The organism is Spirosoma areae (genome assembly GCF_054781775.1).
The window spans coordinates 516780-574450 of record NZ_BAAGTT010000027.1 but is presented as its reverse complement, the minus strand read 5'-3'; the positions used below and the strand labels follow the sequence as shown (position 1 = coordinate 574450).

Genomic DNA, 57671 nt, shown 5'->3' with positions numbered 1-57671 from the left:
AGAGTTTTATAATGCGAAACAATATGTGGAAGGAGCTAAAAACTTTTTGCATAATTCACCAACAGGAACATTAATGAAAACAAGAACTAATGGCGATATTTTAAAATATCACCCAGTAACGAATACGTTTGGAGTTATGGATGCTTCAGGAGTTCTAAGAACCATGTTTAGACCTTCGGACGGCATGAAATATTGGTTAAAACAATAAATGATATGATGAATGAACATAATTGTAGGGTTTGTGGTCTGTACATTGAGGATTTACCTTGGGGGGAAGATGGAAATTGCCCAACATATGAAATTTGCCCTTGTTGTGGTGTAGAATTTGGTAATGAAGATTACACAATAGAAGCCACAAAACTTTACAGGAAAAAATGGATTAATGAAGGCACTAATTGGTTTGCCCCAAAGGAAAAGCCTGAAAAATGGCATAAAGAAGAACAATTCAAAAACATTCCACAAGAATTTGTATAATAGCAAAGCCCCATAATCGGGGCTTTATTACTTCATTACACCAAGATCATCCGGGCCACCTTCGGCGACTCGGCGGGAATCGCCCTGCTGACTCAGCGCACCGACTACGACCCCTGGGGCCTGGAGCTATCGGGGCTGGCCTACCAGAGCACCACCAACCCCAACCGGCTGCGCTTCAACGGAAAGGAGAGCCTGCCCGAACTGGGGACTGGTTGGCTGGATTTCAGCCGACGCGGGTATGATGCCCTGATTGGACGCATGCATCAGGTGGATGCAGCCGCCGAGATGTTTGCCCCGGTGTCGGGCTACAGTTTTGGCTTGAATAATCCGATTTTCAACATCGACCCCACCGGCGATACGACCGTGCCCTACAACCAGTTGGATATGCACACCTTTGACACCCAGCGGGATGATGTCCTGCTGAATGCGTTGACAGTGACAGCTCAGCGACAGGGCGATACCGGCTCATCAGGCACATCGTCGGGGGAATGGCTGGTCAACGAAAGCGGGCAACGCATCAATCGAAATGGCAGCTTATACCGAGACCCGAATAGTTTTTTCACGACCAGTTTGTTTATTCAGCCCAAATCAGAAGGTAGTGAGTGGGTGGATTGGGCGGATAATATATTGGCTATCTTTAGTCCGTTCAAGGCTTTGCAAGGGTTAACCTTAATGGGCAAAATCAATCCTTTTAGCAAGCCGATTGCAGCTAAAGTGTTAGCAGAGAAAATTGCTGTTAAATTTACAACTGCAATAAGGTTTGGCAATGACCCTAATCAAATACACCATGTGTTTCGCCATACGGACGAACTTGGACTTAATCGTATGGCAGTACAATCAGCAGTACAAACTCATGTCTCTAGGCTTGTATCCCAAATAGTGCCAGGTCAACCTTTTAACCGTGTGATTGAAATTGCTGGTCAACGAGTTCAATACACAGCCTTTAAATTACCTGATGGTACAATTAACGTCGGCAGAATACATGGCACTCCGTAGATTATTAGAAGACGAAAAACGACTTATAGCTCAATTGTTAAAAGTTTCTGATTTGAAACTAGGACCTGAGTGGATGGAAAATATATTGGTTGAGCCAATGAACGATGGTGGTATGGGAAGCTTAAAATTCTTCTCAAACGATCCCAATCACATTAGTCGAAAATTTGAACGAAAAATTAGCGAAATACAGTTTTCAGATACTGATAATGTCTTAGTATTAGTATCATTAAATTTGGACAGCTTTGGTCAATTATATGAACTTGATGTTTGGAAAACCGACTTTAGCCCTCTCATAAAAATCCCAGAAAGCTTTGGTTAATTATTTTTCCCGACGGCAGTTTGAAGCAGGACCTCAACCGGGGCATCACCACCATCCAGTACAATATCCTCAAACTGCCCAAGCAAATCAGTTTCAGCACCGGCAAAGTTGTCTCCTTCACCTACACCGCCAGCGGCCAAAAACTCCGCATGAGCACCTCCACCGGCCTGACCCGCGACTACCTGCCCCACGCGGAGTTTGTCAACGGTGCGTTTGGCCACCAGACAACCCCCGAAGGGCGGGCCTATGCGCCGGGCATCTATGAGTATGCCTACGCCGACCATCTGGGCAGCCTGCGGGCCGTCTACACCGACTCGGCGGGCATCGCCACCCTGCGCCAGCGCACCGACTACGACCCCTGGGGCTTAGAGTTATCGGGTCTGGCCTACCAGAGTGGCACCAATCCCAACCGGCTGCGCTTCAACGGCCAGGAGAGCGTGAAGATTTATTATTCACTTACTGCGGCAACAACAATCGGTCGATGATGTGCACCACGCCATTTGTTGCCGTAATGTCTGGCCCGGTAATGGTTGAGGCCATACTGCCATTGCCCTTCCCCGTAACGGTCAGGGCAGTGGTGCTGGTGCCGACGGTCAATGTGCCTCCCTGTACTGTGCTCAGGCTGCCCCCTCTGGTAATCAGGGGTGTATAGGTCCGGCCGTTTAAAACGTGATAACTCAAAACGGAGGCCAGAGTAGTGGCCGGTGTTTTGGCAATCATGACGGAGTCGAAACCTACCGCCTGAAAGGCCGCATCGGTCGGGGCAAAAAGCGTTAATGGTCCGGTGGCCGTGAGCGAACTGCCAATGCCTGCTTTAGCAACTGCAGCCTGAAGAAGTTTGAACGATGCCGTTGGCAGCAATAGCGGGATGCTCTGAAGGGTGGTAACAATATCACCGAAGACAGGGGGCAATAATACCCGGTCGATGGCGTAAATAACGCCGTTACTGGCCTGCCCATCGGCCTGTAGAATTCGTGCTCCATTCACCGAAACGGTAGTCGATGAGGCCCCGGAAGTCGTACCCGACGACACTTTGGAAATAAACACCGATGTTGTTGGCAGCAACGTTTGCCGGGAGGTATTGACCGCCGTGGGTATGGCCAATGACTCAAGGCGGGTTGCCAGAACATGGTATTGCAAAACGGCTTTCAGCAACTCGACGGGAGCGGCATTGATGGTCGCGGCATCGACGTAGCCAAAGGCTCTGAACGCATCGTCGGTGGGGGCAAAAAAGGTGTATGTGCCTGCCTGGCTGAAGGTTCCGTCAAGGCCCGTCCGGGCAAGAGCCGCTTTGAGCAGGGTGAAACGGCTGCCGGTATTGACAAGTTCGGTAAGGCTGGAGAGCGCCGGGGTATCGCTTTCTTGTTTTTTACAGGCGGCAAAGGCAACAGTTAGCGCCGACAGTACCGACAGAAACAAGCCCCATCTACGCAAAATGGGTGCATGTTGGTTCATATACATCATTGGTTGGGAGTTGGTAAACAATGGGAACAGTTGTCCCGATTGAAAAACGACCGTTCATTCGTTTTGTTTAGGACAACCCCAGGCGATTAGGCAACGTTACCTGCCAATAACCTTTAGGCCATCCGAATCGTTTGGTTGAAAACCGTTTCTCAATCTCTATGCACAACCGGATAAGCTACTTTCTGCTGGCTCTTGCTGTTGGCTGCCAGAGCAATTCCTCGCAACAGGATACGAGTGATTCAACCCAAAGCCGGTCGGCATCTGAGCTGGCATCAGTCTCTGACGCGCCGGACACGCTTTGCTTCTGGCGAAATCAGCAGCGCGATACTGTCACCCTCCGCCTGATTACAAATGGCCAGCAGGCTACGGGCTATATTGACAGTAAAGTGTATGAAAAAGACCGGGCACAGGGCCCGTTTGAGGGAACAATTCACAACAACCAAATCAACGCCAACTGGAAACGGTCGGGTGAGGGCGTTACGCAACCCTACGCGCTTGACCTGACTCTCAACGGCAATACCATTAGCTGGCAGGAGGGCGAACGCGTTGAGCAACAGGGTAAATGGGTATTGAAAGAACCAGCCACCGGCTACACCTACGTGCTCACGAAAACCAATTGCCCACCCGAACCCCTGCGGTAGGATTTTGTTGGGCGTTGGGTCATTCACAAACCAACGCCCAATTTAGTAGTACCAAATGTCACCCGTTATTTGCCCATTCCAGTTTTGGGTAGTTGGTTTGCAGCGCAGTTAGCTGTTTTTGGATGACTGTCAACCGATATTAAAAAATGCCCCTGCCCAAACATGCCCGCGAGTCCATAACGGTAATGACCGAAATGGTACTGCCGAATGACACCAACACGCTCAACAATCTGATGGGCGGGCGATTGCTGCACTTCATGGATATTGCGGCTGCTATTGCCGCCCAGAAACACTCGAACCGGATTGTCGTAACGGCATCGGTCGATAATGTATCCTTTTCGGAGCCTATCCGGCTGGGCAACATTGTGACCATGAAAGCGCAGGTGACGCGGGCCTTCAGTTCGTCGATGGAGGTGTTCATCGAAGTATGGGCAGAAGATATTCCGGCAGGTATTCGGGTCAGCACCAACAGTGCGTTCTATACGTTCGTAGCCGTTGACCAGAGTGGCAGACCCATTGAAGTTCCGGCGGTGATTCCTGAAACCGACGATGAAAAAGACCGCTACGCCAGTGCACTGCGTCGGCGGCAGTTGCGCTTAGTGCTGGCCGGGCGCATGAAACCCGAAGACGCAGCGGAGTTAAGGGAGTTTTTGAAAGTCTGAACCAGGAAAATCACCTAAATCCTGGTTCAGACCTCAGTTAGCCAGTTTTAACGACTGCCACGCTACCATCTGCCACTGATTTCCGGTGCGGACATACACATCGGTGTAGCGCAGGCGCATGGTGTTTGTCTGTCCGTTACTGGTGACTTTTGTCCTGCATAGACCGTTAATGACGGCCGTATTTCCGTACACGCGCACCTTCTGCTCTTCGGGGTCGATAGCCTCGTATTTTGTCCTGCCCTCCCGAATCGCCTGAATGTACGACTGCTTGGTGTCGGTGCCGCCATGGGAGTGGGTGTAAATCAGGTCATTGGACAGAACCTTCTCCAGCACCGCATAATCGTTGTTTACCTGAGCCACAAATCGTTGCTTTTCAGTATCGATAACCGCTTTTTCATCGGCAGATGCTGCCGTAATTGACACCGAAGCGGCCGCCGAGGGCGAAACCGCCGTGGCAGCCCGGGGCGTTTGCGCCCACAAAAGCGGAGCGTACAGAAATAAGCCAAGGAATAGGATACGTTTCATGGGCAAAAATCAGAAGCGTTAGGGATCAATAATAATACTTCGTTAAGGTCGATACAACGACCTGGGCCTGACCCGGATATTGCGAAAACTCGACCTGCCGGATGAGCCGCTTGCTGGCATCGTAACTGTTCTGGTAGGTAGAAACGTAGGTATTACTACTTCCCGAACTACCGTAATTGGCCGTTTTTTTAACAAGTGCATTGCGGCTCGTTTCTCCCAGAAAGGTAAGATAGGCCGGGGGCGAATAATAATCCAGATCATAAACGAACGTCCGGGTGTTATCTAAATTACCTGTCGAGCGGCTGTATTCATCGATCCGGGTGATGTTCTTCTGGTCGATTGTAATCACCTGCCGGCCACTTGCTTTGACAACACCCTTCAGAATACCGTCTGCCGAATACTGCCGCAGCGTGTCGAGGCCATTGGGCAATTGAGCATTATCGCCCTGCATCCGTTTGGTATACGTAAGCACCCGGCTTTGAGTGCTGTCCAGCAAAAATGAGTAGGTTCGTGTGCCGCCATCGTTGGTTTGGGTTTCGGTCATTCGGCCATTAGCGTACCCGTAGCTGTATTGATTTTTGAACGTAAACAACTCCTTGTCAGTAGCGCTGGTCTGCGTTAGCACATGATTGATTAACCGATTCCGGCTATCGTACCGAAACGAATGGTCATCCGACGCGATGAAAGTATAAACCTTGCCATTCACAGTATCCATTGCCACGTTGGCAGGGCCAGGCGGAACGTCTGCGTAAAAGACCGTCATCCGGCTTATCCGCTCAATCTTAGCCTCTACCGGATCAGTCTCCGGGTCTGATCGTTTGCAACCGAACAGGCATAAACCAGTAAGTAGCAGCAGTAGAAGTGAGCGAAACATAGCTGGGTTCAGTTTATCGTTGTTGGGTATTCATCTCCGTGATGGCCTGATACACCAGCACTTTAAATTTATCGGTCAGGTCGCCGTAGCTGTTCGGCACTTTTTGCGTGTAGAGGAGTGCTACGATGTTTTCTTTCGGGTCAACCCAGTAGGTTGTCCCAAAAAAGCCGCCCCAATCGAACGTACCCTGCGACACGGGCAGTTGGGCCGCACTCCGCTCCGACGTCAGGGAAAAACCTAAACCAAATTTATTGATCCCCACGTTTAAATCCCCGATTTGGTTGGTCGTAATCAGCCGCACGGTTGTTGGGCTGAGAATTCGTTGACCGCCATATTCACCCTTGTTGAGCATCATTTGCAGAAAAATGGCGTAATCATACATCGTCGACGACAACCCCGCTCCACCCGAATAATACGTGCCTTTCTGTTTCGGATAATCGGCCGATATGCCCCCCCGGGACGGCATGGGCCGAACAGCCGTTGTCGAGTCTTCCGTATAAACCATTGTCAGCCGGTTTTGCTTTGGCGCGGGCAGATAAAAATAGGTATCGGTCATGCCCAGCGGCTCAAACAACCTCGTCCGCATAAACTGGTCGAGCGATTGACCGGACAGTACCTCAATCAGGTAGCCAACGACATCGGTACTAAGGCCATACGTCCACTTCTCACCGGGCTGGTGAATGAGGGGCAAAGCGCCCAGCCGGTTCATGGCATCAGCGAGCGTACCGTCGGGGGTGCCAATGCCACTCGGAATCTTGTTTTTGGCGTACATCGCCACCGCTTCTTTGGTGCCAATGCCGGGGTAACTAATGCCCGACGTGTGGGTCAATAACTGCCGAATGGTGATCTCTCGTCTCGACGGAACGGTGGTGTACGACGAATCCTGTGCGTTGAATTTATCCAGCACCTTCGGGCTTTTAAACGCCGGAATATACTTCGAGACCGGGTCATCGAGCAGGAATTTACCTTCTTCAAACAGCAGCATCAGCCCAATGCTGGTGATGGCTTTGGTTTGGGAGGCTATCCGAAAAATAGCGTCGCGTTTGAGGGCTGTTTTCGCCTGAATATCATCCTGCCCGTAGGCTTTGTGGTAGACGATGCGCCCATTTCGGGCCACCAGCACGCCAACCCCTGCCTGGCGCCCTTTGGCGATGTAGTCGTTGATGACAGCGTCCATGCGCTGGAGCCGGGCCGTACTCATACCGACCGATTCGGCAGGCGCTTCTTTTAACATAGGCCCAGACGATGCAACCTGAGTACCAGGCGTCTGCGCGGTGGCTGACACAAAAAAACCGGCCAGCAGGCCGGTTAACATGACTGTTTTCATAAAACCGGGATTAGGAACCGGTGCGAAGATAGTTATTTCAGCGTGCCGGAAATACTACCCTGCCGGGAAAGCGTGATGCCGCTTTGCAGGGTTTCGGTGGTAGTGTTGATAACGATGGTTTTTTCAACAAACTGCCCTTTGGCCGTGTACTTGGCATCGGCATACGTTTTTCCATCAAACACAAGCGGTTCGCTTTGTTTGTCAATAACGGCAAAGCTTGTCTCCGTTAGTTCAGCCGTCATGGTTTGTTTGGCAAGACCGTTGAAGAGCAGCTCAAGGTAAAGCTGATTGCCGGATTGCGCTTTGGTGACGGTGATTTGCACGTTACCGGTTTCCCGGCCTGTTTCAAGGCTGTTATTTACCAGCGTTGATGCCTGATAACCACCATTATAAATCCCAACATACTGGTCGCGGGGGTCAACCCCATCTACACCACCGGATTTTTTACAGGCTGTGACGAGCGATCCGATGATGAGCAAAGCAAGGAGCGTACTGCGGAAGGATAGAGTAGCATTTCGAGTTGCCATGAGTTTAGTTTGACTGGGTTATGTTCACAACTTGTCTATCAAACGCCGTGCCGGATTTTTAAGTATAAATTTGCCCGGAAAGTGCCAATTTCCCGTTGCGATTAACTTATTTACCTGCACTACGGGCCGAATAGGCAACCCGGTAAATTACCCCATTGGCATCGTCTGTCACCAGCAGAGATCCATCGGTGTGCTGAGCAATGCCACAAACCCGGCCAAACTGTTCTTTGTTGCCGTTGACTAACCAACCTGATACAAAATCCTCGATACCCGTAGCACGGCCCTGCTCGTCAAAACGCACCCGCACAATTTTGTAGCCCGACGGTTTGGCCCGGTTCCAGGAGCCGTGCATGGTCACGAAGGCATCGTTCTGGTATTCCTTCGGAAAGCTGTTTGCGGCCCCAGCGCTGGCTGTGTTGAACACCATATCCAATGGCGCTGCGTGGGCGTCGTATAGCTGAACGGGCTTCATAGTTTTAGCCGCGTATTGCTCCGGCGTTTCGTTGGCGGGCTGTGGATGCGGGGGAAGTTTGCCGTTCGCGTACACGTAAGGCCAGCCGTAATCCGCGCCTTCTTTGATTTCATTCAGTTCTTCGCGCTGATCCTCGTCGCCGAGCCAGTCAATGCCATGATCGAATCCCCATAATGCCTTTGTGATTGGGTGCCAGCCAAATCCAATGGTGTTCCGCAGTCCCTTTGCAAACACCCGACGCCCGGAGCCATCGGTGTTGACCTGCAATAACGTAGCCGATTCTTTGTTGCGTTCATCACAGGCATTACAGGTACTTCCTGCCGACAGGTACAGTTTACCGTCGGGGCTGAAATGCATAGTTCGGTTGGGGTGCTGACCTGCGTCGGGCAGGTCGTCATAGACCATTTTCAGTTCACCCAGCGTTCCGTCGGGCTTGATGTCGACGACGAACAACTCCCGAATCGAGGTGATGTAGAGTTTCCCGTCGCGCAGGGCTAAACCGTGCAGATCTGGCTTTTGGGCCACATCTTTGATAAGTTCGGCCTTGCCGTCTTTATTGGCGTCGCGCACCAGCATAACGGTGCCTTTCGTCCGGTCAGACACATATACGTCGCCGTTGGGAGCCACCGCCATCATGCGCGGATTACCGGCTTTTTCGGCAAATTTGGTAATGGTAAAACCCGCCGGAACTTTCAGTTGGGCCACGCGGGCGTCGGTAGCCTCGACCTGCTGCGGCTTGAATACATTAACGGCATACCCATCTTTAACCGTCTTCTGGTAATCATTCTGTGCCTGGGTGATTTGTGAACCCACCAGCGTCATTGTGGCAAAAAGCAACGAAGTGTATTTACGTTTCATACGTTGGGAAAAGAAATGAACGGGATAAAGTGAGTCAATTTGATGTTCATTCCCGTAACTGCCTGTTGGCCTTTCTTGTTACGAGAACCTGGCTGGCTACCTGGTTCGCCATCTATAAACTCACGCCGACCGTGAAATTTACGTAGGTTTACTTTATGGCAATTTTACTGAACGAATCATTCCGTGGAGATTACCCAAACCGACACCGACCGCATCCGGCTATTACTGGAAACGTTCCACCCCGACACCAGTGATGTTTCGTTCACAACGATTGCCAATGCCAACGCTTTTCTGAAGCAGTTTGGTCTGATGCCTCCCTATAAAGGAGTAAACCAGCTTTTTATTGGCACCAATACCTATCAGGTTGAGTATACCTGGCAAGTCCGCTGGATTTACAACGAAGGGCCACCCGCGAGACTTTGGGAGAATATGAAAATAAAGGCGCTGACCATTAAATTGACAAAAATCAAAGATGAATAATCAAGATCGACCTAATCTATTTTCTTACGCCACCAGCGAATTGTCGCAGGATGCGTTCATTTGCTGGCTGGCTGCCTGGGCTGACCCGAAGTGGAAAGACGAAGATCCTAAGTTGCACCAAGCAGGTTTTGAATTTATCATCTCTATGATTCACAAAGTGAAACGAGATTATAATCCGGCAAATATTAAAACCGTCAAAGTTCAGCCGCAGGTCAAAAAACTGGACATTTTAATCGAAATCAATAAAGAAGAGTCAGACAGCAAGCTGGCTATTTTAATTGAAGACAAAACGCATACCAGCAACCATTCTGACCAGTTGAATCGGTACTACAAGCAGGTTAGCGAAGAGGGATACAACGAGAGCCAAATGATACCACTTTACTTCAAGACGGGCTATCAATCTAAATTTGATACGCTGGGTGTCTTTGAGACGTATCTACGTAAAGACTTTTTAAAAGTTCTACGACATGGTAAAGTCAACGAGTTGACCAATGCCATTTACGACGATTTCCTACAGCATTTGGAGGAAATAGACACTGTCATTCAGCAATTTTCCACAAAAGAACTGATACACTGGCAGAACAAGGACTGGATTGGCTTTTTTATGGTATTATACGATAGCCGACCCAAGTTGTATGAGCCATTGGAGGATGACCAAGCAAACTGGAACTACGTAGCAAACCCAGCGGGCGGCTTTTTTGGATTTTGGTGGTATTTCAAAGGCGTGCCAGACGAGCCCTTCGTGCCTTATCTACAATTGGAGCAACACTCGCTCTGCTTTAAAATTATGGTCGAAGGTGAATCGGATAAACGTGATGCCCGTGATAAAGCTTACCAAAAAATAAAGCAGATGGCTTCTCAACTTAATGCAATAGTAGAAAGACCTGAGCGTATGGGAAATGGCAAATTCATGACTGTAGCCCGATGGAAAGATGACTATCGCGTGTTCAGAAATGGGCAATTAGATTTAGACGCTACATTAGAAAATCTAAAAAAAGCACAACAGATTTTAGATACAGCCTTTTCAGTATGACCACTTCCCCCAACCTCTCTCCCACCGCCTTCTGGGATGTAGACATGCGAATGCTGAAAAACCAGGTCATTTTAGGAGAGACTTACACATCTGACTTCTGCCTATAGGCACCTAACTGCCCCACTATCCAGTCAAACACGCCCAGCAGTTCGCCGGGCTGGTTGAGATAATAGCGTTGCGTATCAATTGTAACCAACTGATCCTGAAGCGTTAAAAATTGCCAGTCCTCGCCCGTTGTCACGCAGCCGTAAATAACTGGCACCGGATGATCCTCCTTGATATTGTAAAGCCGTGCCCCCAGCATCTGCGCTACGCACTGCCCCAGCCCCAATTCGATGTTATCATTTTTAGCTTCGACCAACGAGAAAATCGGGGCCTGCACCACGTAGGAACTTTGAAAGCTAATCAGAAAATCACACTCTCCGTTCAAGTCATTGTCAGGATCGACGTTCAGATTATAGCCCGAATAGATCTCGAACAAATCAGCGTGTCGCTCCTTGAATTCAAATAAAATAGGCGAAACAATCCGTTCTGATTTAGCTTTCTCCGTCAGCATCACCGACCGGGCAGCAATGGCCAGCGATTGTTTCAGCCAGTCGCTCAGGCTAACGTGTTCTACGTCAGGAAACAATCCTTCGCGCTTTTCCTTTAGCTGAAACTGGCGGTAAACTTTTGCCAGTGTAAAATTGGAATAGGCCATTGGGTTACGCGGTTTTTTGTCAAATTTACAGTAAAATAAGGTCAGACCCATGCAATTCTCACACCTCCACTGCCACACCCAATACTCGCTGCTCGACGGGCAGGCCGACATTAAAAAGCTGATTAAGAAAGCCAAAGCCGACAATATGCCCGCTGTGGCCATCACCGATCACGGCAATATGTTCGGCGTGTTCGAGTTTGTGGCCGAAGCCAGCAAGCAGGGTATCAAACCCATTGTGGGTTGTGAGTTCTACGTGGTGGAGGACCATACCAAAAAGCAGTTCACCAAAGAGCAAAAGGACATTCGGTATCATCAACTGCTGCTGGCCAAGAACGCGCAGGGTTATAAAAACCTCGCGAAACTCTGCTCACTGGGCTACATGGAGGGCTTGTATGGCAAGTACCCGCGCGTGACCAAAGCTTTGATCGACCAGTACAAAGAGGGGTTGATTGCGTCTACCTGCTGCATCGGCGCATCGGTGCCGAAAACGATTCTGAAAAAAGGTGAGGAAGCGGGCGAAATCGAATTCAAGTGGTGGCTCGACCGCTTCGGCGAGGATTATTACGTTGAACTGCAACGCCACGAGATTCCCGATCAGATCAAAGCCAACGAGATTTTAATCAAGTTTGCCCGCAAGTACAACGTTAAGATTATTGCATCCAACGATTCGCATTACGTCGATCAGGACGACTGGGTAGCGCACGATATTCTGCTGTGCGTGAACACCAACGAAAAGCAAAGTACGCCGTCGATGAAGGACTTCAGCGACGACGACGTGATGCCCAAAAACACGCGCTTTGCCTTCTTCAGCGACCAGTTCTATTTCAAGAACACGCAGGAGATGACGACGCTCTTCCACGACCTGCCCGAAGCCATTGACAACACCAACGAAATCGTCGGCAAGGTCGAGACGCTGAAGCTCAAGCGCGACATCATGCTGCCCAACTTCCCCATTCCGCAGGAGTTTCAGCAACATACCGACGACGTGCTCAATCAGTGGGAATATCTGCGCCACCTGACCTATGAGGGGGCCAAAGAGCGTTACGTCGACATTCTGCCCAACATTCAGGAACGACTTGATTTTGAGTTGTTTACTATTAAAACAATGGGATTCGCCGGGTACTTCCTCATCGTGGCCGACTTCATCAAAGCCGGGCGCGATCTGGGCGTGATGATTGGCCCCGGACGTGGGTCGGCAGCGGGCAGTGCGGTAGCGTATTGCACCGGCATCACCAACATCGATCCCATCAAATACGACCTGCTGTTCGAGCGGTTCCTGAACCCCGACCGGAAATCAATGCCCGATATTGACACGGACTTTGACGACGAAGGCCGCCAGAAGGTGATTGATTATGTGGTGCAGAAATACGGCAAGCAGCAGGTCGCGCAGATTGTGACGTATGGCACGATGGCCTCTAAATCGTCCATCAAAGACGTAGCGCGGGTGATGGACTTACCGCTGCAGGACGCTAACGCCATCGTGAAACTCGTGCCAGACAAGCCGACCTACAACATGACGCTCAAGCGCATCTTCGAGGATCCGCTCGATGGGCCGGGCGGTTTGGCGAGCGTTATCCAGCCCGACGAGATGGAGAACGTGAAGCGGATGCGGGCTCTGGAATCGGGCGACAAGAGTGCGGCTCAGGCTATGCGGATCGTTGATTTCGAGAAGGTGTCGGCGGTACTTAAACAGGCCCGCAAACTCGAAGGTACGGTACGAAATACCGGCCTGCACGCGGCTGGCATCATCATCGCGCCCAGTGATTTGTCGGACATTGTGCCGGTCTCGACCTCGAAAGATACAAACCTGATTATCACCCAGTATGAGGGGAAAGTCATTGAGGATGCGGGGGTTATCAAGATGGACTTTCTGGGGTTGCGAAACCTCACGATTATTAAGGAATGTCTGCGGTTAATTAAGCAAAACCACGACCTCGCTATTTCCATCGACGACATTCCGCTCGACGACGAGGAAACGTATAAGCTTTTCCAGCGGGGCGAAACCAATGCCGTGTTCCAGTTTGAATCCGACGGCATGAAAAAGCACATGAAGGACCTGAAGCCTGACCGCTTTGGCGACCTCATCGCCATGAACGCCCTTTATCGTCCGGGGCCAATAGCCTACATTCCGAACTACATCAACCGCAAACACGGCCGCGAAGAAGTCAAATACGACCTCCCCGAAATGGAGGAACATCTGGCTGATACCTACGGAATTTGTGTCTATCAGGAACAGCTCATGCTGATGTCGCAGAAGCTCGGCAACTTCACCAAAGGCGATGCCGACGTGCTGCGGAAGGCAATGGGGAAGAAAGACAAGGCCACGCTCGATAAGATGAAAGGTAAGTTTATGGATGGCTGCACGTCCAATAAACTGAACCTGAAAATCTGCGAAAAAGTCTGGACCGACTGGGAAGCCTTTGCCTCCTACGCCTTCAATAAATCGCACTCGACCTGCTACGCCTTTGTCGCCTACCAGACGGCCTACCTTAAAGCCCATTACCGGCCTGAGTACATGGCCGCTGTGTTGACGAGCTGCCTCGGCACCATCGACAAGATTACATTCTTCATGGAGGAATGCAAAAACATCAACATTCCGGTACTTGGCCCGGACGTGAACGAATCGGAGCGGTTCTTTGGGGTTAACAAAAAGGGTGAAATCCGCTTCGGGATGGGCGGTGTCAAGGGGGCGGGTGATGCCGCCGTTGAAGCCATCATTGAGGAGCGAAAAGCAGGCGGGCCGTTCAAAGATATTTTCGACTTCGCTATTCGGGTCAATCTCCGAACGGTCAACAAGAAAACCTTTGAATCACTGGCCTATGCAGGGGCTTTCGACAGCATCGACGAATACCACCGGGCGCAATATTTCGAGATGGCCGATGGCGATACATCACCCTTTTTAGACAAAATCATTCGGTACGCCAACAACTACCACGCCGAGAAAGCTGCTGCCCAACAGTCCTTGTTTGGGGCCATGACGGGTGGAGAGCCGATGATTGCCCGCCCCAAAGCCCCCATTGTGACGGAGTGGAACCAGATTGAAAAGCTGAAATTCGAGAAAGACGTGGTCGGTTTTTACATCACCGGACACCCACTCGATGAGTTCAAACTCGAACTCGACGGGTTTTGTAACTGCACCTTAGGCGAGATTTTCGAGACGCGCCAGCCCGAAATTAAAGTGGCCGGAATTGTGTCATCGATGCAAAGCAAAATTGGCAAAAACGGCAACCCGTTCTGTATTTTTAAAATCGAAGACTACAATACATCCATTGAAATGGCCCTGTTCGGCGATGACTATGTCCGATTGGGGCAGTACATCGAAGTGGGGCGATTCCTGCATATAACGGGCAAAACCCAAAACCGCTGGAACTCTGAGAATCTGGAATTTAAGCCCACCACCATCCGGCTCCTGACCGAGATGCGCGAGAAATTCTGCAAGGAACTTCGCGTATCGCTCACTATCGACTCACTAAGCGCTCAACTTGTGGCCAAACTCAATGAACTCGCCAACGCCCACCCCGGCACTTGTACGCTGTCACTCAATATCGTGGACCATGCTGAGCGCATCGAAGTCAGTTTACAATCGCGAACGTTGAAAGTCTCCCCTGTCAACTCATTCCTGCGGGCCTTGGAAGCGATAGATGGCGTGAGTTGCAAGGTGGCGTAAGTTATTATTTTGTCAGCCTGAAACGCTCTATCATCAACCTCAAATCGTGAATACTAATAGGAATTGAAATCCTGAAGAATATCTCCCTTCAGTGCAGCAATATCTTCGGAATGATACGGATGTGTTCCTTCATCAGGTATTTCATAGTCCTGTGCTCCGCTTAATTTAGGCTGAATCCACCTGCGGCCATCTATTAGCCGCTCTTCAACAAACGAATCGGTATGATTGGTTTACGTTGCCCCGCCGACAAGGGATTACTTCGGCGAGTTGCGCGTGCCACAGCAGAATGCGGGCAAAGTGCAAATTGGGCAGGCTGTACTGGTGAAATTTGCAGGGTATCCCTATCAGGAATTTGGCGCCGTGCGGGGACGTATTACGGCCATTGCCGACATTCCGCTTAAAGACGGCGTGTTTCTGGCAAACGTTCAGTTGCTCAGCGGCCTGAAAACCACGTATGGCAAACAGTTAGCCTACAAAACGGGCATGTCGGCTACGGCTGACATCATCACCGAAGACAACAGGTTGCTCGAAAAACTGTTCTATCAGCTTCGTAAAGTGACGAACGGGCAATAAGCACGGTACTGGCTGGGGTGTAGGACAAGTTCATCTTTTTAGACAGGATTACAGGATAGAAAGGATTAACCTCAAACTTGTCTTACGGTGCGCGGTCGTCTGATGGTTTCTGCGAACTTTGCGGTCGTCACCTGCCACTCTGTTTTATGATTCGCATTTTTCAGCAAGACGAGACCTCCGTTCGCAAAATCCGCGATATTGACTCCTTTTCCGATACCGAACGAACGCTTTGGGTAGACCTGCAAAATCCAACGCCCGCCGAAATCAAGAGCGTTGAAGAAAAATTCGATGTCGATTTTTTGAGCCAGCAGGAGCAGTTGGAGATTGAAAGTTCATCGCGCTACATTGAAGAAGATGACTACCTGATTGCCAACTCCAATTTTTTGGTGCCTGACCCGGAGCATCGGTACGTGACGGTGCCCGTGAGTTTTATTCTCAAAGACGATACCCTCTTTACCTACCGCAACGCCGACCTGAAGTCGTTTGCCGATATGGTGCGGAAAATCAAATCCAAACGGACGGTCTTCACCGATGGCGGGCAGATCATGATCGCCATCTTTGAGTCACGAATCGACTACGACGCCGATTTGGTTGAGTTGGTATCGCAGGAAATTAAAGCCATCAACCGGATGCTTGACCTCGACGCCACGCTCGACCGCGAAACCCTGCTCAGCATCAACGATTACCAGGAACTAACCATGTCCATTCGGGAGAATGTAGTGGATAAACAGCGGGTAATTTCATCCATGATTCGCTCGGATGGCTGGTTTACAGAAGGTGAGCAGGCGCGATTGCGAACGCTCATCAAAGACATCAACTCGCTCATCGAACACACGAACTTTATTTTCGAGCGACTGGAATTTTTGCAAAATACGTATCTCGGTCTGATCGATCTGGAGCAGAACCGGATCGTAAAAATCTTTACTGTTGTCTCCCTGATTTTCCTGCCACCAACGCTGCTGGCCAGCATTTGGGGCATGAACTTTCAGCAAATGCCCGAACTGGCATCGAAGTGGGGCTACCCGGTGGCCCTGGCATCCATTGCGTTATCATCCTTGCTGACGTTATGGATTTTCCGGCGCAAGAACTGGCTTTAGTGCCCGACAAATAATGAGAATTCAGCGAAAGGTTTGCGGTAAGAAAGTCAATTAGTTTTGTGTTTAGGCGACCCTTCAAAAGGTAGTCGATGCCTGCCCCTACGCCCTGAAAGACCGCGAACACGATGTGCTGATTGCCAAACTAAATGCCAACTCGCGGGAGTACGATGTGCGGGTCTGGACCAGGAGCAGCACTTACTGGGAAACCTACTATTACATGCTCGAAAATATTGCCCGGCAGTTTGTTGCCGATGGCATCGAAGCCCCCAAACCGAAGATGTTCATCACAAACGAAGAGTAATTGCTGAGCTACGTTTCCGACGCTGAAACCCCGCCCGATTGAGTTGTTCAGTCGGGCGTTTTTTTAGAAATTGACTTCCATTCAGATTTTAGAGGCTGTTTAAGTTTTTAAGTTTTATTGGAAATACGTTTTTGAGACTCTCCCCGTCGCTGTTTCCTCACCGCGACGGGGATAATCAGTCAATTTTAGACGTTTAGACGGTCTCTTATTTTGAGAGTTTTTTTGTCATGCTGACACAGGAAGCATCTTAAAGCATCCGAACGAGTTAATAAGGGCGTTTTAAGATGCTTCCTGTGTCAGCATGACAAAAACTCATTTTTTCATAGCGAAATTTTGAGTTACACATAAAATCCTAATCAGGCTCTAAATAAGATAACAAGTCATTAAACGTTTGGCCATTTTTTGACTCTAACGCTCTGAAGAGCGGTAAGCCGCAAAAAGACTCTCTGCCATGACTATCCTTAAAAAAATAAACCTGCCTGGTTTGGTCGTCCTGCTCATTTTCGGACTGCTGTTTTCGCAACGGGCAATTGCCCAGCCGGGCGTTGATGTTCCGGTCGAGTCGTTCTACGACGAGTTAGCTCCTTATGGGCAGTGGAATCAACACCCTCAATACGGAAACGTATGGTCACCGAATGCAGACCCGGATTTTCAGCCGTATTCATCGGGTGGGCATTGGGTTATGACCGAGTACGGCAATACCTGGGTGTCGGACTATGCCTGGGGCTGGGCACCTTTCCACTACGGTCGCTGGGTGTTTGACCCGGCCTATGGCGGCTGGCTCTGGATTCCGGGTAATGACTGGGCACCGGCCTGGGTGTCGTGGCGGTCGGGGGGCGGCTATTACGGCTGGGCTCCGCTTGGCCCCGGCATACATATCAATGTCAATATTCCGGCTCCGTACTGGACCTTCGTACCGCAGGTGTATTTTACCAGCCCGCGCTGGTACAGCTACTGCGTACCCCGCCCGCGTGTGGTAAACATCTACCATACTACCACCATCATCAACAACTATTATGGGTCGAACAACCGGGCGTATAACTACGGTCCATCCCGCAGAGATATTGAGCGATACACCCGCCAGTCGGTGCCGGTTTATCGGGTTGACCGACTGGATCGACCGGGGCATTCGGTAGTTGGCAATGGGTCAGTTGGTTTTTATCGTCCGGGCCAGGCGTCGGCTAATCAGCGGGGATATGGCCAGAATGGGAATGACCGCTTCGATAATTCATCTAACCCAGCCCGACCCAATTATGGGAATGGAAATACCTCCAGCCGGGGCAGTTATAATGGCCCCGATGCAGCCGGAATGCCAGACCGCCGACCTACTTATGAGGGGAGCAACAGCAATTCACCAACCGTCGACCGGGATTATACGAACCGGTTAAATCGGGGAACATACGGAGCCACCAGCCCAACTGACCGCAACGGAAATTCTGGAAATGTTGGGACACCTAATTCCGGAAATTCGGATTCGCCTGCAGCCAGTCGGTTTGAATCACGGCGGGGAAATTATTCGCCCGGAAATCGGGTCGAGACACCCGGTGCTTATTCGCCAGGTACTACGCAGCCGGATGGCAATGGCCCACAACCAGGCCGGTCGTATGAGCGGTTAAACCGACAGCCCCAGGCCCCGGTAACCGACCAGTCGGCACCGGGTGGTCGCCGGGATGGCGGGTATCAGCGGATGTCGGAAGGCAGTCGCAGTATGCAACCTCAGCCACAAAATCCGCAGCGCGTTCAGGAACAATCCCAACGCCCAACTGGTGGCTTCAGCCGGGGCGAACGTTCAAATAGAGGCCCGCGCTAAAATTAATATATCCGTCAATTTTAGACAGGATTACAGAATTTTATTTGACTGTGTATCCTGTAATCCTGTCCAGGAAAAATAAACGTGTCCTACACCAACTGGCATCGTAACGGTCATAGTTCAGGGAACACTCGTTACTTTTGCCCAGTATGCGTTATTTTATCGAATTGTCGTACTGCGGAACAGCCTATCATGGCTGGCAGACGCAGGCCAACGGAATCAGCGTGCAGGCCACCCTCGAAGCGGCTCTGACCCAACGGCTTGGCAAACCGGTTTATGTGGTTGGCAGCGGCCGTACTGATGCAGGTGTTCATGCCAGGCAGCAGTTTGCTCATTTCGACGTCAACGAGCCGCTATCCCTGACCCACTCGTTTCTGTATTCGCTCAACTGCATCCTGCCCGAAGACATTGCTATCCACACCATTTTTCCCGTTCACCCCGACAGCCACGCCCGGTTTTCGGCCATCTATCGGTATTACCAGTACCACATTACCCGCCAGAAAAATGCCTTTCAGAATGGCCTGACCTATCATTTTCGGCCACCACTGAACGAAACCCTGATGAACGAAGCCTGCCAGCTATTGCTGCAGCACACCAATTTCCAGAGTTTCAGCAAGGCCCGCGCCAACGTCAATAACTTTCTCTGCCGACTGGATTTTGCGTACTGGGAACGCATAAACGACGATTGCCTGACGTTTCATATCCGGGCGAATCGCTTCCTGTGGGGTATGGTCCGCACCATTGTGGGTACAATGGTCGAGATTGGACAGCAGCGCATGAGCCTTGACCAGTTTGAGCAGATTATTCTGGCCAGAGACCGAAACACAGCCGGTCGGGCTGTGCCAACCAACGGGTTGTATTTAGTTGAAGTAGGGTATCCGGCGGGGGTTCTGTTGGCAGGGAGCATGGCGCAAGGAGCATAGAGCGAGGTGTCGAGTTTGGGAACCCGACGCGAACTGCTGACGCATGAATGTCAGGTTTGAGAACCTGACATCACTATCGTCTCCCTGCCCCGTGCTTCCTGCCTTTTGCCGGTTTCCCCTTAAATTTTCTTAAATTCGACCGTTTGGCGGTTGAATCCGTTATTTTTGTCTCATAACACGAACCCCTGAATGGCTCGTACAAAGAAGAAAGTAGGTGCGTATCCCAGCGGCATGATTTTGTTTAGTCTGACGCTGGCGTTGTTTTTGATTGGTTTTTGCGGATTACTGGCTATTCAGTCGAAGAAATTAGTCACCTACATCCGTGAGAATTACGAAATGCGGGCGTTTTTAGATAAAGGCCTCACGGAGAAGAAGATGGAGAGCCTCTACCAGGCCATCGCTGAACGACCGTATGTGCTGAAAGCCAACGGAAAATCGCAGATTGGCTTAGTGACGAAGGACGAAGCCGCCAAAGAATTCATTGCTGAAACAAAAGAGGATTTCTCGAAGTTTCTGGGCGAAAACCCCCTGCACGACAGCTACCGGATAAAGCTCAGCGAAGGGTATTTTGAGGAATCGAAATTGCAGGAAGTAAAGCAGGATTTAGAACAGATCGACGGCATTTTTGAAGTCGTTTATCAGGAAAATCTGGTCGACAACATCAACCGAAACATTACAAAAATTTATGCGGTTATGTCGGCCTTCGCGCTGATTCTGCTGCTGATTATTGTGGTGCTGATGAACAATACCATCCGGCTGGCTCTCCATTCGCAGCGTTTGCTCATTCGGAGTATGCAGTTGGTTGGGGCCACCAATGGGTTCATTACCCGTCCTTTTCTGGGCCGGGGTATGTGGCAGGGTTTTCTGGCGGGTGTTCTTGCGGTTGGGTTGCTGATAGCCGGTTTGCAGCTTGCGATTCACAATTTGCCCGAACTGGTGACTTTTCAGGACAACGAGAAAGTTATTATCCTGATGGCAGGTATTGTTGGGCTTGGGGTGCTGATTGGTTTTCTGAGTACGTTCCAGGCCGTAAACCGTTACCTCGGCCTGACGCTGGATGAACTGTATTAATGGATAATGTAAAATGAAAAATGGATAATGAGCGTGAATAAAGTTGATAGTTTAGAAAGTCATTATTCATTATTCATTCTAATAGGAAGAACATGGCAAAAGATAAACAAGCGGGGCCGGCAACGCTGACCCGCGACGAATCAGCAAAAAAAGTGGCGGCAACCGTAACGGTAGCCCCTAAAACTGTGCCAACCCGGTCATCGGTGGTTGAACCAGTACGTTCGTCGGTAGCAATGCCCTTTAGTCGGCAGAACTACACGCTGATGCTGGCCGGTATCGGCATCATTCTGGCCGGATTTTTCATTATGAGTCTCGACAAAGAAGAATTTGGCTTCGGTTTTCTGGGCCTGACGCTTGGCCCTATTGTGGTGATGGGCGGCTTTCTTCTCGAATTTTTTGCCATCCTCGCCCGGCCAAAGGCGTAAGGGGCGTTATAAAGTTGTAGAGTTATAAGGTTATAAAGTTTTTGACAGGCAACTTTGCAACCGTATACCTCTACAACTTTATAACTGTTTTTAATGGATCTGATTCACGCTATTGCGCTGGCTATCATTGAGGGGCTTACCGAGTTTTTGCCGGTTTCCTCAACGGGCCACATGATTATTTATTCTTCATTAGCCGGTATTGCCAGAAACGAATTCACAAAACTTTATACGGTCGACATTCAGTTTGGCTGCATTCTATCGGTGCTGGTGTTGTATCACCGCCGTTTCCTGACCGACCCGCGTTCGGGGAATCCTCAATCGGCCAATTTTGTTGCCCCTCCTTACCTGAAGTCATTACCGCTGCGTATGCAGCCAATGGCCGATTTTTACAGTAAAATCCTGATTGCCTTTCTGCCTGCCGCCGTCATTGGCTTTCTGCTGAACGACTTTATCGACTCCCTGCTCGAAAATGTAGTGGTGGTTGCTGTAACGCTGCTATTGGGCGGCATTGTGCTGGTATACATTGACCGACTTATCAATCGTGTCCCGAAAGATGGTGAAGTATCCGGGCCGGATGCGCTGCGAATTGGTTTTTTCCAGTGCATCGCCATGATTCCGGGCGTGTCGCGGTCGGCGGCAACGATTATTGGCGGCATGTATCAGGGCCTAACCCGGACGCAGGCGGCTGAGTTTTCGTTTTTTCTGGCCGTGCCCACCATGGCCGCAGCGTCGGGCTACAAACTCCTCAAAACGTATAAGCTCCTGCAACCCGATGATTATCAGACGCTCCTGATTGGCAATGCCATTGCGTTTGTGGTGGGGCTGCTGGCCATTCGCGGTTTCGTTGGCTTTCTGACCCGCTACGGCTTTAAAGTATTTGGTTATTACCGCATTGTGCTGGGTTTGTTACTGCTGGGCTTAGTAGCGGCTGGGGTGAAGTTGGATGTGCTTTAAAAAACCAGTACATAGAGAATCTTCGTGTATCTCTGTATTTCTCCGTGTATCTCTGTGTTACAAAAAATGCAGCTCGACCCCGGCCAACTTATTCTTATCGATAAGCCACTCACCTGGACATCGTTCGATGTGGCCAACAAGCTTAAATACGCCTGTAAATTCAGGAAAATTGGCCATGCCGGAACGCTCGACCCGCTGGCAACAGGTCTGCTCATTCTCTGCACCGGCAAAATGACTAAGCAGATTGACCAGTATCAGGCGCAGGAAAAAGAATATACCGGTACCCTCGTGCTGGGCAAAACTACGCCCTCCGTCGACCTCGAAACGCCCTTCGACGCCGAGTTCGACACGACCGGCATTACACCCGAACAATTACAGGCAGCAACCCGACAATTAACGGGCGATATTCTACAGGTGCCGCCCATTTACTCGGCCATTCGGGTCAACGGTGAGCGGCTGTATGAGAAAGCCCGCCGGGGCGAAACTGCCGACCGGGTAGACGGCGGCATTAAGTCGCGGCAGGTAACGGTTTCCGTCTTTGAGGTCGACGCCAGCCGTTTCCCCACCGTCGATTTTCGTATTGTGTGTTCCAAAGGCACGTATATTCGCAGTTTGGTACGGGATTTGGGCCTGTTAGTGAACAATGGGGCCTACATGAGCAGCCTGCGCCGGACGCGCATCGGCGATTTTCGCGTTGAGGAAGCTCAAACGCTTGACCATTTTATTGCCGCATTTCGGGAAGCCAATAACCTTCCAATTGCCTGAATAACTGCGAATGATTATTTACAGAAGTCTTGACGATATTCAACCCTTACCGAATGCAGTTGTAACCAGTGGCACATTTGATGGCGTTCATCGCGGGCATCAAACCATTCTGGAACGACTGACCGAAGTAGCTAATGCCAGCCAGGGCGAGTCGGTACTGATTACCTACTGGCCGCACCCGCGCACGGTGGTCTCCAACGATAGCCAGAACCTGAAACTGCTAACCACGCTCGACGAAAAAATCGACCTGCTCGACCAGGCGGGCGTCGGTCATCTGGTTATTATTCCGTTCACCCGCTCATTCTCGCAACTGACCTCAGAGGAATACATTCGTCAGATTCTGCTCGATAAAATCGGAACTAAAAAATTAGTCATTGGCTACGACCACCGTTTTGGCCGTGACCGCGAAGGCGGTTTCGACTACATACGGGCACACCAGAGCGAGTATGGGTTTGAGGTCGAAGAAATTCCCCGGCAGGATGTGGAAGCGGTTGGCGTGAGTTCGTCCAAAATTCGGTTGGCTCTCATGGAAGGTAATGTTCATACGGCAAACCTATTTCTGGGGCGGCTCTACAACCTGACCGGCACCATCGTGAAAGGCCGACAATTAGGCCGAACCATTGGCTTCCCAACGGCCAACATGCAGGTAGACGACCCAGCCAAACTTGTTCCGGCCAATGGCGTTTACGCCGTTGATGTCGAATACGCCGGGCAAACCCTCGGCGGCATGTTGAACATCGGTTTCCGCCCTACCGTTGCCGGTACGCATCAGACCATCGAAACGTATATTTTCGATTTCGACAAAGACATTTACGGCGAACACCTGACGCTGCGGTTCCGGGAGTTTCTGCGCCCCGAACAAAAATTCGACGGCTTACCCGCCTTAGTTTCGCAACTCAAACGCGATGAAGATACTGCGCGGGAAGTGCTTCGTGGTTTGTAGTTTGAAGTTCAAGGTTAGCCAACGCAAGAGTTGCTGACGAGTCGGCTAACCTTGAACTTTAAACCTTGAACTTCAAACTCCAATATTCCGCCCTGCCACATAACCTGTTGTCCAGGCGCTCTGGAAGTTGAAGCCGCCGGTAATGCCATCGACATTCAGCACTTCGCCCGCAAAAAACAGGCCTGGCTGGGCCTTGCTTTCGAGCGTTTGTGGGTTCAGGCTGTCGAAGTCGATGCCTCCGCAGGTAACGAATTCATCTTTGAACGTGCTTTTGCCCACCACCTGAAACTGGCTGTTGGTGAGTCGTTCGGCGAGTCGATTCAGAGGTTTGGCAGGCAGGTCGGCCCAGCGTTGCGCTTCGGAAATGCCCGCTTCGGTAGCGAACGCCTGCCACAGACGCGACGGCAACCCGAATGGATTCTGCGAAACGATGAACTTGCGGCCATTCTGTTGTCGAAAATCCTGCAAAGCACTGCGTAACTCATTATCGTTCAGGATCGGTGTCCAGTTGATACGCAGCGTAAACCGATAATCAACAGCAGCCAGGTCGCGGGCAGCCCAGGCCGATAAGCGCAGTACCGCCGGTCCACTAAACCCCCAATGGGTCAGCAACAACGGCCCGCGCTGCTCCTGTTTGGTCCCGACAACATATACCCTCGCATCCGTCACCGATACACCCGCTAAGGGCAGCAATGGGCTGTCGGGAACATTAAATGTAAAGAGGGAGGGTACTGGCGTAAGTAAGGTTTCGGTTTGTTCGGGCAACCAGTTGTAGGATGAGCGTTGCGGATAGCCGCCCGTTGCAAGCAGAACACGGTCGGCAAGGAGCGTCTCGCCCGTGAGCAACTCAACAGTCCATTGGCCTGATTTGGTGGGCTGAAGTGATGCAACGCCACAACTCGTTCGCACGTCGATGCCCAACCGACGGGCCGTATTCAGCAGGCAATCCACGATGGTTTCGGAGGTGTTGGTGGCCGGAAACACACGCCCGTCAGGTTCGGTTTTCAGCCCAACGCCCCGACTCTCAAACCAGCGTACCGTAGCGGTTGCATCGAACTGATTGAGCAGCGCACGCAACGCTTTTTCGCCACGCGGGTAGTGCTTCACCAACTGTCGGTTATCAAAACAGGCGTGGGTAACATTGCACCGGCCTCCGCCCGAAATTCGGACTTTGTTTAGAACAGTGCGATTTTTTTCGAGAATCGTAACGGTGGCGGTCGGAAACGTTTCGGCGGCTGTTATCGCCCCAAAAAAACCAGCCGCTCCACCGCCAATCACGACAATATTCAGGGATGACATAAGTTTTTAACAGACGTTTTTTGTTTCAGGTTTCAGGTTCCAGGGTCAAAGTTCAGTCTCCAGATATAGGCGGTGAACGTAAAACCTGAAACTTTGAACCCGAAACCTGGAACAAAAGCCTACCTTTAAACCATGTTTTTCAATCCTCGATTTTCAACCAAAACGTATGCTCGCCAAGGCTTTCGGCTACGCGGAAACACACTCGTGCTGCTGTTCGTGTTTTTCCTGATTGGCCTGTTTCTGCACTATGGCGGCAAGACCAAACCCGTTGTGGCGTTCTGGAACGACGTTCGGGAGATGGTCGGGCTGGGCCGTTCCCGATCCGGCACGCAGGACGATAATCCATATAAAGCGCCCGAACCGACCCAACCCGATGGCCCTACGGATAACGGCAGCAGCAATTCAGGTGAAAGCGAAGCCAGCGACATTAACCCGTCGGAACGCGACCCATCGGAACGCGAATCATCGGGCCTTGTGCGCTTCGAGTTCGAGAAACAGGTCGATTTTCTGCTGCCAGTGTCAACGTCAGACGGTGAGCTGATTCGGCATGAAGGATATACGCTGCGTTACCGCGACCAGTACAAGGTGGCCGAATGGGTGGCGTATCCGCTACTGGCTTACGAAATTACCGGCGATGCCAACCGTAAAAATGAGCAGTTCAAACCCGACCCGTCCGTTTCGACCGGCACCGCCCTCCCATCTGATTATACCCGCTCGGGCTACGACCGGGGGCACCTGGCGCCGGCTGGCGACTTTAAGTTTTCGCAGCGAATGATGCGCGAGACTTTCCTGATGAGCAACATTACGCCCCAGGAACCCCAGTTTAACCGGGGCATCTGGAGCGACCTCGAAAACCAGGTGCGGGCGTGGGCCAGGCGTGATAATGGGCTGTATGTCGTGACAGGCCCGGTGCTGAAACGGGGCTTGCCAACCATCGGGAAAGCCAATGAGGTGAGCGTACCTGAAAAATTCTACAAGGTGGTTCTTTACGCCAATAAGCCCAGCATCCGGCTGATTGGTTTCCTGCTCGACAACGAACCGTCCGACCAGTCGATAAAGGAATTTGTGGTTCCTGTGGACCAGATTGAGCAACTGACCGGTCTTGATTTCTTCCCCAAAATACCCGACGACCTGGAGCAGAAATTAGAAAGCAAGGGCCGGGCCGAAATGGTTGATGAATGGTTTTCGTATTAAGTACACGAACCAGACGTTTTGTTTTACCTAATCAATACCATCAAGCAGATGGAGTTGTTAAATGTGGGCAAAGAGGGTAGATTTCCAGCACCATTAGGTTAGGGCCAGCGAACACGTATAGCATGGGCGGGAGAATAGGGACACTCAAGCTACAGATTCGGACGTAGAGCCCGAAGGCGAATAGCTTGATCGGTTAGCACATCAAAAAAATTGATTTAGGATTTCCTACGTCTTTTGCTTTTTCTTCTTGGCTGCCGGGAACAGGATATTGTTCAGGATCAGGCGATAACCGGCTGAGTTAGGGTGCAGATTGAGGTCGGTGGGTTCCTCGCCGATCTCGTGCCGATAGTCTTCCGGGTCATGACCGCCATAGAACGTGAAAAAGCCCCGGCCATAGGGCGAATGAATGTAGCGGGCCTCCCCCGCCGATCTGTTTTCGGCCATAATCACCACTTCGGGCTTGATCAGGTTTTTCTTGAAGGCCGTCGTCTGCCCCATAAATCCTTTAATCACGTTCAGGTGATTCTGGGTTAACATCGTCGGGATGGGGTCGTACTTGGCCGAGAACTGAAACAGGGTAAAATAATCGTTGTGCTCACTCAGGCCACGCTCTTCGGGCTGATTGTCGATGTTGGAGAATTCAATCAGGTAGGGATTGGTGTAAACCTGGAAATTCCGAAACGCAAATGTCTGGCTGAAATCTAATTTGTTGTTTGCATTCGGGTCGGCGGGGTCGCCATCGTAGAACGAATCGACGATGTCGGTGTTTTGCGAGGCCAGAGCAATGTCGTAGGTATCCGTAGCATTGCACATGGCAAAGAGATAGCCCCCGCCGAGAACAAAATCACGAATTTTCTGAGTAACCGCCCGTTTCAACTGCGGCACTTTCGAGAAGCCAAATTTGCGGGTAATGCTTTCGGCTTCATTTTTCTGGGCAATGTACCAGGGCTGGTCTTTAAAGTGAAAAAACTTACCGTATTGGCCCGTAAAGTCCTCATGGTGCAGGTGAAGCCAGTCATACTCAGGCAGTTTACCGTTCATAACTTCTTCGTCGAAGACCACATCATACGGAATTTCGGCATAGGTCATGACCATCGTCACGGCGTCGTCCCAGGGCTGCTTCGTTTTGGGCGAATAGACCGCTACTTTGGGCGGTTTTTGCAGCTTCACCGCATCCATGTTGGCATCGGCAGCCGCAATTTCGCTTAATATCTGCGCCGACTGTGCATCTGAAATGACCTCGTAACTAACGCCCCGAATCACCATCTCGTTGATAAACCGCTGGCTTTGCGGCATCATAAACGAGCCACCCCGGTAGTTGAGCAGCCAGTCGATTTCGGTATCGTGTGTTTTCAGCACCCAATAGGCAATGCCATACGCTTTCAGGTGATTCTTCTGGGTCTCATCCATTGGAATCAGAATTCTGGAAGCCCAGAGCTGGCCTGTGAATGTCAGAAATAGGATAAGCGGTAATAGCAGCCGTTTCATAGGTTTCCCTGTTAAAAATGCGTGTAGTAGCTTTGTCATAACGAAAGATAAGCAAATATTGTGCGAAAAAGCACGGAGCAGGGTGTACGGAGCAGGGATTGTGAAATATCCCTGCTCCGTACACCCTGCTCCGTGCCCTCTGCCTATGAACTTCATCGAAAACATACGCGAGGGACTGCGTTCCATTGCGAGCAATCGCCTGCGAACCATCCTGACCTCGCTAATCATCGCCATTGGCATCACGTCGCTGGTGGGAATCCTGACGGCTATCGACGGGATTCAGAATTCGGTGAACAGCAGTTTTGCCGGCCTGGGCGCCAACACGTTCAGCATTGTCGCCCGGCAGGATGCCTTCCGGCGGGGTGGCCGCACGCAGCGGCAGGACGCTCCGATTGATTATTTCGATGCTGTGCAGTTCAAACGTCGATTTCCGTATGGAGCCACCATCGCTCTTTCGTCGGTGGTAGCCGGGGCGGCTCAGGCTAAGTTTGGGTCTAAAAAAACGAACCCAAACGTGCAGCTTACCGGGGGCGATGATGCGTTTCTGGCCGTGAAAGGGTTCACCCTCCAAAGTGGCCGTAACCTGACCCAGAATGATTTGACCTATGCCCTCAACGTGGCCATCATTGGCAGCGAAGTGGCCAACACGCTGTTCGAGAAGAAGTTAAACCCACTGAGTCAGGTGATTCGGGTGGCGGGCACCCAGTATAAAATTATTGGTGTACTGGCCAAAAAAGGTGGGTTTTCGGGGGGGGGCGACGACCGGATGATTCTCATTCCACTCGATAATGCCCGTGCGCTGGCTGGCTCTCAGAAACTTTCGTTCGACATTACGGCCTCTGTACCGAGCGTTTCGGACCAGGATGAAGCCGTTGGCGAGGCACGCGGCACAATGCGCTTGGTTCGGCGAGACCCGCTCGGCCAGCCCGATTCATTTGAGATTGAGCGGGCCGACGATCTGGCCAAAGAAACCGAGAACATTACGGGTTTTCTCCGCATCGGTGGGTTTGGCATCGGTTTCATTACGCTGCTGGGAGCGGCCATTGCCCTACTGAACATCATGCTTGTGTCGGTTACCGAACGAACCCGCGAAATTGGCATCCGCAAATCGCTGGGAGCCACGCCAAAGCGTATTCGTGAGCAGTTTCTCATCGAAGCCATCGTTATCTGTATTCTGGGTGGCGTTGGCGGTGTGGTGCTGGGTTTAGGCATTGGCAACCTGATAGCGGGTGTCGTTAGCCGGGGGAACGGGGATTTCGTTGTGCCCTGGGCCTGGATGGGCTTAGGCCTGATCGTTTGCGTAACGGTTGGCTTATTCGCCGGTATCTATCCCGCTGTGCGGGCCTCCAAACTCGATCCCATTGAAGCGCTTCGTTACGAATAGCCCAAATGAATAATGGATAATGCGTTAGTCCCTTCGTGAATAAAATTATACATTGACCATTGTACATTATTCATTAACCTGTACTTTTGCACCCACGTTTGACACAACGTACCGATTTCAACGCCGGGTTGGCGGAACCGGTAGACGCGATGGTCTCAAACACCATTGTTCGCAAGGACATGCCGGTTCGAGTCCGGCACCCGGTACAAAAGACCCTGATTACCAGGGTCTTTTTCTTTTTTAACCAGCCTGATTTCTGTTACTTATTTATTTACGGTCGGATCTCCTTTCACTGAGTTACGTTCAGGGGATAGGCCTCTGAAGTATACTACCGGCGTGTGACGATCTCGTTAAGGGCAATTGATTTGAATTGATGCTTATTGTAGACAAACAGACCTGTTATCTTAGAGGCATGAATTTATTTGGCGATGTAACGGGAGCAAAACCATTTTTAAAGTGGGCAGGAGGAAAACGGCAATTAATTCCGGTTATCCAGGAAGCGTTGCCTAAAAACCTTGACAGGATTAAAAACCTCACCTACGTCGAACCATTTATTGGCGGGGGAGCCATCCTGTTTTGGTTATTACAACTGTATCCGAACATTCGGCAGGCCGTTATCAACGACATAAATCCTGATCTGACAACCGCTTATCGGGTAATCCGGGATCAGCACGAGGACCTGATAAAGGCGTTAACGGCTATTCAGGAAACCTATTTCAGCCTCGGCAGTGACGAAGACAGAAGAGCCTTTTTTACTGAAAAACGAGCCGAATTCAACACGCGTAATCATGAGCCGGTAACGAACACGACGTTATTGATCTTCCTCAACAGGACCTGTTTCAATGGGTTGTACAGGGTAAATAGTAAGAATAAATTCAACGTTCCTTTCGGTCGATACGAGCGACCACAAATTTGTGATGCTGCTACACTAAGGGCTAACCGTGAACTACTTCAGCGAGTGGAAATTTTAACTGGAGACTTCACCAAAACCAGAGAATACGTTCATGGCGAGGCTCTGTTTTACTTTGACCCTCCCTATAAGCCCCTGAATCAAACCGCCAGCTTTAATTCTTACGCGTCCGAAACGTTTGATGATTCCTCGCAGGAGCGTTTGGCTGCGTTTTGCCGGTCTATTGACCAGGCAGGCCACTTATGGTTATTAAGTAATTCGGATATGACGAACACGGATAGCGGGAATTCTTATTTCGATGAATTGTATTCCGGTTTTTTGATTCGCCGGATAAAGGCCAAGCGAAACATAAATTCCAAGGGGAACCAGCGAGGAGACATAAACGAGCTATTGGTCTCGAACTACGCATCTGAGAAACTACCACAAGTAGCCCATCAGTAAGTATCTTTTTATTGATAACAGGTGATTAATTCTCATATTGACCCGGTATTATTCAGTCAATCCATCAAACCCAATGGACTACCGGGGGAGCTTACGCCAATTAGAACGGCTATTTTTAGAAAACGATTACCAGGGGCATTTAGCCAATAAGCGGGAGCATGTGGTTTCTATACCCGTAGAAACGTGTGCCAACGGCAGTCAAATCAGCATTTCGTTTCCGGGTTATAAAGCGACCCCTGATAAACCGGATTATCGGGTTAATTTAACTAAAAATGGCTTCACGACGGCTCTGTCCCACGCGAACATTATTATTGACCTGTTCAATAAATGCACGCACGGAGGTATGCGCTCTGCTGAGTTAAAAGAGGTGCTTATCGAGCAAGCCTGCCAAAGTACGATTGATGTTGCCAGTTTGCAAAAAAACCTTCACTATAAGCCAGTAAACCCTTCGGAGCAGGTGAAGATTGAATCGATCAACGCGCATAAAATCGAAAACAAGACGTATAATGCTAACGGCAATCGCTTTGATTTAACCGTAGAAGAGTTGTTTACGTCGATAAAATGGATTGTTCTACAGGAGGATATAAATTATCCGATGCCGCGCTTTTTGGGGCGTAAAATGCCGTTTAGCCGGTATCTGGAAACACTTCACGTAGTTGATGGTGGGCAACATCGGTTGCAGGAAGTAATTCAGCGAGCCTTAGCCCATTATCGCCCCCCTTTGTGGCCCGATATGGACTATGCCTTTACTCAATTAATTCAATAGCCCTTCCGTTTATCGATCCATTCCCCAGACACGCATATGGCTGAATTAGCGGCTTTCTGCTACGAAAGCCGCTAATTTTGTTTTGGGCCGAATTGGAATTCCCCCGGCGAATGCCGACGTTTGCCGCCGTTTCTTATACAACCAATTTCCTCCATGACAACCTCAAATCTGTCTCAACTCTTCCCCACCGAAGACCAAATTCCCGCCGATTACCGCATCCAGCCCATTCATCAGCGCGAGTACCTGCTTAACGGCGAAATGCGCTCGTGGGATGGCCCTGTTTCGGAAGTTTATTCCCCCGTTTGCATTCCCGACCAGCAGGGCGTTCTGCAACGTCAGTTAGTCGGCAGTTTCCCGGTAGCGGGACCGCAGCAGGCACTCGAAGCCCTTGAGGCTGCCGTAGCGGCTTATGATAATGGCCGGGGCGAATGGCCCCAAATGGCGGTGGCCGACCGCATTGGCTGTATGGAGACGTTCATCGGGAAAATGCTGGAGCAGAAAAAATTGGTCGTGAACCTGATTATGTGGGAGATCGGCAAAAACCTCGCCGACGCAACCAAAGAGTTCGACCGGACGGTGAAGTACATCTACGACACCATCGACACGCTCAAAACAATGGATCGGAATTCGTCGCGGTTTCGGATGGAAGAGGGCATCATTGGGCAAATTCGGCGGTCACCCCTGGGCGTCGTGCTGGCAATGGGGCCGTTTAATTATCCCCTCAACGAAACGTACACAACGCTCATTCCGGCCATTCTGATGGGGAACACTATCTTGTTCAAGACGCCCAAACATGGCTCCCTGCTGCATTATCCGCTCCTCGAAGCGTTCAGAACCAGTTTTCCAAAGGGCGTTGTCAATTCACTCTATGGGCGCGGGGCCAATGTTATTCCGCCGGTCATGCAATCGGGCAACGTAAACGTGCTGACGCTGATTGGCTCCAGCCGCGTGGCCGACGAGTTGCAGCGGCAGCACCCCAAACTAAACCGGCTCCGGTCGATTATGAGTCTCGATGCCAAAAACGCAGCCATTATTCTGCCCGATGCGAACCTCGACGTAGCCGTGAGCGAATGCCTGCTCGGCTCCCTTTCGTTCAATGGACAGCGGTGTACGGCCATCAAAATCATTTGGGTGCATCGCTCCATTGCCGATGAGTTTCTGGCTAAATTTTGCCCCCAGGTCAGCCAGCTAAAACCGGGCATGCCCTGGGATGCCGGGGTGCAGATTACGCCCCTGCCGGAGCCGACTAAAACGCAGTATTTAGCCGATATAATTGCCGATGCCGAAGCCGGTGGCGCATCGGTCGTGAACGAGGGCGGTGGCGAAACGCTGGCATCGCTGTTTCGGCCGGCGGTCGTGTACCCCGTTCGCGACGGGATGCGGCTGTACCGCGAGGAACAGTTCGGGCCGATTGTTCCGGTAGCTGTCTATGACGATGTGGAGGAATTTATCGACTACCTGATTACGGACGACCACGGAATGCAGGCCAGTATTTTTGGTACAGATACCCAGCAGATTGCCCAACTGATCGACCCGTTGGTGAACTTAGTTAGCCGCGTAAACATTAATGCCCAGTGCCAGCGCGGGCCGGATACGTTTCCTTTCACAGGCCGCAAAGATTCGGCGGAGGGAACCTTATCGGTTGAAGACGCCCTGCGGTCGTTCTCGATCCGGTCGGCGGTGGCTACTAAAGATTCTGCCGTGAACAAGGCAATTCTGAACGACATTGTCAGCCAGCACAAATCGCAGTTTTTAAGCACAAATTTTATTTTTTAAGCCACTTTTCAAAACCTAAAAGCCGGGCCGCCGGAGTGGTTTCTAAAAACCTTTTAGGTTTATTTATGCTCACTGCCAGCAAACTCACCAAATCCTACCCCGGTGTTCAGGCCGTTCGGAACGTTTCGCTCACCCTCGAACCGGGCCGGATTATGGCCCTGGTAGGCGCCAGCGGTTCGGGCAAAAGTACGTTGCTGAATCTGCTGGCAGGGTTAGCAGACGCCGATTCGGGCGAGGTTCAGCTTAATGGCAACCGGGTGCCGGGGCCGTCGGAAGTACTGGTGGCAGGTCATGCAGACATCCGGCTGGTGCATCAGGAATACCAGTTGATGCCCAATGTATCGGTGCGGGAGAACATCGCCTATGCCCTGCGCTTTTTCGAGAAAAACTACCGGGAGTTTCGGGTCAGTCAGTTGCTGAAACTCTGCCGCCTGACCGACGTGCAGGACCGGATACCCCGCCAGGTATCGGGTGGCGAAAAACAGCGAACGGCCATTGCCCGCGCCATTGCCGACAAACCCGATGTGTTGTTATTGGATGAGCCGTTTAGCCATCTCGATTTACCCAACCGACTTATCGTGCGGGATTTATTGTTTGATTTGGTTCGGCATGAGCACACCGTGTCGGGTGCAGAAACACACGTAACGTCGTGCCTGTTTGTGACCCACGACGCCACTGATGCACTTTCTCTGGCCGACAACCTGGGCATTATGCGCGACGGGAAACTGATTCAGGTTGATTCGCCGGAGACAGTGTATCGACAGCCGGTAACGGCTTATGCGGCCCGCATGACGGGGCCAGTAAACATAATTAAAGCTAAACATGCCCTCGCACTGGGGCTATCTGAAGCCGCCAATCCCGATGAACTGCTTTGCTTACGGCCCGAACAAATAAAATTCGATGAGCTGGGTGTTCCGGCTGCCGTTCGGGCGGTTTACTTTAGAGGAAGTCACTACGAAATTGATGTAGAGGTGTCGCGCTACGTTTCGCTGCGGTTGTTAACGACACGCGCTGATGTGCAGCCCGGTCAGCACAGGGGTATCCGAATAGACCCGGAAGCCGTTTGGCACTTGAAAAGCTAATTTCCTGTAACTATTTTCTTTAGCGCCGGTTCTTCCAGAAACAAACTAACCAGACGTTATGGAAAACCGCGAGCAACCCGACCCCGGCGTTGACCAGCCAACGGGAAACGATGATTTCTTAATCGGGGAGGAAACCGAGAACGTAAAACCAACAGGCGTCGACGACACATCGACCGGGAGGGGTGACGACGATTACCTCGGAAAAACGAATCGGGAGGAGTAGGTGAAGTAGTAAGGTCTAAAGTAGTAAGTGGCTGACGCATAAGTATTGCTCTCGCGTCAGCCACTTACTACTTCAGACCTTACTACTTTTTTTACATCATCCGTTTAATCAACTGTTCCACCGAAATGCCTTCGGCTTCCGCTTTGAAGTTCCGAACGACGCGGTGACGCAGAATAGGCATGGCGACAGCCTTAACATCCTCAATATCCGGCGAGTATTTCCCCGTGAGCAGGGCGTTGCACTTAGCGGCCAGAATCAGCGCCTGCGAGGCCCGAGGTCCGGCGCCCCACTCTAAATACTGATTGGCATCAGCAGCCGCCAGGTCGGTGTTTGGGCGGGTTTTATGCACCAGACTAACGGCGTATTCAACGACATTGTCGACCACCGGCACCCGGCGCACCAATTGCTGAAATTCCCGGATTTCTCCGCCCGTAATAACCCGCTGAACGTCGTATACCCGGTCGGAGGTGGTGCTTTTGACAATCTCCAGTTCCGATTTATACGACGGATAATCTAAGTAAATATTGAACATAAACCGGTCCAACTGGGCTTCCGGCAAGGGGTAGGTTCCCTCCTGCTCAATCGGGTTCTGCGTTGCCAGCACGAAGAAAGGACGCCCTAAATCGTATTTCTGACCCGCAATGGTAACGGCGTACTCCTGCATGGCTTCGAGCAGGGCCGACTGCGTTTTGGGCGGAGTCCGGTTGATTTCATCCGCCAGAATGATGTTGGCAAAAACGGGGCCTTTGATAAACTTGAAATTTCGTTCCTGATCCAGTGTTTCGGAGCCGAGAATGTCGGACGGCATCAGGTCGGGCGTAAACTGAATCCGGTTAAAGTCAAGGTCCAATGCCCCGGCAATGGTCTGAATCAGCAACGTTTTCGCCAGCCCCGGTACGCCTACCAGCAAACAGTGACCCTGGCAGAAAATGGCGGTCAGCAACAGCCGGACGGTGTCGTCCTGACCAATCACAACCTTTGAAATTTCGGCTTTTAGTTTCTGATACGAGGTGGTTAGGGCTTCGGCAGCCGCAACATCTGAAGAGTAGGGCACAAGTAAAAAAGATTAATGATGAATGATAAATGATAAATTATGAATGATAAAGCGGATGGACCATCATTCATAATTCATCATTCATAATTAGTTTCCTCCGCCCAGGTTGGCTGCGCTGGTTTGGGTGGTGCCAAAGATGCGGCAGCTCTGGAATTCGGGATCAACGGTGATGTACACATCGGCAACCGATTTTTTAAACCAATCGTCGATGGCACGATTCTTTTTATTGGTCAGCACAATGGTCTGTAATTTCTCAAAATCTTTCGAGAAGTCAGCCGTGTGCGGGTCAACTTTGCTCTTGAAGTACAATAACCGTACCGCGCTTTTGCCGTCTTCGGTCCGATAAGGCAGCGGAGCCGAAATACTAGCAACTTTCATGGTGTCGAGCATCTGGAACAAGGCATATTCCATCGTACCATCCATCGACAGCCGACTACCACCCGACTGCGGATCGCGGAGAAGCCCGCCCGCGTCGGCGGTGTTTTTGTCTTCCGAATACTCTTTGGCGGCTTTGTCGAACTTCAGCGAATCAATCTGAATCAGGTTACGCAGGCTATCCAAGTAGCGGGTCGGCCCGGTAATATCCAGCCGGTTGTAATCGGGCCGCAGCAGAATATGCCGGGCGTGGTATTCGGCCCCGCGCGTTTCGATGAGTTGAATCAAGTGCAGACCGAAATCAGACTCAACAATATCCGATGTTTCGTTGGGTTTCAGTTTCAGAGCAGCCCCCTCGAACGGAGCCACCATCATGCCGCGCTTGGCAAACCCGAGGTCGCCCCCATTTTGGGCTGAGCCAACGTCTTCCGAATTCTCTTTGGCTAATTTAGCAAAATCTTCCCCACCTTCAACCCGCTTTTTGATGTCCACAAGTCGTTGCCGAAGGGCTTCTTTTTGCTCTTTCGTCGGTTTGGCAATGCGAACAATCTGGCCCACTTCTACTTCGGCGGGCATGTAGGGTAAGCTATCTCTGGGAATTGCCTCGTAAAACTTACGAACATCGCGGGGGGTTACCTTCACGTCGGTCGTAATTTTCTGTTGCATCTTCTGCACGATTTTCTGGTCTTTCACCTGCGTCCGCAGTTCACTTTTGAGCATTTCCAGACTCTTGCCATACGCTTCAACAATGTTCTTGTCGGAGCCAAATTGCTGCACCATGTACTGCATCCGGGAGTCGAGTTCGCTATCGACAATTTTATCGTCCACAACAACCGAGTCGATTTCAGCTTTGGCCAGCATCATTTTATTGATAACGAGGCTCTCCAGCAACTGGCATTTTTGAGGAGGAGTCTGGTTCTGGCCAACATAGGATTGATAGGCTTCTTCCAGATCAGACCGAAGGACGTAGTAGTTATCGACCTTGGCAATAATCTTGTTCAGGCTGATGCCCTGCCCCTGCCCGAAGGTTGGCGTGGTTAGAAGCCAGCCAACCAAACCGATGAGCGCACTGCTGATTACTTTTTTCATGTTCTAAAGATACGCACAGAACGGCAAGCGGTCTGTAATTTAAGTTTTTTTAATAATAGTCATCAGTCGTTAGCCAGTACCACTATTGACTTACTTCGCTAACTTCCGTATTTCTTCGTCGTTCACCTTCACCGGATAGGTTTGCCGAAGTTGAGCCAGCCACTGTTTTTCGAGGGTGGCCTGGTATTCGTTAATGACGGCGCCCCTCGCTTCGGCAAATGTTTTGGCACGTGCCGGTTCAATACGGTCGATCACGACAGCAATGGCTTTGCTGTCGCGGTGGAGCGTAATCGCTCCCGGTTTCCACTGAGTGATCGCATCGACATACGGGTTGGCCCCCTGGGCAAAAATACCAGTCGTAATAACAACGGCTGGCTCCCCCGACGGAAGTGGCTGTTTGCCGTTGATTACCCGCGCAATGTCGTCCTTTGCCGTACTGAAATACTGAAATGTCACATTACGCTGGGCGTCTTTAGCCGCGCCGGGCCGCGTACCCTGATAATCTTTTTCCATAATCCGGCTCAGCGCAACGCCATTTTTCTGCAAATAACCCGCCACCGTCCGAAGTCGTCCCGCCGATACGGAATCCCGTTCGGTAGGATCATGTGAAGCGCTTAGTTCAACAACATAGCCCGGATTACGCATCATAGCCACCAGCACATCAAACAGCGTTTCGCGCCGGGCCTGTGACAACGTTACCTGATTTCGCTCAAACGTCAGCGTTGGGGCCGACCGCCGGAGTTGGTAGGGAGGTTTGCCCGCAAGCATCGTGGTTGCCTGTTTCAGCAGGCTGTCGTTTTGGGCCACAACAACCGTGGCGGCAACCCGCTCAGGAAAACGGTACTTGTCTTTGTGCTGCTCAAAATACTGCCGCTGGCCCGTCGAATCGGCCATGGATCGCTCCCACACATGCTGTTCCATCATCTGCGAGAGCAATACGCCATCCCGAATTTCATTCAGCAATGCCCGAAACTCCGGCGATTTCCGGTCTAAACCGGCTTCTTCGGCAGCGATTAACTGGTCGCCCACGAACCGGTCGAATAGCCGGCGCATGGCTACTGTGGGCGAACCCGTGGCGGGGTCTGCAGGGGTCAAACCGGTTGATGCACTCGCAGCACTGACGACTGCCGGATTCCGTGGCGGCTGCTGCCGTTTCTGAACATAATCGAAAAACTGATTGACCGTGTAAGTCTGCTTGTCAATCGTCAGAACCGGTTTGTTTTGCAAAGCGGGGTCGAGCGGCTCGGTATACCGCCACTGGCCGCGCAACAAACTGCTGTCGGCTTTGGTCAGGGCGTTTTCCAGCAGTGTTTTTTCTTCCCGAACGGCATATTCCTTTTGCAGCCGCTGCACGGTAGCCTGCCGCAGAACGTCGGCGCGGCTGTCGGTCGTAACCCGTTGCCGCAGCACGGGAGCCAGCGTAGTGTAGGAATCTAACCCTCTGTGTTCAAGAAGTTTAATGATATGCCAGCCGTAATTGGTTCGAACGGGCTTTGCGTAGTCGCCAGCTTTGTTGAGGGCAAAGGCCGCATCTTCAAAAGCCGGTACCCATCGCCCAGGTTCAAAGATGGGCAAAACACCACCGTTGGTTTTAGAGGTTGCATCGTCCGACACGTCGAGGCAGACCAGCTCAAAGGGCTCCCCTTTTTGCAGACGGGCGTAGGCGGCATCAATTCGATCCTGAGCCGCTTTCTGTCCGGCTTCGTCGGCCCCCGGACTCAGGCGCACGAGTATGTGGGCTACCCGCACGCGCCCCCGGCTCGGCCGGCGACCATTTACCCGGACAAGATGGTAACCAAACCGCGTTCGGACGGGGGGTGAGATGCTCCCCACAGCCGTTGTGTAGGCGGCTGTTTCGAGTGGATAAACCAAGCCAAATGCGGCTACATAGCCCAGATTACCCCCATTTTGGGCGGTCGTTGCATCCTGCGAGTACTGGCGGGCAAGCTGAGCGAAATCGGTTCCGGCCAGGGCTTGTTTACGAAGGCTCTGCGCGGTTTCATAGGCTTTCAGGGTGTCGGCTGGTGGGGCATCTTCCGAAACAGGAATCAGGATGTGGGCGGCATTGATTTCTTCCTGCATCCGCTGAAAGGCTTCGGCCGCCAGCGATTCCACCAGTACTTTATCCGTCAGGTAGGACTGCGCCAATTGTTTGCGGTAGGTATTCATTTCCTCCCGAAACGCTTCGGTTGTGTCGCGGCCCTGCGCTTCGGCGGCCAGCACTTTCAGTTTTAGATCCGTATAGAGGTCAAAATACTGTTTTACATCGGTTCGCTGGGCCGAGTCGGATGAAAGCTGATTTTTGGTAAACGACTGAAAAAAATCGTCGGTCAGGAACGTTTTGTTACCCAGCGTCAGGATAATGGGCTTGGGGGGGGCTTGCTGGACAACTGGTGCGGCTGTTTTGCAGGCTGTCACAAAAATGGCCAGCAAAAAACCGCCTGTGAAATGGCGCATAGAATCGGTAAAAGTAATTTAAAGCAAAAGTAAAACAGATAGCAGGTAAAAAACATTCGCGGGCTACCAAAGCTTCTAACGATGAACAAAGAGTTTCCTGATACCTACGCACAAATTCACGGCATAATCTGTTATCCTTACAGCCGCTCCTGATCGGGTCGGCTACTGACTATGCAACCTGATTATCGTATTCATTCTGTTTCAACGACCCAGCACCGTCCCGATTTCTCGCCAGGGCCTGATGCCGCTGATTTATGGGATACGGCCTGCTTTCTTGGCTTCCCGGCAGCTCTGTGGCGACTACCGAACCAAAAAGACAAGCACCTGATTGTCTCCTTCGATGAGGTATTGCCGCGCGTACTGGCCGATTTAGATGAACTGCCTGCCGGGTTCCTCGTTAGCCCGTTCGACAACCTTGACAGGGGTACCAGTACCCCCGCCCAAACGCTTTTCCTGCGGGCTGACCTTCAGGCCCGTTTTTCGGAACAGGATCTGGCCGCTGCTGAGCCAGTGTATCAAAACCAGGCGTCGGGCGAAGCCGCCGAACGGTTCCGGCAAAGGCTGACAGTTCACCTGACTGAGCAACCTGATACCAAACCGCGTTCAGACGGTGTTACGGTTCTGCCCGACCCGGATGCTCAGGCGAACTACCTGCATAATGTGAATCAGGCCGTTGAGGCCATGCAGCGGGGCGAGTTCAGAAAAGTAGTATTATCCCGAACAAAGCGAATTGAGTTTGCCGATGCCCCGAATGCGGTTGATTTATTCGACAGGCTTTGCCAAACCTACCCAACCGCATTTATCTCGGCGGTTTCGATTCCAGAGCGGGGGCAAATCTGGATTAGTGCAACCCCCGAACGGTTAGTCAGCGTCGACGGCGAGGGTGTATTTCGCACGGCTTCCTTAGCCGGAACGCAGTCGGCGTTTAACCCGGACGGCACGGCCAAACGCCCGCCCGACGCGATGTGGTCGCAAAAAGAGATTGAAGAACAGGCGTTGGTAAGCCGCTACATCATCGAATGTTTCAAGAAAATCCGGTTGCGGGAATACATCGAAGAAGGGCCCAAAACCATTATAGCCGGCAACTTAATGCACCTCGGCACGTCGTTCACGGTCGACACGCAGGCGGTGCGCTATCCCCAGTTAGGCACGGTTATGCTCAGGTTGCTGCACCCGACGTCGGCGGTTTGCGGAACCCCGCGCGACGTGGCCTTCGCCTTTATCCGCCAGCACGAAACCCACGACCGCGAACTCTACAGCGGTTTTCTGGGACCCGTCAACGCACACAGTGAAACAGAAAGCCCGGCCAGTCATATTTTCGTACACATCCGCTGCATGAAACTTGAGGGCCGCTTAGCAACGCTCTACGCCGGTGCGGGCCTGACCGAAGACTCGGTACCGGAGCGGGAGTGGCAGGAAACGGAGATTAAATGCCAGACGCTTCTCGATGTAATTAATGAATAATGCAGAATGAATAATGGCTGTCTACTACACACATTATTCATTCTGCATTATTCATTAATTAAGCGCCTTCGGCGGGGTCGCTGGGGGCGCGGGAGCCTTCTTCAGCCGTTCGATTACCGGCCTCGCTGGCGGCCGACGACTGCGTTTCAGAATCGGGGGCTGTCCCTTCATCGTCGGCGTTGGCAATCGTGATGAGTGGGTCTTCGTTTGGAGTTGACGCTGATTCTAACGGGGTCATATGCAGTGAATGATTAATAAACGTGAGAAATTGTTGTTCGCGCTCCTTGTGTACAGTACAGGTTATTCCATACTGTCGTCGTCCAGGTCATCGTCAATGCTGTCGTCATCCAATTCTTCATCCAGGTCATCCTCGTTAAAGTCGGCGTCAATGTCGTCAATGTCGGCAATATCATCCGCTCCGTAGCCGCTGGCAGCCCCAGAACCCAGGTCATCAAACTCAGCGCCACCATCGTCGAAGTCATCTTCATCATCGTCGAAGGCGGCCGTTTCGGGGTCAGGGTTGAGCATCAGAACGTCGTCGTCCTGATCCAATGTTGGCTGGTAAATCATGGTTAATAGAGTCTAAACATTAGTTCATTGCTCATAACGCGACTCTTTCCCGGAAGGTTTAGCCCGTAGCGAAACTATTTTAGAATTCGCTTAACTTTACCCGTATTCGGTCTATTTCTTTTTCTCCGTTATCATCCGTTGAAAACAATCCTTAGCCTACTGCTGCTGATTCCAGCCCTCGTTGTTGCCCAATCGACACCGCCGGTTAACCCCTATCCGTTCACATCTGCACAGGATTCGGCCTACGTGCGCGACAAGTACCAGAAGTCTGAGTTCATGGTACCCATGCGGGATGGCACGAAGCTGTTTACGCAGGTGTATGCCCCCAAAGACTCATCCGTAAAACACCCGATCATTATTCAGCGAACACCCTATAGTTGCCAGCCCTACGGCACTGACCGTTTTCGTCGGCGCGTAGGACCGAATCCGTTTATGCTGCGCGATAATTACATTGTTGTGTATCAGGATGTTCGCGGGCGGTGGGCTTCAGAAGGTACGTTCGTGGAGATGACTCCACATGTCGATGCAAAAAAAGGCAATACTAACCACGACGAAGCATCGGACACGTATGATACCATCGACTGGCTCCTCAAAAACTTGCCAAACCATAATGGCAACGTTGGTCAGTGGGGCATCAGCTATCCGGGTTTCTTCACGTCGGCGGGGGCGGTGTCGGGGCATCCGGCCCTGAAAGCATCCTCGCCACAAGCGCCCATGGCCGACCTCTGGCGCGACGATGCGTTTCATAATGGCGCGTTTATGCTGGCGGCCAACTTCAGTTTTTACCCCTTCTTTGTGGAACACAAACAGCCAACCAAACAAAACCCGCCCCCACTTTTCGAGATGAACGACCCCGATGGCTACCATTTTTACCTGAACATGGGGCCAACGGCTAATTCGGAAAGTGGGTATTATAAAGGCCGGAATGTGTATTATCATGAGAATTTCGAGCATCCCAACTACGACGAGCACTGGAAAAAACGAGCCATTCTACCACACCTCAAGGGCATCAGGCACGCTGTAATGGTGGTGGGTGGCTGGTATGACGAACAGGATCTATATGGCACCTTCAACACGTATAAAGCCATCGAAAAGCAAAACCCCGGCATTCAGAACATCTTTGTGGTCGGTCCCTGGGTACATGGCGGCTGGGCGGGCCCATCGGGCCAAACGCTGACCGATCTGGATTTCGGCTCGCCGGTTTCTCCCTATTACCAGGCCAACATCGAAGCCCGTTTTTTTAAACATTACCTCTTTGCGGAGACAACCCCGCTGGCGCTGCCCGAAGCAACGCTGTTCGAGACAGGTACGAATCGCTGGCGTTCATTCGACACCTATCCGCCAACGGGAACCGTGCCGAAGCAGGTTTATTTAGGCGCCGGTGGCCAACTCGGTTTTGCGCCACCGTCAACCGGCACGGCTTTCTCAGAATTTATCTCCGACCCCGCGCACCCGGTCCCGTTTACGGGCAAAATAAACGATGGCTTTTCGGCCGAGTACATGGTCGACGATCAGCGGTTTGCTTCATCCCGGCCCGATGTACTGACGTTCCAGACCGACCCCCTATCCGAAGACCTGACGCTGGCCGGACCCATACTGGCCCAACTCACCGTTTCGACCACTGGCACCGATGCCGACTGGGTGGTGAAAGTTATCGACGTTTATCCGCCGGATGCGCCACAAAACCCTAAAAAACCGGATGTAGTCTACGGTAATTACCAGCAACTGATTCGCAGCGAGATTATCCGGGGCCGTTACCGCAACAATAGCAGCAAGCCCGAACCCTTCAAACCTAACCAACCCACGCCTGTGTCGGTGGAGTTGCAGGATGTGCTGCACACAATTAAGAAAGGCCACCGGCTGATGGTGCAGGTACAAAGCTCCTGCTTCCCCTGGGCCGACCGCAATCCGCAAACGTTCGTGCCGATTTTCACGGCCAAAGAAGCCGATTATCAGAAAGCCACGCATCGGGTTTATCATGGTAAGGCGGGAGCGAGTTTTTTGACGGTAGGGGTATTGGCCCCATAATAACTATTCGCCAACCTGTGGGCTGTGTCCTCACAGCCCACCCGCGCGACAGCCATAACAACCGGCGGTCTGTGAGGACACAGACCGAGGAAACATAACCCCAGGAAGACAACCCAACGTATGCGTATTCCAACAGCCTTATTTGTATTCCTTTTTCTCCAGCATCTGGCGCAGGCTCAACCGACGCAAAAGCCAAAACTCATGGTTACGCCCCTCAACGATCAGGTGTACGTGCATACGACGTATGGGGTTTATAGGAACTCAGTTATCCCGTCCAATGGACTGATTATCAAAACAAAAGAGGGCGTTGTGCTGGTCGATACCGGCTGGGACACCCTTGACGATACCGACAACACCCGTCAGTTGCTTCAATGGGTGGCCGATAGCCTGCACCAACCGGTCCGGCTATGTATTGTTACACATGCTCACGACGACCGCGTGGGTGGTATCCGCGAACTCCGCAAAGCAAATGTTCGGGTCGTTAGCACGCCCTTAACGGCGCAGAAATCAGTTAAACTGGGGTATGATTCTCCTGAGCCGATTTTGCCATCCGACACAACTTTGCTGATGGGTCAGGAGCCGATTCGCTGTTACTTTCCCGGCGAGGGACATACCAGCGACAACATCGTGGTCTGGCTGCCGAATCAGCAGATTTTACATGGCGGCTGTTTCGTGAAAAGCGTAGCGGCTTTCGGCATGGGCAACATCGCCGACGCCAACCTGAACGAATGGGCCAACTCGATTCGAAACGTGATGAGCCAGTTTGGTACGGCGCGAATCGTGGTGCCGGGTCATGAGGAGTGGGGCGACACAAAGTCGCTGGAGCATACGCTGCAATTGCTGACGAAGCACGCAGCCGCCAAAAAATAAGCGGTTGGTCGTTAAGCCGTAAACCTAAAAGGTCTCCAAAAAGACCTTTTAGGTTTTTTATTGATACTCAATTCCCGCCCCCCGTCTTGGCGGTTGGCTGGGCGGCTGTTTCAGAGATGGCTGGGCTGGCTGGGGTTTCTAAATGATTCCAGTTGATGAGCACGTTCCAGAGCAGGGGCGCGTCATGGTGATTCAGGTAGCGGTGCAGCGGGTCGAAGGTGAAGGCAATAACCCGCCCGGCACCCACCGGTACATTGAAAATGCCGCCGTGCCCAATAATCGTCTGCTCGTTCCGCACCATGCCCGACAGCACATAGGGCTCTTCTTTTTTTGGGGTTTGGTTGGGCTTTTCTTTTACCGCTTTTTTGTCGGGCATTCCCATAATCAAGCCTTTGTATTCTTCCTCGTCCTTGAGCGGTTTGGTGCCGTATTGCATCAGCATCATATCGCGGTTGTTTTTCCGGGTTTGCAGTACGGGCGCAATTCCCCGAAAAATCGGGAAGGTTTCCGGGAAGCCATACATGATCGGGCTGTCGGGTTTCCGGTTTTTCACCTGCACAATCGACCCCGGATGGAAAAGCGTGGGCAGGCTGACTTCTTCCAGATCACGGGCTATACCAGTTCCGGCAATCATGGCGGAGGAGTTATCCAACGTAACAAGTACCCCACCCGCTTCCACAAATTGCTTCAGGTTATCCACACCGGCAAAACCCGGCCCGCCGGTGATATCATTCGTCGCGTCGGGAAAGCCATGCGATGGAAATTCGGTGGTTTTGGTGTACGGCAGCGGGCCAAATTTTTTGTCGATTTCGTGAATAAAATTGGTGGCCGTACCGCGCATTCGGGGAATCAGAATGACATCGAATTTCTTCCGCAACTCACCCGCTTTCAGGTGGTCTTTGTTGATGGACGTGTAGGGAATGCCCCGCTGCTCGAAGGTGTAGCGTGCCCAGCCTTCGTCCTGGGTGTTGAACCAACTGTGGTAAATAGCCACCCGTGGCAAACTGACGTCGTGCTGTCGCACTGGTGCTCCAACTCCTTCGGGATTGGCTTTTGTTGCCTGTAAATCCAGACCAAACTGGGTCGCCAGCTTTTTGGATTGATCGGCGGTTAAGCCTCTGAATACCAGCGCTCCCGCCGATAGCGTATCTTTACTGCCAGCAATCGTTGTTTTGGTATCCAGCACAACGGCTCTGGCCTGTTTTCCCTGCGACTTCATCCAGAGCAGTGCGGGCAGCACATTAGTCTGGGCTTTGTAATTCAGGACATAATTCGTTCCGTCGCCGTCAATTTTTCCGGCGTATTGAGCCTCATCGCTGATTAGTTTGAGGTCGCTGGCTGCGTACTTCACGCTGTCTTCTGCTTTCACCTCCACGCCATACAGATAGCCCAATGTCCAGGCAATGTCATCATAGGGCGGAAATTTGGCTTCTTTCGGGTAATTCTGTTTGGTTAGCAGCGACACCGCCAGATTGCGATACGGCTGATTCAGCAACACCACATAATCGCCCTGATTCTTACCCGACTCGGCCTTGTGAACGTCAATGGCCTGCGCCCGCAGTTGATTGACGAGGTAAGCCGCCATGGCCGGGTCGCGCTGATCCTTCGGAATCACAAACGCTTTCGGTGTTTCTTCCTGGCCTTTTTTGAGGTTGTTCAGCCCTTTCTGATAAAAATTCTTCAGCAGCAACCGGCTGTTTGTCGCGCCATACGACAGCGACGCCAGCACTCCGGCCTGCATGTAGTTGATGTTGTTCCGATACGACCAGTACACTTTTTCGGTGGGTGGCGCCGGGCGATACCACTCTTTGGTCGTGGCCGGGTCGCCCGCGTATTTCTGCTCCGAGAGGTCGCGCAGATACGTGTTGGCGCCCGCATTCCCGAAGGTTTCGTAAAACCGCCCGATGGCATTGTGGTTGTTGGAAATCCAGAGCGCGTAACCGGGATACCAGCCGTCATAAAATGCCCAGGTAAACACCCCCGGTACACCCTGCGCGGCTAAGGCTGTAATGTCGTGGTGGGCCATAATCTGCCATTCGCCAATGGTGATTGGGTCGATGGTTTCGTTGTAAGGACCAGTGCCGGTTGAGATGTAGAGCAGCGGCACCGACTCGTGCAGGTCGAGGCTAACCGTCGGGTGCCAATCGTAAAAGACGTTAAAGAGGGCTTTAGTCAGCGCCTGCGACACCTGCAACCCATCGCGGTTATTGTCGTGGTAGACGTATTTACCCCAGTACGGCGGTGATTTCGGGAAGCCGTCGTCGTACTCTTTGCGGACTTTCGAGAAGCGGTAATACCAGTCCACCTGCCGGTCCCAGCCGTCGGGTTCCGACACGGGGTTGATGAGCACGATGATGTTGTCCCGAATGGTTTTAATATCAGGCGACTGACTGGTTATGAGCCGATACGCCAGTTCCATCAGCATTTCCGGCGACCCCATCTCCGGCGAGTGCAGGCCCCCGTTCAGGTAATAGACCAGTTTGGTATCGCCCAGAATCTTCTCTATGTCCTGTGTACCTACTTTGCGCGGGTCGGCCAGCAGTGCCAGTTGTTTTTTGTAATGATCGAGTCGTTTCATGGCCTCCTCGCTGCCGATAGTCACCAATTGAATAGGCCGCCCTTCTTCGCTGGTGCTCACCTGCTGAATGGTGATGTTGGGCGACGACTGCGCCAATTTCTGATAATACCCATAAATCTCCGTCGTGCGGTGAATGATACCCGGCGTTCCGATAATCTGACCGAAATGTTTGCGGGGTGAAGGCACGTTCGGGTCATCCGTCAGGTTCAGCACCGAAGCAGGCAGGAACCGGGGGTCGGTGGTAAATTCTCTAATTTTCTGATTATACGTTTCATCAACGGTCTGTGCCCATAATGGCAAGCTACTAAGCATGAACAGGGCGAGAAGCAGGGAGCTAAGTTGTTTGCTGATAAAGGTTTGCATGAGAGGAGTTAGTTGGTTAAGATTTCGAGTTAGTTTAAACGCTGTTTGAGTTGTAAAGCGTCGTGTAGCGACATAATGTTTATAGTCTAAAATGGTCCCCATTAGTATTTCCGTCGCGTAGCGACCAAACAATCAGCGTACTGGTTTGGTCGCTACGCGACGGAGAACTACCCACCCATTGTTTTTTCTACAAACATCATGTCGCTATGCGACGAAGATTTAACCACACAGCCCGCCACGCTACAGCGTGGGGCGTCCCCGTCAAACTGTCTCTTACGGTTTGCTTCTGGCCTGGTCGAGTATAATTGGCTTCATCAGTTTCCGTTTGAAAAAATCGCCGGTCGCGTTGCCCAATTTCAGGGCGTTGGCGTGCTTCATCCAGTGGTGCGTATCGTCCACAATCACCATCGTTTCTATTGGAACGCCCTGTTTGTCGAGCCGCCGGACTAAGTCGGTGCTTTGGCTGAACGCTACGTTTCGATCATCATCGCCGTGAATAATGAGCACGGGCGAGGTCCAGTTGCTCACCGACGAAATTGGCGATGAGGCAAAGACCAGTTTCGTGGCCTTATCGAAGTCAGGAATCTTTTCGGACCGGTCAGTCTGGCTAAGATTATAGCCTGCCCGTTGTGCGCTCCAGTCGTGAACGCCGTGAATATCGACGCCAGCGGCAAAAAGTTTGGAGTCGCGGGCGAGGGCCAGCGCGGTCAGGTAGCCGCCATATGAGCCGCCGTAAATACCAATTCTGGCGGCATCGACCTGTGGTTGTTCGGCGAGCCAGACAGCCCCCGCCCGGACATCCTGGTATTCCGACGCTCCAAAAGCGCCACCACTGGCAGGTTGGTGGAACTCGTAGCCATACCCAATGCCCAGCCGGTAATTCACCGACAACACCACAAACCCCAAACTGGCCAGGTACTGATTCATGGCGTAGGCATTGGCGTAATAATCAGAGTAATGCCAGCCCAGCAGCATCTGGCGCGGAGGTCCGCCGTGTACGTAGATGAGCGCTGGTTTCTTTGCCGGGCCACCCAATGGTTCGAACAGTTGCCCATGAATGGTTAGCCCATCGGGCGATTTGAACGTAATCTGCTTAGGGGTAACCAACTGATTTTGCGGGAAGCTCGCAGGCACCAGATTTTGCGAGAGAACTTTCGGTATGCCTTTCGCAAAGGCCATTATCGCCGGTAACGGAGGGCGTTGGGCTGTCGCGCTAATCAGGGCAACGGTGGCGCCATCGCCTGTTACGACGGGTGTCCATTCGAGGCCGGTTCCGGGTGTCAGCACCTCCATCGCGGCCTTGTCGACGGGCACCCGAACCACGTGCCGACGGTCGATGTCTAACTTATCAGGCCCCGTGTTTGCACTGAACAGCAGCCATTTACGGTCAGGACTCAACGTAATGTGCTCGGCCATGAACGAACCGGGTGTCAGCAGCAATGGTGGTCCGCCCGATGAGGGAATGGAATACAAATGCGGCCACCCATCCTGATACGACAGAAAGGCAATCCGCTCATTAGCGGCCCAGTGCAAATTGGTTCCCCCGTGCGTAGTCGGCACCGAGCCGGCCAGCGTTTTGGGAGCCTGCCACAGTTGAGACGCTACGCCCGACGCCACCTCGACAGTCCAGATAGCCCACGGGCGGTGTTTTCGCGTCAGCAGGGAATCGGGCGCGCCACCGCTTCCGGGTGTACGAACAAACACAATCTTTTTGCCATCCGGCGACCAGCGGGGTGATTCGTCCGTTGAAAATGAAGGCGCCAGCCAGGTAATGGGTGTGGTTTCATTGGTAAACACCCCCACAAACGCGTGATCTTTCCGGTCGCAGACAAACGCCAGCTTCGATCCATCCGGCGACCATTCGAGCGAACTGTTGGTGCCGCGAGTGGTAAACAGTGCTTTTGCCGCCGATGACCCATCCGTCGGCGATACCCAAACCTGTCCGCCTTTGATAAACGCAATCTGGTCGCTTTTTGGCGAAATGACGGGCGCGTCACCCTCGGCAATGGCTTTGGGTTCGCCACCGGCAAACGGCACACGCCAGATTTGTACTTTTGGGGGGACCGGCGTTGCCATCGTGTTGACAGGCAGCTCGTCGTCCCAGTTGGAGCCGTGGTCACCCCCGCGCACGTAGACCACCCATTTCCCGTCGTTGGAAATAGATAAACTGGTGATTTCCTGCCCGTCGTCGGCAGTATAGTTGGTAAGTTTTCGGGGCGAAAAGTCGGGGCCTTCGGCTACGTACACATTGCGTTTACCCTGCTCATTAAACGCCCACGCAATGCGTGAACCCTGGGCCGCACTGACCAGTTCGGTTGGAAACGGATGGCTTTTGATGGCGTCAAATGAAAACGTTTGCGCCTGTAAATAAGTCGTTTGAGCAACGAGTAGACCTGTTAACAGGTAAAAGAACGTATTTTTTTTCATGGGCTTTAATAAAGAGGAAGACCATACTGCGGGCGGGTTTTGGGTGGATACTCAAATAAGCATTTTATTTTCTATTGTCATTAATAAAGAGACTAAAATTCCAGCAATCAGTGATATTAGCCTATAAATTGCAGGAACTCCCCGGTCTATCTTCAAAAAGTGATTCCATGACCAGCACACAGGCTATTCAATCCCTCCTATTCATCTGGCTGTTTGTACTGCCCGACACAGCCAGCAGCCAGGTAATCAGAAAGCACTTTATACCAGTAGCCGACTCTAAACTCTATGTAGAAGAAAGCGGTCAGGGACCGGCTGTGCTGTTACTGCATGGGGGCCTTATCGACCATCGGATGTGGAAAAAACAGGTAAGTGAATTGAGCAGATTCTTCCGGGTCTTGAACTGCGACATGCGGAAACACGGTCTTACGCAGGATGGTGATTCCACCTTTCTTAACTCGACGGCCATTGCCCTCATCCTCGATTCGCTGGGTGTCGACAAGGCGCATGTCATGGGGCTGTCTTTGGGCGCAGTTGCGGCCACCGACTTTGTGCTGGCTCATCCGAAGCGGGTCAATAAGTTAATCTTAGCCGCCCCAGGACTTATTGGCTATGATCTGAATCACGACCCGGCCCTGGTAGCCAATAATCGGCAAATTGACGTTGCCCAGCAACGGCATGACACGCTGGCGTATGCCGAGTATTTTCTGCGCTCCTGGACGGACGGCCCCAAACGGAAGCCAACCGACGTAGATCCCAACCTTCGGGCTTTCGTGATGGGTATGGTTCGGGATAACTTAAAACAGCATCAATGGGCTACGCATCTCCAGTTTACGTATGAGCCACCGGCCAACCAGCGGTTAAGCACGATTCAGGCCCCTACCCTGGTGCTCGTCGGCGACCTTGATATGCTGGATATTTTAGCCATTAGCGATGAAATTACCGGAAAAATCCCTAACGTGAAGAAGGTTGTTATTCCCATTGCAGCTCACATGCTTAACCTGGAGCAACCGGTTCTCTTTAATCGACACGTCCGGGATTTTTTGCTGAAATAATGCGTAGAACAAAGTTTTTCAGACAGGATTACAGGATTAAACAGGATTTGATCGGATAATAATCCTGTTTAATCCTGTAATCCTGTCTGAAAAACCTCTTCCACATCTAAGCAAAGCCACCCCGCAAAATCGCCTGATATGCGTTATCTTTAGGGGTTGTTTTTCCGAAATCCTCTTAGCTATGAAATCGTATCTGCTAACCCTGATTACCTGCCTGTTTTGCGCTGAAGCCTGGGCGCAGGCCGACGTGCAGAAACACTACCAGACCCAGATGATTATGGCGGAGAACGGCAGCACTATCGACCTCGATCAGGGCACGTTTACCTTCACAGGCAGCCTTTCGCTGGAAGATAAAAAACGCATCGTTATCCGGGGTAAGGGTATCGACAAAACAGTGCTGAGTTTTAAAGGCCAGACCGACGGGGCCGAGGGTTTGCGCGTATCGAATGCGGAAGAAATTGTTATCGAAAATCTGACCGTTCAGAATACAAAGGGCGACGGCATCAAAACCATGAACGTGAAGGGCATCACGTTCCGAAACGTGAAGGTTGAGTGGACCGGGCCGCCGAAGGCCGGGAACGGCGGCTACGGCCTCTACCCCGTGCAGTGCGACAACGTAGTCATTGACGGATGCACGGCCATTGGAGCCTCCGACGCAGGTATCTACGTGGGGCAATCGCGCGGAATTGTCGTCAAAAACAGCAAAGCGCATCATAATGTAGCGGGCATTGAGATTGAAAACTCGCGCAACGCCGACGTGTTCGACAACGAAGCCTACGAAAATACGGGTGGTGTGCTGGTGTTCGACCTGCCCGACCTGGTGCAGAAACAGGGCGGAAACGTCCGGGTGTTCAACAATTACATTCACGACAATAACCTGCCAAATTTTGCGCCCGAGGGTAACATTGTTGCGGGTGTATCGGATGGCACCGGCCTGCTGATTCTGGCCGCAAACGGCGTGGAGGTGTTTGGCAATCGGTTTATTCGTAACCAAAGCGTAGGCACGGGCATTATTAGCTACCTGATCACCGAGCGGCCCATCACCGACAAAGCCTATTACCCGTTTTCAGGCGGCATTTCCATTCATGATAATAGCTACGAACGCAACCCCGGCCCGCCTACCTCGCGCGGTCGATTCGGAAAACTGTTCCACTCGGTCCTGAAGTTCAACGAGGATATTCCGCACATTCTATACGATGGCATCGTTGACCCCGCCACGCTCGACAAGAATGGAAAACCCTTGCCCGACCGGCGCATCTGCATCCGAAACAACAAAAACCAGAGCATTGCCAACCTCGACGCCGGGCGTGGATTCCAAAACGTTTCGCGCGATGCGGCCCCGTTCGACTGCCAGTTGGAGCCGCTGAAAACAACCACCGGCAACGGCCGCTAACCAAATGCGTACCTATCTGCTTTGGCCCCTGCTACTCATCATCACCTGGCTACTGTTAGTTAGCTGGCAAACGGTTGCGGTTCCCGAAAAACTGTCGGACTACGGTTTTTTCAGCGGCAAGATAGCGGAACAAAAACCCGTGGATGGGGTCGTGCCCTACACGCTCAATACGCCCTTATTTTCGGATTATGCCGAGAAATTGCGGTTCGTGAAACTACCTGCCGGTCAGTCGGTTGCGTATAACGACACGGCAGTACTTAACTTCCCTGTCGGCACAACGCTCATCAAAACTTTCTATTACCCGAACGATTTTCGAGACCCGGCAAAAGGGCGTCGGTTGCTCGAAACGCGGTTGCTGGTCCATCAGCCGGAGGGCTGGAAAGCATTCGATTACGTCTGGAACGACGAACAGACTGATGCCCTGCTGGAGGTGGCGGGCGACACCAAAACCGTGCGTTACGTCGATACTGGGGGACAAGTTCGCCAACATGCCTACACCATCCCAAACCTGAACCAGTGCAAAGGATGCCACAATCGAAACGAACTCATGGTGCCCATTGGGCCATCGGTGCGGCAACTCAATGGCGAACTGTGGTACGGCATTCCGGCGTATGACGGGGCTACCAGGACGGAAAACCAACTGACCCACTGGCAGCGAACCGGGCTGCTGACGGGCTTACCCGCCTTAGCTGATTGCCCTAAAATGCCCGTCTGGAACAGAGCCGAAACCGGCTCGCTCAACGACCGGGCACGCGCCTGGCTCGACATCAACTGCGCTCACTGCCATAATCCCAACGGACCGGCTATGACGTCGGGTTTAAATCTGAGCCTGTCGGAAACAAACCCAACGGCATTGGGTATTCTCAAAACGCCCGTTGCCGCCGGGCGCGGGTCGGGCGGACATCCGTTCGATATTGTACCCGGCAAACCGGATGAATCCATTCTGATGTATCGCTTACAGTCGACTGACCCCGGCGAAATGATGCCCGAACTCGGCCGCAAAACAGTACATGCTGAGAGTGTGGAGTTACTTCGGGCGTGGATTAAAGCGATGAAGTGAGTCGGAGTTTTTTATATCGTGGACGGGTTCGCCCGCGCCATGTTACTCCGCATAGCCGCAGGCTAAGAAACTACATGAACGTGTTTATGATCCCTAAGCTTGTTAAAAGTCCTTAACAGCGTACAACGAATTGGCTCAGGTCGGAATCCTACCAGCAAACATCGTATAAAATGAACCGTTTTGTGTTGCTGGTCGGCTTTTTCCTTCCTTTTTATGTCTTTTCTCAGTTGCCTGCAACCGGAACGCAGCCAAGACCGTTGAAGCCAGAACGTGATTATTCAGGCTATTACCGCATTATTACCAAAGCGCAGGAACTGATTGCTAACCAGAAGTATGAAGAAGCGTTGGCCTTTTATAAGCAACTGTCAGCTAATTATGATTTTATCTTTCTGAGAGATTATAAGCTGGCTACTCAATTAGCCGTGCATGTGGGAAGAACCAACGATGCTTTTGCTTATTTAAAAAAAGGAATTTCCGGTGGATGGGATATCAAATCGATCAGGAAGAATAAAGTTCTTGAGAAACTCAAACGCTATCCTGAATGGAAAAACATTGAGAATCAAACCGATTCACTCCGGGAGGTTCATCAGAAAAGAAGTAATCCCGAACTTAGAGCCATGATAAAGAAAATGTTTGGCAAAGACCAGCGGAAGGCCTTTGGTGCCTTGTTTATGTTCAGTTCTAAAGGACAGGATCGGTATGCCGAAAAGAAATTCGCTCCTCATAGTGAAAAGCAGGTAGCGAAACTTAATGAGATTATGAAAACCTACGGATATCCGGGAGAAAATCTTATTGGGAACGGACTTTGGGCTTCGGTAATTTTGAGCCACCATAATTCCATTAGCGAAAAATATGCCGCACAGGATACCTTATATCCTCACAGCAGGCCTAAGCTGTTAAAAGCGGTCGAATCGGGTGAAATGTCCCCTTATGAATTCGCCATGATTGATGATTGGTACGTCGCTGTCCGAAGTAATCGTAAAGAAAAAAGGTACGGCTATCTGGATGATACGCTAACCGAAGCAGAACGAGTTAGCGCCAATCAGTTAAGGGAAAAAATCGGTTTAAGTCCTGTAGAAACGATAAACGGCTTGATTGATATTCAGCAGCAAACCGGTATGAACATGTATCTGCCGTTCAACTCAAACAGGAAGACCATTATCCTTCCGTAGATGAGCAAACCAAAATGAACCGGTTCAGAATAATCGTTTTTTAGCTGACCGATCCCAACGAGAGCGGTAGGCTATTTTTCAACTGTGTGGCATAAGGGCAGGCTATAGTCTACTAATGACCTGACTACGTTTAGAAATACTGTACCGGGTTATTTGCTAAGTTCGCACGATTGAAAATAACTTTCATGGCCACTATGAAACAACTCCTGCCGGCTCTCCTTCTTTTTGCTTTCTCTGCTCTTTCCCAACCCACTACGCCAGGTGGCGCGGTAGCGCACGTAACGACCTATCAACCAGCCGCTTTTGCAGACGCCGACCGGCTCAAAAAGCTCGAAGTGGCTTTCCCCATCGTTGAGAAATTATATCAGCAATGGGCCACGAAATACCAGTACCCCGGGTTGGCGTTCGGCATCGTGCTCGATGGCAAGCTGGTCTATTCAGGCGGCTTTGGCTATGCGAACGTAGCGAAGAAAATACCGGCTACCCCGAAATCGCTGTTTCGGATTGCGTCGATGACCAAGAGCTTAACGGCAATGGCCGTTCTGAAACTCCGCGATGAAGGCAAACTCCGGCTCGACGACCCCGCCGAGAACTACATCCCGGAACTGAAATCGCACAAATACCTCACCGCCGACGCGCCCCCCATCACCATCCGCAATCTGCTGACGCACTCCGCCGGTTTTCCCGAAGATAACCCCTGGGGCGACCGCCAGTTGGCCGACTCCGACGCGGACCTGACTAACCTCATCAACGGTGGTATCTCCAATGCCAATGTACCGAGTTTTGCCTACGAATACAGCAACCTCGGTTTTGCGATGCTCGGTCGCATCATCAAGGTGGTGGCGGGAAAACCCTATCAGCAGTACATTACTGAAACGATTCTGAAACCGCTGGGCATGAACGACACGCAGTGGGAATACACCCGCGTTCCGGCGGAGAAACTGGCCCTCGGCTACCGCTGGCAGGACAACAGTTGGCTGGTAGAACCTCTCCTCCACGACGGTTCCCATGGGGCTATGGGCGGCTTAATCACATCCATCGAAGATTTCAGCAAGTACGTGGCGCTGCATCAGGCGGCCTGGCCACCGCGTAACGATGCCGATAATGGTCCTATAAAGCGAAGTTCTATTCGCGAAATGCAGCGACCCTGGACGTTTGCGTCCTTAGAGGCACAGGTCAGAAACTCGGCGGGCCAGCTTTGCCCCCAAACTTCGGGGTATGGGTACGGCCTGCGGTGGACTCAGAATTGCGCCGGTAGGGTGCGCGTTGGCCACAGCGGTGGATTACCCGGCTTTGGCAGTAATTGGTTTATCCTGCCAAACTACGGCATTGGGGTAATTTCGTATGGCAACCTGACTTATGCCGGGTTGAGTGCGCTTAACCCGGTCGTGCTGGATACGCTGGTGGCCATCGGGAAACTGCAACCGCGCCAACTACCCGTTTCCAGTATTCTATCGCAACGTAAAGCTGAATTAGTGAAGCTGCTGCCCAATTGGGCGAACGCTGAACAAAGCGGTATTTTTGCCGAGAATTTCTTCCCCGACCAATCCGTTGCCATCCGCCGGAAAACCGTGCAGGAGTTGTATGCCAAAGCGGGCAAAATTGAGCGCGTGGGTGAGTTAATACCCGAAAATCAACTACGCGGCCATTTCCTGCTCGAAGGCGAAACCGCCAACATCGACGTATTTTTCACCTTAACACCCGAAACGCCCGCCCTGATTCAACAGGTAGACTTTCGGGAAGTCAGTAAATAAAGCACTATAAACGAGTGTTTTTATCATCCCGACGAAGAAGGGATCTTAGAGAAAATACAGTTCAGGATCCCTCCTTCGTCGGGATGACAAAAACACTCATTTTTCATGGCTCAGGTTTTTATTTCTCCCGCCACCGAAGCAGACATTCCCGCATTAGATTCATTAGTCAATAGTGCTTACCGGGGCGAAAGCTCAAAAAAAGGCTGGACCACTGAGGCCGATTTGCTGGGTGGCATTCGCACCAATCAGGACAATCTGCGGGCGATGCTACAAAAGACTGACGCCCGGATTCTGAAATACGAAGAAGCAGGTCAGTTGCTGGGGTGTGTTTATCTGGAACAAAAAGCGAATGACCTGTATCTGGGCATGTTAACCGTTTCGCCCGACGCTCAGGCCAACGGCATCGGCAAACAATTGCTGGCAGCATCCGAACAAATTGCCTTTGACCGACACTGTCGGGCCATTACCATGACGGTCATTACGGTCCGGCACGAACTGATTGCCTGGTATGAACGGCGGGGTTATCAGGCCACCGGTGAGGTTAAACCCTTCCCGAACGACCCAAATTTTGGGTTGCCCAACCAACCGCTTGAATTTATTGTAATGGAAAAAATTTTACCTCCCTAACCGAGCGTCGGCCCGGCCCCGGCTGAAACAGAAGGGGGAGTTAAACGTTACCCCGTTGCATAACCCTTTCCTGTTTCAGCCGGGGCCGGGCCGACGCTCGGTTAGGGTGGTAATTTTCGGTTGACGTAAAAGCCTTTTTGCGTTTGCCGATTTAACTCTATAATTTCACCACATTAAAACGTAATACGACCCACAAGCCTTATGTCAGCTTCCAAACGCGTCCTGATTGCCGAAGATAGCTCCGTTATCCAGAATCTGGCCCGCAAAATTCTTGAATTCCAGAACTACGACATCACCGCCGTTAAGAATGGCGAACAGGTGTTGCAGATTCTGGAAAAAGAAGATTTCAGCATCCTCCTGTTAGACATCAACATGCCGCTGATGGACGGTATGGAGTGCGTTCGGCGGGTTCGGGCCTTACCCGAAAAAGAAAAAGCGAGTGTACCCATCGTCGCCATCACGGGCAACGCCAAAAACTACACCGAAGAAGAATTTAAAACCGCCGGTTTCAACGATGTATTAGTGAAACCTCTCAACTTCGACCGCCTGGTGGAGGTGGTTAATCAACTTACGGATAACTAAAGAGCGAAAGAATGAAAGACCGGGTCGCCGGTGCGGTGAAAGCGCGAAAAAAGACGCGTCAGCCGGAATACCGGACCACACCCTTTCGCTCATTCGCTCCGCACCGGCGGCCCGGTTTCGCTCTTTATGGTTATCACGCTGCTGGGTACGGGAACGTCGTCGGGAGTGCCGCTCATTGGCTGTACCTGTGAGGTATGCCGCTCGGTTGACTTTCGGGATAAACGACTCCGAACGTCCGTGCATATTGCCATCGATGACCGTAGCTTCGTTATCGACACTGGCCCCGATTTCCGCCAGCAAGTGCTTCGGCTA

General features: G+C 51.7%; 53 protein-coding genes, 1 tRNA gene and 2 pseudogenes (2 of these 56 cut by a window edge). 40 read left to right on the top strand and 16 right to left on the bottom strand.

Annotation, left to right across the window (positions count from 1 at the left end):
• The 6 genes and pseudogenes from ACYVI1_RS16605 to ACYVI1_RS16580 form a co-directional block, all read left to right on the top strand.
• Window positions 1-208: the final stretch of an RHS repeat-associated core domain-containing protein gene (locus ACYVI1_RS16605; protein ID WP_460911767.1), read on the top strand. Its footprint begins 800 nt before the window's first position; 208 of the gene's 1008 nt are visible here — the last part of the coding sequence; the start codon falls outside the window, past its left edge; its stop codon occupies window positions 206-208.
• Between the two features lie 5 nt (window positions 209-213).
• Entirely contained in the window at window positions 214-474 is a 261-nt protein-coding gene (locus tag ACYVI1_RS16600) for a hypothetical protein (protein ID WP_460911755.1), read from the top strand.
• Window positions 475-486: 12 nt separating this feature from the next.
• Window positions 487-768 (top strand): annotated as a pseudogene (locus ACYVI1_RS16595) (RHS repeat-associated core domain-containing protein); the annotation flags it as partial.
• Between the two features lie 90 nt (window positions 769-858).
• On the top strand, window positions 859-1470 hold the full coding sequence (locus ACYVI1_RS16590) for a hypothetical protein (RefSeq protein ID WP_460911754.1): 612 nt from the start codon (window positions 859-861) through the stop codon (window positions 1468-1470).
• The gene (locus ACYVI1_RS16585) at window positions 1457-1789 is read left to right on the top strand and encodes a DUF6984 family protein (protein ID WP_460911753.1); all 333 of its coding nucleotides are present in this window, start codon (window positions 1457-1459) and stop codon (window positions 1787-1789) included. Before ACYVI1_RS16590 ends, ACYVI1_RS16585 begins: the two co-directional genes overlap by 14 nt.
• 20 nt (window positions 1790-1809) lie before the next feature.
• The gene (locus ACYVI1_RS16580) at window positions 1810-2274 is read left to right on the top strand and encodes a hypothetical protein (RefSeq protein WP_460911751.1); all 465 of its coding nucleotides are present in this window, start codon (window positions 1810-1812) and stop codon (window positions 2272-2274) included.
• Here the strand turns inward: ACYVI1_RS16580 and ACYVI1_RS16575 are convergent.
• Window positions 2246-3244, bottom strand: a complete 999-nt coding sequence (locus ACYVI1_RS16575; protein ID WP_460911749.1) for a fasciclin domain-containing protein — start codon at window positions 3242-3244, stop codon at window positions 2246-2248. The two genes, ACYVI1_RS16580 and ACYVI1_RS16575, sit on opposite strands and share 29 nt — an antisense overlap.
• A gap of 167 nt (window positions 3245-3411) precedes the next feature.
• Between ACYVI1_RS16575 and ACYVI1_RS16570 the strand changes: the two genes are divergently transcribed.
• Together ACYVI1_RS16570 and ACYVI1_RS16565 are read left to right on the top strand one after the other, a co-directional pair.
• Window positions 3412-3894 carry a hypothetical protein gene (locus ACYVI1_RS16570; RefSeq protein WP_460911748.1) on the top strand — a complete coding sequence of 161 codons (483 nt, stop codon included), beginning with the start codon at window positions 3412-3414 and terminating at the stop codon, window positions 3892-3894.
• 146 nt (window positions 3895-4040) lie between these two features.
• Window positions 4041-4556 carry an acyl-CoA thioesterase gene (locus ACYVI1_RS16565; protein WP_460911746.1) on the top strand — a complete coding sequence of 172 codons (516 nt, stop codon included), beginning with the start codon at window positions 4041-4043 and terminating at the stop codon, window positions 4554-4556.
• 33 nt (window positions 4557-4589) lie between these two features.
• Here the strand turns inward: ACYVI1_RS16565 and ACYVI1_RS16560 are convergent, their stop codons facing one another.
• The 5 genes from ACYVI1_RS16560 to ACYVI1_RS16540 form a co-directional block, all read right to left on the bottom strand.
• Window positions 4590-5081, bottom strand: coding sequence for a nuclear transport factor 2 family protein (locus tag ACYVI1_RS16560; protein WP_460911745.1), 492 nt, complete (start codon window positions 5079-5081; stop codon window positions 4590-4592).
• Between the two features lie 25 nt (window positions 5082-5106).
• Entirely contained in the window at window positions 5107-5955 is an 849-nt protein-coding gene (locus ACYVI1_RS16555) for a hypothetical protein (protein WP_460911744.1), read from the bottom strand.
• Window positions 5956-5968: 13 nt separating this feature from the next.
• Window positions 5969-7282, bottom strand: a complete 1314-nt coding sequence (locus ACYVI1_RS16550) for a serine hydrolase domain-containing protein (RefSeq protein ID WP_460911742.1) — start codon at window positions 7280-7282, stop codon at window positions 5969-5971.
• Between the two features lie 32 nt (window positions 7283-7314).
• Window positions 7315-7809 (bottom strand): hypothetical protein, encoded by a 495-nt coding sequence (locus tag ACYVI1_RS16545; RefSeq protein WP_460911741.1) that lies wholly within the window; start codon window positions 7807-7809, stop codon window positions 7315-7317.
• 106 nt (window positions 7810-7915) lie between these two features.
• Window positions 7916-9139: a PQQ-dependent sugar dehydrogenase gene (locus ACYVI1_RS16540; RefSeq protein WP_460911740.1), complete on the bottom strand. Its 1224-nt coding sequence runs from the start codon at window positions 9137-9139 to the stop codon at window positions 7916-7918.
• Window positions 9140-9322: 183 nt separating this feature from the next.
• Here ACYVI1_RS16540 and ACYVI1_RS16535 point away from each other — a divergent pair, with 183 nt between their 5' ends.
• Together ACYVI1_RS16535 and ACYVI1_RS16530 are read left to right on the top strand one after the other, a co-directional pair.
• Window positions 9323-9619: a hypothetical protein gene (locus tag ACYVI1_RS16535; protein ID WP_460911739.1), complete on the top strand. Its 297-nt coding sequence runs from the start codon at window positions 9323-9325 to the stop codon at window positions 9617-9619.
• A complete protein-coding gene (locus ACYVI1_RS16530; protein WP_460911737.1) occupies window positions 9612-10652 on the top strand; it encodes a PD-(D/E)XK nuclease family protein in 1041 nt (346 codons plus the stop codon). The genes ACYVI1_RS16535 and ACYVI1_RS16530 overlap by 8 nt, the downstream gene beginning before the upstream one ends.
• Before the next feature lie 82 nt (window positions 10653-10734).
• Here the strand turns inward: ACYVI1_RS16530 and ACYVI1_RS16525 are convergent, their stop codons facing one another.
• Entirely contained in the window at window positions 10735-11352 is a 618-nt protein-coding gene (locus ACYVI1_RS16525) for a hypothetical protein (protein ID WP_460911735.1), read from the bottom strand.
• 49 nt (window positions 11353-11401) lie between these two features.
• Here ACYVI1_RS16525 and dnaE point away from each other — a divergent pair, with 49 nt between their 5' ends.
• The 11 genes and pseudogenes from dnaE (at window position 11402) to ACYVI1_RS16470 (ending at window position 23881) form a co-directional block, all read left to right on the top strand.
• On the top strand, window positions 11402-15019 hold the full coding sequence (gene dnaE, locus ACYVI1_RS16520) for a DNA polymerase III subunit alpha (RefSeq protein ID WP_460911734.1): 3618 nt from the start codon (window positions 11402-11404) through the stop codon (window positions 15017-15019).
• A 225-nt stretch (window positions 15020-15244) separates the two neighbouring features.
• Complete coding sequence (locus ACYVI1_RS16515) at window positions 15245-15592, top strand: HlyD family efflux transporter periplasmic adaptor subunit (RefSeq protein ID WP_460911733.1); 348 nt, start codon at window positions 15245-15247, stop codon at window positions 15590-15592.
• Between the two features lie 146 nt (window positions 15593-15738).
• On the top strand, window positions 15739-16689 hold the full coding sequence (gene corA / locus ACYVI1_RS16510) for a magnesium/cobalt transporter CorA (RefSeq protein ID WP_460911732.1): 951 nt from the start codon (window positions 15739-15741) through the stop codon (window positions 16687-16689).
• Between the two features lie 82 nt (window positions 16690-16771).
• Window positions 16772-16990 (top strand): annotated as a pseudogene (locus ACYVI1_RS16505) (mechanosensitive ion channel family protein); the annotation flags it as partial.
• Window positions 16991-17441: 451 nt separating this feature from the next.
• Window positions 17442-18800, top strand: coding sequence for a DUF6600 domain-containing protein (locus tag ACYVI1_RS16500; protein ID WP_460911731.1), 1359 nt, complete (start codon window positions 17442-17444; stop codon window positions 18798-18800).
• Between the two features lie 149 nt (window positions 18801-18949).
• Window positions 18950-19723, top strand: a complete 774-nt coding sequence (gene truA / locus ACYVI1_RS16495; protein WP_460911730.1) for a tRNA pseudouridine(38-40) synthase TruA — start codon at window positions 18950-18952, stop codon at window positions 19721-19723.
• 189 nt (window positions 19724-19912) lie between these two features.
• Entirely contained in the window at window positions 19913-20794 is an 882-nt protein-coding gene (locus ACYVI1_RS16490) for a cell division protein FtsX (protein ID WP_460911729.1), read from the top strand.
• Window positions 20795-20886: 92 nt separating this feature from the next.
• Window positions 20887-21219, top strand: a complete 333-nt coding sequence (locus tag ACYVI1_RS16485) for a DUF3098 domain-containing protein (RefSeq protein WP_460911728.1) — start codon at window positions 20887-20889, stop codon at window positions 21217-21219.
• A gap of 93 nt (window positions 21220-21312) precedes the next feature.
• Entirely contained in the window at window positions 21313-22173 is an 861-nt protein-coding gene (locus ACYVI1_RS16480) for an undecaprenyl-diphosphate phosphatase (protein WP_460911727.1), read from the top strand.
• A gap of 66 nt (window positions 22174-22239) precedes the next feature.
• On the top strand, window positions 22240-22938 hold the full coding sequence (gene truB, locus ACYVI1_RS16475; protein ID WP_460911726.1) for a tRNA pseudouridine(55) synthase TruB: 699 nt from the start codon (window positions 22240-22242) through the stop codon (window positions 22936-22938).
• Window positions 22939-22948: 10 nt separating this feature from the next.
• Window positions 22949-23881, top strand: coding sequence for a bifunctional riboflavin kinase/FAD synthetase (locus ACYVI1_RS16470; protein WP_460911725.1), 933 nt, complete (start codon window positions 22949-22951; stop codon window positions 23879-23881).
• A gap of 72 nt (window positions 23882-23953) precedes the next feature.
• On the opposite strand, the gene ACYVI1_RS16465 is transcribed toward ACYVI1_RS16470, so the two are convergent.
• Window positions 23954-25180, bottom strand: a complete 1227-nt coding sequence (locus tag ACYVI1_RS16465; protein ID WP_460911724.1) for a BaiN/RdsA family NAD(P)/FAD-dependent oxidoreductase — start codon at window positions 25178-25180, stop codon at window positions 23954-23956.
• Between the two features lie 132 nt (window positions 25181-25312).
• On the opposite strand from ACYVI1_RS16465, the gene ACYVI1_RS16460 reads away from it, so the two are divergent.
• Window positions 25313-26374, top strand: coding sequence for a DNA/RNA non-specific endonuclease (locus tag ACYVI1_RS16460; RefSeq protein ID WP_460911723.1), 1062 nt, complete (start codon window positions 25313-25315; stop codon window positions 26372-26374).
• Window positions 26375-26599: 225 nt separating this feature from the next.
• Here ACYVI1_RS16460 and ACYVI1_RS16455 read toward each other — a convergent pair whose 3' ends face one another.
• Window positions 26600-27862, bottom strand: a complete 1263-nt coding sequence (locus ACYVI1_RS16455) for an asparagine synthetase B (protein WP_460911722.1) — start codon at window positions 27860-27862, stop codon at window positions 26600-26602.
• A 145-nt stretch (window positions 27863-28007) separates the two neighbouring features.
• On the opposite strand from ACYVI1_RS16455, the gene ACYVI1_RS16450 reads away from it, so the two are divergent.
• The 7 genes from ACYVI1_RS16450 (at window position 28008) to ACYVI1_RS16420 (ending at window position 34444) form a co-directional block, all read left to right on the top strand.
• Entirely contained in the window at window positions 28008-29246 is a 1239-nt protein-coding gene (locus ACYVI1_RS16450; protein WP_460911721.1) for an ABC transporter permease, read from the top strand.
• Between the two features lie 122 nt (window positions 29247-29368).
• A tRNA-Leu gene (locus ACYVI1_RS16445) sits at window positions 29369-29452 on the top strand.
• Between the two features lie 206 nt (window positions 29453-29658).
• Window positions 29659-30597 carry a DNA adenine methylase gene (locus ACYVI1_RS16440; RefSeq protein ID WP_460911720.1) on the top strand — a complete coding sequence of 313 codons (939 nt, stop codon included), beginning with the start codon at window positions 29659-29661 and terminating at the stop codon, window positions 30595-30597.
• Between the two features lie 73 nt (window positions 30598-30670).
• The gene (locus ACYVI1_RS16435; protein WP_460911719.1) at window positions 30671-31363 is read left to right on the top strand and encodes a hypothetical protein; all 693 of its coding nucleotides are present in this window, start codon (window positions 30671-30673) and stop codon (window positions 31361-31363) included.
• 153 nt (window positions 31364-31516) lie between these two features.
• On the top strand, window positions 31517-33139 hold the full coding sequence (locus ACYVI1_RS16430; protein WP_460911718.1) for an NADP-dependent glyceraldehyde-3-phosphate dehydrogenase: 1623 nt from the start codon (window positions 31517-31519) through the stop codon (window positions 33137-33139).
• Between the two features lie 65 nt (window positions 33140-33204).
• On the top strand, window positions 33205-34221 hold the full coding sequence (locus ACYVI1_RS16425; protein ID WP_460911717.1) for an ABC transporter ATP-binding protein: 1017 nt from the start codon (window positions 33205-33207) through the stop codon (window positions 34219-34221).
• 58 nt (window positions 34222-34279) lie between these two features.
• On the top strand, window positions 34280-34444 hold the full coding sequence (locus ACYVI1_RS16420; protein WP_460911716.1) for a hypothetical protein: 165 nt from the start codon (window positions 34280-34282) through the stop codon (window positions 34442-34444).
• Window positions 34445-34535: 91 nt separating this feature from the next.
• On the opposite strand, the gene ACYVI1_RS16415 is transcribed toward ACYVI1_RS16420, so the two are convergent.
• The 3 genes from ACYVI1_RS16415 to ACYVI1_RS16405 form a co-directional block, all read right to left on the bottom strand.
• Window positions 34536-35498, bottom strand: a complete 963-nt coding sequence (locus ACYVI1_RS16415; RefSeq protein ID WP_460911715.1) for an AAA family ATPase — start codon at window positions 35496-35498, stop codon at window positions 34536-34538.
• Between the two features lie 87 nt (window positions 35499-35585).
• Window positions 35586-36962, bottom strand: a complete 1377-nt coding sequence (locus ACYVI1_RS16410) for a peptidylprolyl isomerase (protein ID WP_460911714.1) — start codon at window positions 36960-36962, stop codon at window positions 35586-35588.
• Between the two features lie 90 nt (window positions 36963-37052).
• The gene (locus tag ACYVI1_RS16405; RefSeq protein WP_460911713.1) at window positions 37053-39419 is read right to left on the bottom strand and encodes a peptidylprolyl isomerase; all 2367 of its coding nucleotides are present in this window, start codon (window positions 39417-39419) and stop codon (window positions 37053-37055) included.
• A 171-nt stretch (window positions 39420-39590) separates the two neighbouring features.
• Here ACYVI1_RS16405 and ACYVI1_RS16400 point away from each other — a divergent pair, with 171 nt between their 5' ends.
• On the top strand, window positions 39591-40883 hold the full coding sequence (locus ACYVI1_RS16400; protein ID WP_460911712.1) for a chorismate-binding protein: 1293 nt from the start codon (window positions 39591-39593) through the stop codon (window positions 40881-40883).
• Window positions 40884-40941: 58 nt separating this feature from the next.
• On the opposite strand, the gene ACYVI1_RS16395 is transcribed toward ACYVI1_RS16400, so the two are convergent.
• Window positions 40942-41121, bottom strand: coding sequence for a hypothetical protein (locus ACYVI1_RS16395; RefSeq protein WP_460911711.1), 180 nt, complete (start codon window positions 41119-41121; stop codon window positions 40942-40944).
• 62 nt (window positions 41122-41183) lie between these two features.
• The gene (locus ACYVI1_RS16390) at window positions 41184-41453 is read right to left on the bottom strand and encodes an adhesin (protein WP_460911710.1); all 270 of its coding nucleotides are present in this window, start codon (window positions 41451-41453) and stop codon (window positions 41184-41186) included.
• A 138-nt stretch (window positions 41454-41591) separates the two neighbouring features.
• Here ACYVI1_RS16390 and ACYVI1_RS16385 point away from each other — a divergent pair, with 138 nt between their 5' ends.
• Together ACYVI1_RS16385 and bla are read left to right on the top strand one after the other, a co-directional pair.
• On the top strand, window positions 41592-43481 hold the full coding sequence (locus tag ACYVI1_RS16385) for a CocE/NonD family hydrolase (protein ID WP_460911709.1): 1890 nt from the start codon (window positions 41592-41594) through the stop codon (window positions 43479-43481).
• A gap of 120 nt (window positions 43482-43601) precedes the next feature.
• On the top strand, window positions 43602-44351 hold the full coding sequence (gene bla / locus ACYVI1_RS16380) for a subclass B1 metallo-beta-lactamase (RefSeq protein ID WP_460911708.1): 750 nt from the start codon (window positions 43602-43604) through the stop codon (window positions 44349-44351).
• A 67-nt stretch (window positions 44352-44418) separates the two neighbouring features.
• On the opposite strand, the gene ACYVI1_RS16375 is transcribed toward bla, so the two are convergent.
• On the bottom strand, window positions 44419-47292 hold the full coding sequence (locus ACYVI1_RS16375) for a M14 family zinc carboxypeptidase (RefSeq protein WP_460911707.1): 2874 nt from the start codon (window positions 47290-47292) through the stop codon (window positions 44419-44421).
• Between the two features lie 273 nt (window positions 47293-47565).
• Window positions 47566-49719, bottom strand: coding sequence for a S9 family peptidase (locus tag ACYVI1_RS16370; RefSeq protein WP_460911706.1), 2154 nt, complete (start codon window positions 49717-49719; stop codon window positions 47566-47568).
• A gap of 167 nt (window positions 49720-49886) precedes the next feature.
• On the opposite strand from ACYVI1_RS16370, the gene ACYVI1_RS16365 reads away from it, so the two are divergent.
• From ACYVI1_RS16365 to ACYVI1_RS16330, 8 genes are all read left to right on the top strand, one after another.
• On the top strand, window positions 49887-50771 hold the full coding sequence (locus tag ACYVI1_RS16365; protein ID WP_460911705.1) for an alpha/beta fold hydrolase: 885 nt from the start codon (window positions 49887-49889) through the stop codon (window positions 50769-50771).
• Window positions 50772-50952: 181 nt separating this feature from the next.
• Complete coding sequence (locus tag ACYVI1_RS16360) at window positions 50953-52164, top strand: parallel beta-helix domain-containing protein (RefSeq protein ID WP_460911704.1); 1212 nt, start codon at window positions 50953-50955, stop codon at window positions 52162-52164.
• 4 nt (window positions 52165-52168) lie between these two features.
• Window positions 52169-53224, top strand: coding sequence for an SO2930 family diheme c-type cytochrome (locus ACYVI1_RS16355; RefSeq protein ID WP_460911703.1), 1056 nt, complete (start codon window positions 52169-52171; stop codon window positions 53222-53224).
• Window positions 53225-53394: 170 nt separating this feature from the next.
• Window positions 53395-54396 carry a hypothetical protein gene (locus ACYVI1_RS16350; RefSeq protein WP_460911702.1) on the top strand — a complete coding sequence of 334 codons (1002 nt, stop codon included), beginning with the start codon at window positions 53395-53397 and terminating at the stop codon, window positions 54394-54396.
• Window positions 54397-54590: 194 nt separating this feature from the next.
• A complete protein-coding gene (locus ACYVI1_RS16345) occupies window positions 54591-56150 on the top strand; it encodes a serine hydrolase domain-containing protein (RefSeq protein ID WP_460911701.1) in 1560 nt (519 codons plus the stop codon).
• A 105-nt stretch (window positions 56151-56255) separates the two neighbouring features.
• On the top strand, window positions 56256-56777 hold the full coding sequence (locus ACYVI1_RS16340; RefSeq protein WP_460911700.1) for a GNAT family N-acetyltransferase: 522 nt from the start codon (window positions 56256-56258) through the stop codon (window positions 56775-56777).
• Window positions 56778-56978: 201 nt separating this feature from the next.
• The gene (locus tag ACYVI1_RS16335; RefSeq protein WP_460911699.1) at window positions 56979-57359 is read left to right on the top strand and encodes a response regulator; all 381 of its coding nucleotides are present in this window, start codon (window positions 56979-56981) and stop codon (window positions 57357-57359) included.
• A gap of 126 nt (window positions 57360-57485) precedes the next feature.
• Window positions 57486-57671, top strand: partial view of an MBL fold metallo-hydrolase gene (locus ACYVI1_RS16330; RefSeq protein WP_460911698.1) — the beginning only. 576 nt of this gene lie beyond the right edge of the window; 186 of the gene's 762 nt are visible here — the first part of the coding sequence; the start codon lies at window positions 57486-57488; its stop codon lies off the right edge, out of view.

What these genes read in the sequence shown, in the direction of transcription:
- ACYVI1_RS16600 (WP_460911755.1), top strand. Translation starts at nt 214, where the DNA reads ATGATGAATGAACATAATTGTAGGGTTTGTGGTCTGTACATTGAGGAT.
- ACYVI1_RS16590 (WP_460911754.1), top strand. Translation starts at nt 859, where the DNA reads ATGCACACCTTTGACACCCAGCGGGATGATGTCCTGCTGAATGCGTTG.
- ACYVI1_RS16585 (WP_460911753.1), top strand. Translation starts at nt 1,457, where the DNA reads ATGGCACTCCGTAGATTATTAGAAGACGAAAAACGACTTATAGCTCAA.
- ACYVI1_RS16575 (WP_460911749.1), bottom strand. Translation starts at nt 3,244, where the DNA reads ATGAACCAACATGCACCCATTTTGCGTAGATGGGGCTTGTTTCTGTCG.
- ACYVI1_RS16570 (WP_460911748.1), top strand. Translation starts at nt 3,412, where the DNA reads ATGCACAACCGGATAAGCTACTTTCTGCTGGCTCTTGCTGTTGGCTGC.
- ACYVI1_RS16565 (WP_460911746.1), top strand. Translation starts at nt 4,041, where the DNA reads ATGCCCCTGCCCAAACATGCCCGCGAGTCCATAACGGTAATGACCGAA.
- ACYVI1_RS16560 (WP_460911745.1), bottom strand. Translation starts at nt 5,081, where the DNA reads ATGAAACGTATCCTATTCCTTGGCTTATTTCTGTACGCTCCGCTTTTG.
- ACYVI1_RS16555 (WP_460911744.1), bottom strand. Translation starts at nt 5,955, where the DNA reads ATGTTTCGCTCACTTCTACTGCTGCTACTTACTGGTTTATGCCTGTTC.
- ACYVI1_RS16550 (WP_460911742.1), bottom strand. Translation starts at nt 7,282, where the DNA reads ATGAAAACAGTCATGTTAACCGGCCTGCTGGCCGGTTTTTTTGTGTCA.
- ACYVI1_RS16545 (WP_460911741.1), bottom strand. Translation starts at nt 7,809, where the DNA reads ATGGCAACTCGAAATGCTACTCTATCCTTCCGCAGTACGCTCCTTGCT.
- ACYVI1_RS16540 (WP_460911740.1), bottom strand. Translation starts at nt 9,139, where the DNA reads ATGAAACGTAAATACACTTCGTTGCTTTTTGCCACAATGACGCTGGTG.
- ACYVI1_RS16530 (WP_460911737.1), top strand. Translation starts at nt 9,612, where the DNA reads ATGAATAATCAAGATCGACCTAATCTATTTTCTTACGCCACCAGCGAA.
- ACYVI1_RS16525 (WP_460911735.1), bottom strand. Translation starts at nt 11,352, where the DNA reads ATGGCCTATTCCAATTTTACACTGGCAAAAGTTTACCGCCAGTTTCAG.
- dnaE (WP_460911734.1), top strand. Translation starts at nt 11,402, where the DNA reads ATGCAATTCTCACACCTCCACTGCCACACCCAATACTCGCTGCTCGAC.
- corA (WP_460911732.1), top strand. Translation starts at nt 15,739, where the DNA reads ATGATTCGCATTTTTCAGCAAGACGAGACCTCCGTTCGCAAAATCCGC.
- ACYVI1_RS16500 (WP_460911731.1), top strand. Translation starts at nt 17,442, where the DNA reads ATGACTATCCTTAAAAAAATAAACCTGCCTGGTTTGGTCGTCCTGCTC.
- truA (WP_460911730.1), top strand. Translation starts at nt 18,950, where the DNA reads ATGCGTTATTTTATCGAATTGTCGTACTGCGGAACAGCCTATCATGGC.
- ACYVI1_RS16490 (WP_460911729.1), top strand. Translation starts at nt 19,913, where the DNA reads ATGGCTCGTACAAAGAAGAAAGTAGGTGCGTATCCCAGCGGCATGATT.
- ACYVI1_RS16485 (WP_460911728.1), top strand. Translation starts at nt 20,887, where the DNA reads ATGGCAAAAGATAAACAAGCGGGGCCGGCAACGCTGACCCGCGACGAA.
- ACYVI1_RS16480 (WP_460911727.1), top strand. Translation starts at nt 21,313, where the DNA reads ATGGATCTGATTCACGCTATTGCGCTGGCTATCATTGAGGGGCTTACC.
- truB (WP_460911726.1), top strand. Translation starts at nt 22,240, where the DNA reads ATGCAGCTCGACCCCGGCCAACTTATTCTTATCGATAAGCCACTCACC.
- ACYVI1_RS16470 (WP_460911725.1), top strand. Translation starts at nt 22,949, where the DNA reads ATGATTATTTACAGAAGTCTTGACGATATTCAACCCTTACCGAATGCA.
- ACYVI1_RS16465 (WP_460911724.1), bottom strand. Translation starts at nt 25,180, where the DNA reads ATGTCATCCCTGAATATTGTCGTGATTGGCGGTGGAGCGGCTGGTTTT.
- ACYVI1_RS16460 (WP_460911723.1), top strand. Translation starts at nt 25,313, where the DNA reads ATGTTTTTCAATCCTCGATTTTCAACCAAAACGTATGCTCGCCAAGGC.
- ACYVI1_RS16455 (WP_460911722.1), bottom strand. Translation starts at nt 27,862, where the DNA reads ATGAAACGGCTGCTATTACCGCTTATCCTATTTCTGACATTCACAGGC.
- ACYVI1_RS16450 (WP_460911721.1), top strand. Translation starts at nt 28,008, where the DNA reads ATGAACTTCATCGAAAACATACGCGAGGGACTGCGTTCCATTGCGAGC.
- ACYVI1_RS16440 (WP_460911720.1), top strand. Translation starts at nt 29,659, where the DNA reads ATGAATTTATTTGGCGATGTAACGGGAGCAAAACCATTTTTAAAGTGG.
- ACYVI1_RS16435 (WP_460911719.1), top strand. Translation starts at nt 30,671, where the DNA reads ATGGACTACCGGGGGAGCTTACGCCAATTAGAACGGCTATTTTTAGAA.
- ACYVI1_RS16430 (WP_460911718.1), top strand. Translation starts at nt 31,517, where the DNA reads ATGACAACCTCAAATCTGTCTCAACTCTTCCCCACCGAAGACCAAATT.
- ACYVI1_RS16425 (WP_460911717.1), top strand. Translation starts at nt 33,205, where the DNA reads ATGCTCACTGCCAGCAAACTCACCAAATCCTACCCCGGTGTTCAGGCC.
- ACYVI1_RS16420 (WP_460911716.1), top strand. Translation starts at nt 34,280, where the DNA reads ATGGAAAACCGCGAGCAACCCGACCCCGGCGTTGACCAGCCAACGGGA.
- ACYVI1_RS16410 (WP_460911714.1), bottom strand. Translation starts at nt 36,962, where the DNA reads ATGAAAAAAGTAATCAGCAGTGCGCTCATCGGTTTGGTTGGCTGGCTT.
- ACYVI1_RS16405 (WP_460911713.1), bottom strand. Translation starts at nt 39,419, where the DNA reads ATGCGCCATTTCACAGGCGGTTTTTTGCTGGCCATTTTTGTGACAGCC.
- ACYVI1_RS16400 (WP_460911712.1), top strand. Translation starts at nt 39,591, where the DNA reads ATGCAACCTGATTATCGTATTCATTCTGTTTCAACGACCCAGCACCGT.
- ACYVI1_RS16395 (WP_460911711.1), bottom strand. Translation starts at nt 41,121, where the DNA reads ATGACCCCGTTAGAATCAGCGTCAACTCCAAACGAAGACCCACTCATC.
- ACYVI1_RS16390 (WP_460911710.1), bottom strand. Translation starts at nt 41,453, where the DNA reads ATGATTTACCAGCCAACATTGGATCAGGACGACGACGTTCTGATGCTC.
- bla (WP_460911708.1), top strand. Translation starts at nt 43,602, where the DNA reads ATGCGTATTCCAACAGCCTTATTTGTATTCCTTTTTCTCCAGCATCTG.
- ACYVI1_RS16375 (WP_460911707.1), bottom strand. Translation starts at nt 47,292, where the DNA reads ATGCAAACCTTTATCAGCAAACAACTTAGCTCCCTGCTTCTCGCCCTG.
- ACYVI1_RS16370 (WP_460911706.1), bottom strand. Translation starts at nt 49,719, where the DNA reads ATGAAAAAAAATACGTTCTTTTACCTGTTAACAGGTCTACTCGTTGCT.
- ACYVI1_RS16365 (WP_460911705.1), top strand. Translation starts at nt 49,887, where the DNA reads ATGACCAGCACACAGGCTATTCAATCCCTCCTATTCATCTGGCTGTTT.
- ACYVI1_RS16360 (WP_460911704.1), top strand. Translation starts at nt 50,953, where the DNA reads ATGAAATCGTATCTGCTAACCCTGATTACCTGCCTGTTTTGCGCTGAA.
- ACYVI1_RS16355 (WP_460911703.1), top strand. Translation starts at nt 52,169, where the DNA reads ATGCGTACCTATCTGCTTTGGCCCCTGCTACTCATCATCACCTGGCTA.
- ACYVI1_RS16350 (WP_460911702.1), top strand. Translation starts at nt 53,395, where the DNA reads ATGAACCGTTTTGTGTTGCTGGTCGGCTTTTTCCTTCCTTTTTATGTC.
- ACYVI1_RS16345 (WP_460911701.1), top strand. Translation starts at nt 54,591, where the DNA reads ATGAAACAACTCCTGCCGGCTCTCCTTCTTTTTGCTTTCTCTGCTCTT.
- ACYVI1_RS16340 (WP_460911700.1), top strand. Translation starts at nt 56,256, where the DNA reads ATGGCTCAGGTTTTTATTTCTCCCGCCACCGAAGCAGACATTCCCGCA.
- ACYVI1_RS16335 (WP_460911699.1), top strand. Translation starts at nt 56,979, where the DNA reads ATGTCAGCTTCCAAACGCGTCCTGATTGCCGAAGATAGCTCCGTTATC.